General features: G+C 58.9%; 53 protein-coding genes. 31 read left to right on the forward strand and 22 right to left on the reverse strand.

The window, feature by feature from the left end:
* Positions 1–114: 114 nt before the first annotated feature.
* Complete coding sequence (locus tag NHU87_RS25385; RefSeq protein ID WP_253553436.1) at positions 115–996, reverse strand: MBL fold metallo-hydrolase; 882 nt, start codon at positions 994–996, stop codon at positions 115–117.
* 114 nt (positions 997–1,110) lie between these two features.
* On the opposite strand from NHU87_RS25385, the gene NHU87_RS25390 reads away from it, so the two are divergent.
* Complete coding sequence (locus tag NHU87_RS25390; protein ID WP_253553438.1) at positions 1,111–2,016, forward strand: LysR family transcriptional regulator; 906 nt, start codon at positions 1,111–1,113, stop codon at positions 2,014–2,016.
* Positions 2,017–2,233: 217 nt separating this feature from the next.
* On the forward strand, positions 2,234–2,410 hold the full coding sequence (locus NHU87_RS25395) for a hypothetical protein (protein ID WP_253553441.1): 177 nt from the start codon (positions 2,234–2,236) through the stop codon (positions 2,408–2,410).
* Positions 2,411–2,419: 9 nt separating this feature from the next.
* Here NHU87_RS25395 and NHU87_RS25400 read toward each other — a convergent pair whose 3' ends face one another.
* Entirely contained in the window at positions 2,420–3,331 is a 912-nt protein-coding gene (locus NHU87_RS25400) for a helix-turn-helix domain-containing protein (protein ID WP_253553443.1), read from the reverse strand.
* A gap of 179 nt (positions 3,332–3,510) precedes the next feature.
* On the opposite strand from NHU87_RS25400, the gene pobA reads away from it, so the two are divergent.
* Entirely contained in the window at positions 3,511–4,704 is a 1,194-nt protein-coding gene (gene pobA, locus NHU87_RS25405) for a 4-hydroxybenzoate 3-monooxygenase (RefSeq protein ID WP_253553445.1), read from the forward strand.
* Positions 4,705–4,782: 78 nt separating this feature from the next.
* Positions 4,783–6,300, forward strand: a complete 1,518-nt coding sequence (locus tag NHU87_RS25410; RefSeq protein WP_253553447.1) for an MDR family MFS transporter — start codon at positions 4,783–4,785, stop codon at positions 6,298–6,300.
* A gap of 144 nt (positions 6,301–6,444) precedes the next feature.
* On the opposite strand, the gene NHU87_RS25415 is transcribed toward NHU87_RS25410, so the two are convergent.
* From NHU87_RS25415 to NHU87_RS25425, 3 genes are all read right to left on the reverse strand, one after another.
* A complete protein-coding gene (locus NHU87_RS25415) occupies positions 6,445–7,311 on the reverse strand; it encodes an ATPase (protein ID WP_253553450.1) in 867 nt (288 codons plus the stop codon).
* A gap of 116 nt (positions 7,312–7,427) precedes the next feature.
* Positions 7,428–8,420 carry an NAD-dependent epimerase/dehydratase family protein gene (locus tag NHU87_RS25420; RefSeq protein ID WP_253553453.1) on the reverse strand — a complete coding sequence of 331 codons (993 nt, stop codon included), beginning with the start codon at positions 8,418–8,420 and terminating at the stop codon, positions 7,428–7,430.
* Between the two features lie 75 nt (positions 8,421–8,495).
* Complete coding sequence (locus NHU87_RS25425) at positions 8,496–9,389, reverse strand: LysR family transcriptional regulator ArgP (protein WP_253553456.1); 894 nt, start codon at positions 9,387–9,389, stop codon at positions 8,496–8,498.
* 96 nt (positions 9,390–9,485) lie between these two features.
* On the opposite strand from NHU87_RS25425, the gene NHU87_RS25430 reads away from it, so the two are divergent.
* From NHU87_RS25430 to NHU87_RS25475, 10 genes are all read left to right on the forward strand, one after another.
* Positions 9,486–9,887 (forward strand): ACT domain-containing protein, encoded by a 402-nt coding sequence (locus tag NHU87_RS25430; protein WP_253553459.1) that lies wholly within the window; start codon positions 9,486–9,488, stop codon positions 9,885–9,887.
* A gap of 4 nt (positions 9,888–9,891) precedes the next feature.
* Complete coding sequence (locus NHU87_RS25435; protein ID WP_253553462.1) at positions 9,892–10,494, forward strand: LysE/ArgO family amino acid transporter; 603 nt, start codon at positions 9,892–9,894, stop codon at positions 10,492–10,494.
* A 176-nt stretch (positions 10,495–10,670) separates the two neighbouring features.
* Complete coding sequence (locus tag NHU87_RS25440) at positions 10,671–11,267, forward strand: superoxide dismutase (protein ID WP_253553465.1); 597 nt, start codon at positions 10,671–10,673, stop codon at positions 11,265–11,267.
* A gap of 538 nt (positions 11,268–11,805) precedes the next feature.
* Positions 11,806–13,854, forward strand: a complete 2,049-nt coding sequence (locus NHU87_RS25445; protein ID WP_253553468.1) for a putative bifunctional diguanylate cyclase/phosphodiesterase — start codon at positions 11,806–11,808, stop codon at positions 13,852–13,854.
* Between the two features lie 218 nt (positions 13,855–14,072).
* Positions 14,073–15,416 (forward strand): imelysin family protein, encoded by a 1,344-nt coding sequence (locus tag NHU87_RS25450; RefSeq protein ID WP_253553471.1) that lies wholly within the window; start codon positions 14,073–14,075, stop codon positions 15,414–15,416.
* A 268-nt stretch (positions 15,417–15,684) separates the two neighbouring features.
* On the forward strand, positions 15,685–17,112 hold the full coding sequence (locus NHU87_RS25455) for a di-heme oxidoreductase family protein (RefSeq protein WP_253553474.1): 1,428 nt from the start codon (positions 15,685–15,687) through the stop codon (positions 17,110–17,112).
* Between the two features lie 27 nt (positions 17,113–17,139).
* Positions 17,140–18,204: an imelysin family protein gene (locus tag NHU87_RS25460; RefSeq protein WP_253553477.1), complete on the forward strand. Its 1,065-nt coding sequence runs from the start codon at positions 17,140–17,142 to the stop codon at positions 18,202–18,204.
* Positions 18,205–18,218: 14 nt separating this feature from the next.
* A complete protein-coding gene (locus NHU87_RS25465) occupies positions 18,219–19,316 on the forward strand; it encodes a DUF1513 domain-containing protein (protein WP_253553481.1) in 1,098 nt (365 codons plus the stop codon).
* Between the two features lie 216 nt (positions 19,317–19,532).
* Positions 19,533–20,681, forward strand: coding sequence for an efflux RND transporter periplasmic adaptor subunit (locus tag NHU87_RS25470; RefSeq protein ID WP_253553484.1), 1,149 nt, complete (start codon positions 19,533–19,535; stop codon positions 20,679–20,681).
* Between the two features lie 13 nt (positions 20,682–20,694).
* Positions 20,695–23,721 carry a multidrug efflux RND transporter permease subunit gene (locus NHU87_RS25475; protein ID WP_253553486.1) on the forward strand — a complete coding sequence of 1,009 codons (3,027 nt, stop codon included), beginning with the start codon at positions 20,695–20,697 and terminating at the stop codon, positions 23,719–23,721.
* A gap of 161 nt (positions 23,722–23,882) precedes the next feature.
* Here NHU87_RS25475 and NHU87_RS25480 read toward each other — a convergent pair whose 3' ends face one another.
* From NHU87_RS25480 to colR, 5 genes are all read right to left on the reverse strand, one after another.
* The gene (locus NHU87_RS25480; RefSeq protein ID WP_253553488.1) at positions 23,883–24,110 is read right to left on the reverse strand and encodes a hypothetical protein; all 228 of its coding nucleotides are present in this window, start codon (positions 24,108–24,110) and stop codon (positions 23,883–23,885) included.
* A gap of 2 nt (positions 24,111–24,112) precedes the next feature.
* On the reverse strand, positions 24,113–24,829 hold the full coding sequence (locus tag NHU87_RS25485; protein WP_253553490.1) for a lipopolysaccharide kinase InaA family protein: 717 nt from the start codon (positions 24,827–24,829) through the stop codon (positions 24,113–24,115).
* Between the two features lie 4 nt (positions 24,830–24,833).
* Positions 24,834–25,502: a class I SAM-dependent methyltransferase gene (locus NHU87_RS25490; protein WP_253553493.1), complete on the reverse strand. Its 669-nt coding sequence runs from the start codon at positions 25,500–25,502 to the stop codon at positions 24,834–24,836.
* A 156-nt stretch (positions 25,503–25,658) separates the two neighbouring features.
* A complete protein-coding gene (locus tag NHU87_RS25495) occupies positions 25,659–26,933 on the reverse strand; it encodes a sensor histidine kinase (protein ID WP_253553496.1) in 1,275 nt (424 codons plus the stop codon).
* Positions 26,923–27,606, reverse strand: coding sequence for a two-component system response regulator ColR (gene colR / locus NHU87_RS25500; RefSeq protein ID WP_008069526.1), 684 nt, complete (start codon positions 27,604–27,606; stop codon positions 26,923–26,925). Before colR ends, NHU87_RS25495 begins: the two co-directional genes overlap by 11 nt.
* A gap of 219 nt (positions 27,607–27,825) precedes the next feature.
* Here colR and NHU87_RS25505 point away from each other — a divergent pair, with 219 nt between their 5' ends.
* Entirely contained in the window at positions 27,826–28,569 is a 744-nt protein-coding gene (locus NHU87_RS25505) for a phosphatase PAP2 family protein (protein ID WP_253553499.1), read from the forward strand.
* A 170-nt stretch (positions 28,570–28,739) separates the two neighbouring features.
* On the opposite strand, the gene groL is transcribed toward NHU87_RS25505, so the two are convergent.
* The 4 genes from groL to NHU87_RS25525 all read right to left on the reverse strand — a co-directional run bounded on the left by groL (position 28,740) and on the right by NHU87_RS25525 (position 32,248).
* Positions 28,740–30,383, reverse strand: a complete 1,644-nt coding sequence (gene groL, locus NHU87_RS25510) for a chaperonin GroEL (protein WP_008155543.1) — start codon at positions 30,381–30,383, stop codon at positions 28,740–28,742.
* A gap of 49 nt (positions 30,384–30,432) precedes the next feature.
* Positions 30,433–30,726, reverse strand: a complete 294-nt coding sequence (locus NHU87_RS25515; RefSeq protein WP_030128183.1) for a co-chaperone GroES — start codon at positions 30,724–30,726, stop codon at positions 30,433–30,435.
* Positions 30,727–30,973: 247 nt separating this feature from the next.
* Positions 30,974–31,450, reverse strand: coding sequence for an FxsA family protein (locus NHU87_RS25520; protein ID WP_038981886.1), 477 nt, complete (start codon positions 31,448–31,450; stop codon positions 30,974–30,976).
* Between the two features lie 66 nt (positions 31,451–31,516).
* The gene (locus NHU87_RS25525; protein ID WP_253553502.1) at positions 31,517–32,248 is read right to left on the reverse strand and encodes a HugZ family protein; all 732 of its coding nucleotides are present in this window, start codon (positions 32,246–32,248) and stop codon (positions 31,517–31,519) included.
* Between the two features lie 166 nt (positions 32,249–32,414).
* Here NHU87_RS25525 and NHU87_RS25530 point away from each other — a divergent pair, with 166 nt between their 5' ends.
* The gene (locus NHU87_RS25530) at positions 32,415–33,173 is read left to right on the forward strand and encodes an SDR family oxidoreductase (protein ID WP_253553505.1); all 759 of its coding nucleotides are present in this window, start codon (positions 32,415–32,417) and stop codon (positions 33,171–33,173) included.
* Between the two features lie 127 nt (positions 33,174–33,300).
* Here NHU87_RS25530 and apbC read toward each other — a convergent pair whose 3' ends face one another.
* Entirely contained in the window at positions 33,301–34,395 is a 1,095-nt protein-coding gene (apbC, locus tag NHU87_RS25535; protein ID WP_253553507.1) for an iron-sulfur cluster carrier protein ApbC, read from the reverse strand.
* Between the two features lie 330 nt (positions 34,396–34,725).
* On the opposite strand from apbC, the gene metG reads away from it, so the two are divergent.
* The 8 genes from metG (at position 34,726) to NHU87_RS25575 (ending at position 41,618) form a co-directional block, all read left to right on the forward strand.
* Positions 34,726–36,777 carry a methionine--tRNA ligase gene (gene metG / locus NHU87_RS25540; RefSeq protein ID WP_253553509.1) on the forward strand — a complete coding sequence of 684 codons (2,052 nt, stop codon included), beginning with the start codon at positions 34,726–34,728 and terminating at the stop codon, positions 36,775–36,777.
* A 143-nt stretch (positions 36,778–36,920) separates the two neighbouring features.
* Positions 36,921–37,490: an Rnf-Nqr domain containing protein gene (locus tag NHU87_RS25545; protein ID WP_253553511.1), complete on the forward strand. Its 570-nt coding sequence runs from the start codon at positions 36,921–36,923 to the stop codon at positions 37,488–37,490.
* Positions 37,487–38,497 carry an electron transport complex subunit RsxB gene (rsxB, locus tag NHU87_RS25550; RefSeq protein WP_253553513.1) on the forward strand — a complete coding sequence of 337 codons (1,011 nt, stop codon included), beginning with the start codon at positions 37,487–37,489 and terminating at the stop codon, positions 38,495–38,497. The genes NHU87_RS25545 and rsxB overlap by 4 nt, the downstream gene beginning before the upstream one ends.
* Positions 38,484–39,476, forward strand: coding sequence for an RnfABCDGE type electron transport complex subunit D (locus NHU87_RS25555; RefSeq protein ID WP_253553515.1), 993 nt, complete (start codon positions 38,484–38,486; stop codon positions 39,474–39,476). Before rsxB ends, NHU87_RS25555 begins: the two co-directional genes overlap by 14 nt.
* A complete protein-coding gene (locus tag NHU87_RS25560) occupies positions 39,473–40,084 on the forward strand; it encodes an RnfABCDGE type electron transport complex subunit G (protein ID WP_253553518.1) in 612 nt (203 codons plus the stop codon). Before NHU87_RS25555 ends, NHU87_RS25560 begins: the two co-directional genes overlap by 4 nt.
* A complete protein-coding gene (locus NHU87_RS25565) occupies positions 40,077–40,667 on the forward strand; it encodes an Rnf-Nqr domain containing protein (RefSeq protein WP_253553521.1) in 591 nt (196 codons plus the stop codon). The genes NHU87_RS25560 and NHU87_RS25565 overlap by 8 nt, the downstream gene beginning before the upstream one ends.
* A 25-nt stretch (positions 40,668–40,692) precedes the next feature.
* Entirely contained in the window at positions 40,693–41,331 is a 639-nt protein-coding gene (gene nth, locus NHU87_RS25570) for an endonuclease III (RefSeq protein ID WP_253553524.1), read from the forward strand.
* 107 nt (positions 41,332–41,438) lie between these two features.
* Complete coding sequence (locus NHU87_RS25575) at positions 41,439–41,618, forward strand: PA3496 family putative envelope integrity protein (protein ID WP_253553527.1); 180 nt, start codon at positions 41,439–41,441, stop codon at positions 41,616–41,618.
* Positions 41,619–41,709: 91 nt separating this feature from the next.
* Here the strand turns inward: NHU87_RS25575 and NHU87_RS25580 are convergent, their stop codons facing one another.
* Entirely contained in the window at positions 41,710–42,336 is a 627-nt protein-coding gene (locus NHU87_RS25580; protein WP_253553530.1) for a response regulator transcription factor, read from the reverse strand.
* A gap of 551 nt (positions 42,337–42,887) precedes the next feature.
* Between NHU87_RS25580 and NHU87_RS25585 the strand changes: the two genes are divergently transcribed.
* Entirely contained in the window at positions 42,888–43,469 is a 582-nt protein-coding gene (locus NHU87_RS25585) for a hypothetical protein (RefSeq protein WP_253553533.1), read from the forward strand.
* A gap of 171 nt (positions 43,470–43,640) precedes the next feature.
* On the opposite strand, the gene NHU87_RS25590 is transcribed toward NHU87_RS25585, so the two are convergent.
* Together NHU87_RS25590 and NHU87_RS25595 are read right to left on the reverse strand one after the other, a co-directional pair.
* Positions 43,641–44,858 carry an argininosuccinate synthase gene (locus tag NHU87_RS25590; RefSeq protein ID WP_027922848.1) on the reverse strand — a complete coding sequence of 406 codons (1,218 nt, stop codon included), beginning with the start codon at positions 44,856–44,858 and terminating at the stop codon, positions 43,641–43,643.
* A 129-nt stretch (positions 44,859–44,987) separates the two neighbouring features.
* Positions 44,988–45,896 (reverse strand): flagellar protein MotY, encoded by a 909-nt coding sequence (locus NHU87_RS25595; RefSeq protein ID WP_253553535.1) that lies wholly within the window; start codon positions 45,894–45,896, stop codon positions 44,988–44,990.
* 157 nt (positions 45,897–46,053) lie between these two features.
* On the opposite strand from NHU87_RS25595, the gene pyrC reads away from it, so the two are divergent.
* Both pyrC and rnt read left to right on the forward strand, forming a co-directional pair.
* Positions 46,054–47,100, forward strand: coding sequence for a dihydroorotase (gene pyrC / locus NHU87_RS25600; RefSeq protein ID WP_253553537.1), 1,047 nt, complete (start codon positions 46,054–46,056; stop codon positions 47,098–47,100).
* Positions 47,097–47,774, forward strand: a complete 678-nt coding sequence (gene rnt, locus NHU87_RS25605) for a ribonuclease T (protein WP_007898509.1) — start codon at positions 47,097–47,099, stop codon at positions 47,772–47,774. The genes pyrC and rnt overlap by 4 nt, the downstream gene beginning before the upstream one ends.
* Positions 47,775–47,892: 118 nt before the next feature.
* Here the strand turns inward: rnt and NHU87_RS25610 are convergent, their stop codons facing one another.
* The gene (locus tag NHU87_RS25610; protein ID WP_253553539.1) at positions 47,893–48,495 is read right to left on the reverse strand and encodes a peroxiredoxin; all 603 of its coding nucleotides are present in this window, start codon (positions 48,493–48,495) and stop codon (positions 47,893–47,895) included.
* Positions 48,496–48,812: 317 nt separating this feature from the next.
* Between NHU87_RS25610 and NHU87_RS25615 the strand changes: the two genes are divergently transcribed.
* Positions 48,813–49,031 carry a bacterioferritin-associated ferredoxin gene (locus NHU87_RS25615; RefSeq protein WP_007898511.1) on the forward strand — a complete coding sequence of 73 codons (219 nt, stop codon included), beginning with the start codon at positions 48,813–48,815 and terminating at the stop codon, positions 49,029–49,031.
* 199 nt (positions 49,032–49,230) lie between these two features.
* Positions 49,231–49,704, forward strand: coding sequence for a bacterioferritin (gene bfr, locus NHU87_RS25620; RefSeq protein WP_019651359.1), 474 nt, complete (start codon positions 49,231–49,233; stop codon positions 49,702–49,704).
* A gap of 222 nt (positions 49,705–49,926) precedes the next feature.
* On the opposite strand, the gene grxD is transcribed toward bfr, so the two are convergent.
* The 3 genes from grxD to NHU87_RS25635 form a co-directional block, all read right to left on the reverse strand.
* Positions 49,927–50,268 (reverse strand): Grx4 family monothiol glutaredoxin, encoded by a 342-nt coding sequence (grxD, locus tag NHU87_RS25625; RefSeq protein ID WP_253553541.1) that lies wholly within the window; start codon positions 50,266–50,268, stop codon positions 49,927–49,929.
* Positions 50,269–50,365: 97 nt separating this feature from the next.
* The gene (locus tag NHU87_RS25630; protein WP_253553543.1) at positions 50,366–52,474 is read right to left on the reverse strand and encodes a molybdopterin oxidoreductase family protein; all 2,109 of its coding nucleotides are present in this window, start codon (positions 52,472–52,474) and stop codon (positions 50,366–50,368) included.
* Between the two features lie 134 nt (positions 52,475–52,608).
* On the reverse strand, positions 52,609–52,887 hold the full coding sequence (locus tag NHU87_RS25635; RefSeq protein WP_253553545.1) for a hypothetical protein: 279 nt from the start codon (positions 52,885–52,887) through the stop codon (positions 52,609–52,611).
* Positions 52,888–53,275: 388 nt separating this feature from the next.
* Here NHU87_RS25635 and argF point away from each other — a divergent pair, with 388 nt between their 5' ends.
* Both argF and NHU87_RS25645 read left to right on the forward strand, forming a co-directional pair.
* Positions 53,276–54,196, forward strand: coding sequence for an ornithine carbamoyltransferase (gene argF / locus NHU87_RS25640; protein ID WP_253553548.1), 921 nt, complete (start codon positions 53,276–53,278; stop codon positions 54,194–54,196).
* The gene (locus tag NHU87_RS25645; protein ID WP_253553550.1) at positions 54,193–55,302 is read left to right on the forward strand and encodes an ABC transporter ATP-binding protein; all 1,110 of its coding nucleotides are present in this window, start codon (positions 54,193–54,195) and stop codon (positions 55,300–55,302) included. The genes argF and NHU87_RS25645 overlap by 4 nt, the downstream gene beginning before the upstream one ends.
* The last annotated feature ends 90 nt before the right edge of the window (positions 55,303–55,392 follow it).

The raw sequence follows: 55,392 nt of genomic DNA on the forward strand, positions 1-55,392 counted from the left end.
TGCCCGCGAAGAACGATGACGCGTAATACCTGAAAAACCGCGGTGCATTCTTCGCGGGCAAGCCTCGCTCCTACAGGTTCTGCGTCGTCCCCCTCGCCAAAAAATCTCAGCGGATCACCACTTCATCTCGCCCTTGGCGACTTTGGCGCTCAGCTCAAGCGAGCTTTCTTCGCCCAGGGTCGGGTAGCGTTTTTTCATTGCGCCGATCAGTTCGGCAGCGTCTTTCGCCTTGGCGGTTTCTTCGTCGAAAGCCTTGATGTAATCGGTGGTGAACTGCACCGCCGCCAGCGAACGCGCGCTCTCACCGAGGTAGTGACCCGGCATGATGGTGTTCGGCTTCAGCGCTCCAATCGCCTGCAGCGTCGTCAGCCAATCGGCATGGGACTGCGGGGTCTGGGTGTCGGCCATCCACACGTGAATGTTTTCCGCGACCACCACGCCACCGACCACCGCCTTGATCGACGGGATCCACACAAAGCTGCGATCCGGCTGCTTGCCGTCCAGGCCGATCACCTGCAATTTCTGCCCTTCCAGCATCAGGCTGTCGCCCTTGAGCACCTTCGGCACGATGGTTTTGTTCGGCACGTCGGCACCCATTTTCGGGCCCCAGAATGCCAGTTTGCCGTCGACGGTTTTTTTGATGTGATCAACCGTCGGTTGCGAGGCCAGCACTTTGGCTTTCGGGAACGCCTGGGTGACGGTGTCGAGGCCAAAGTAGTAATCCGGGTCACCGTGGCTGATGTAGATGGTGGTCAGTTGCTTGCCGCTGGCGCGGATTTTTTCCACCACCTGTTCGGCCTGGGCTTTGCCGAATTGCGCGTCCACCAGAATCGCTTCCTTCTCGCCGCTGACCAGCACCGAGGTCACAGGGAAGAGTGCGTTGGTGCCAGGGTTGTAGACGTCCAGCGTCAGGGTGGGCGCTGCAGCGGCATGGGCTGCGAAGCCGAGCGTGGCGGTTGCCAGAAGAATGCGTTTGAGTGAAGTGAAGCCGATCATCTGTTGCTCCGTTGTCCGAATGCCGTGTTTGGCGATGGGACAGAGCTTAGTTGCCTGGTTCGATACAAAAAATGCGATGCTTGAACATAGTTTGTTTCTGAAAGCGGGCAAATCATGGATCGTCTACAAGCAATGCGGGTGTTCGTCACGGTGGTGGACCTAGGCAGCCAATCGGCCGCCGCCGATCACCTGGACCTGTCACGGCCGGTGGTTTCACGCTATCTGGCGGAGTTGGAAGATTGGGTCGGCGCGCGCCTGATGCACCGCACCACGCGCAAATTGAGCCTGACCGCCGCCGGGACGGAAATTCTGCCTCGTTGTCGGCAGATGCTCGATTTGTCCACCGACATGCAGGCCGCCGTCAGCGAACCGGACGACGCACCGCGTGGCCTGCTGCGGATCAGCGTCAGCACCTCGTTCGGCCAGGCGCAACTGGCGGACGCCATGGCCGCTTACGTCAAACGTTACCCCGGCGTCAGCATCGACCTGCAAATGCTCGACCGCACGGTGAACCTGGTGGATGAACGCATCGACCTGGCCATCCGCACCAGCAACGACCTGGACCCGAACCTGATCGCCCGACGGCTGACGGTCTGCCGCTCAGTGATCTGCGCCTCCCCCGCTTACCTGCGCGAACACCCGACACCGCAACGGGTCGAGGACCTGAGCCTGCACAACTGCCTGACCCACTCTTACTTCGGCAAAAGCCTCTGGCATTTCGAGCAGGATGGCGAGCCTGTTTCGGTGCCGGTGCAGGGCACCATCAGCGCCAACGAAGCCAGCACGCTGTTGCGCGCGACGATGGCCGGCGCCGGCGTGGCGATGCTGCCCAGCTATCAGGCGGGTGTGCATATCCACAGCGGCGAACTGATCCGCCTGCTGCCCCAGGCCGAACCTCGGCAGATGAACATCTATGCGGTGTATGCCTCGCGCAAGCACATGCCGGCGGCGTTGCGCAGCATGCTGGATTTTTTGGTATTGAGGTTTCCGGAAGAGCCGGAGTGGGATGTCGGTCTGTAAACACTTCCCCTGTGGGAGCTGGCTTGCCTGCGATGGCGTCGTCACATTCAACAATGATGCCGACTGACAATCCGCTATCGCTGGCAAGCCAGCTCCCACAGGGGACATCATCGTTCTGAATACCGGGTTACATACAAAACCGGACTTGCTGGCAACTCGCCCGCGCTGACCTATGCTCAAAGCAGTACCGAAAGGTATTCGTTCAGAGGTCAGCGCCATGAACATCAAAACAAAAAGATACCTCGCCATTTTCATCACTTGCACGGCGACGCTGGCGCTGTATGGCACAGCCGCCTGGCGTGTCGAGCAGTTGCGACAAGTGCCCCGTGAATACGCGAGCTGCAACTTCGAACGCTGCATTCCCCACAACGCGACCCTCAACGCCCTCCGATGACGAAGGGGTTCAGGCTTCGTTGTCCTGATCGGCAGGATCCTGATCGGCTTTCAAACGGTCGCGAAAAGCCTTGGGCGAAATACCCACTCGACGCCTGAACAGGCGTGTGAAGTTGGTCGGATCGGAAAACCCCAACACGTCGGACATTTCATAAATGGTCATGCTGGTGTAGGTCAGCAAGCGCTTGGCCTCCAGCAATTGACGCTCGTGCATGATCTGCAACGCCGGTTGCCCCGCCAGCTCGCGGCACGTGCCGTTGAGGTGAGACACGGAAATCCCCAGCCGATGAGCCAGGTCCTCGACCTTGACGTGCTGGCGATAGGTTTCTTCCACCAGCTGAATAAAGCCGTTGAGGTATTCCCGAGCCCGTTGCGGACGCTGAGTGGCGGTTTGGCGCTGAATCACCTGACGGCTGATCCACACCATAATCACGCTGACCAGCGAATGCATGAGCATTTCGCGCGCCGGTTGATGGCCGGTGTATTCGCTTTGCAGCGCTGAAAACAGGCTGTTGAGGTACTCGCTGTCCTTGCCCGCAGGGTAGCTTTCGGCCTGTGTCAGAGCGTTCACCGAATTTCCTAGTTGTGCTTGCAGATGGGCGATCAGCGGCGCGGCCAGCGTGACGACGAACCCTTCGACGTCCTCGGAAAACCGATAACCATGCACCGATAACGGCGGCAGAATCAGGATTGCGGGCTCAGTCAATTGTGAGCGTTTGCCTTCGATTTCAAGCTCTGCCTGACCTTTGAAAACGAAGAGTAACTGACACAAATCGGCGTGGCGGTGGGGTTTGATTTCCCATTGATGTTCGCGGCTGCGTTTGGAAATGGTTTCACAGTGCAATAAGTCAGGGGTCGGCCAGTCCAGGTTTTCACCGTAGAGTTTGAACACCGGAATCGATGGCAGGTCAGGCTTGTTCATCACTTCAATCCAGGCCTCAAGGGTAACGGGGCGATAATCGCACCGATTGGCAGAATGTACAGGTATCGGCTCAGTTTTCCCCTTCAATTGACAGACTCGCAAGTGAAAAATGCAAGTACTCGATCCATAAAAATCATTCACCGGCCTTGGTTGCGTGAAGCTTGCGAGTCATAAAAACAATGAAAACACTGAAAACCCAAGTTGCGATCATCGGTGCCGGCCCCTCTGGTTTGCTACTCGGCCAATTGCTGCATAACGCCGGCATCGACACCCTGATCCTCGAACGCCAGACCCCGCATTATGTGCTCGGACGCATCCGCGCCGGTGTCCTCGAACAAGGCATGGTAGAGCTGTTGCGTCAGGCCGGGGTGGGTCAGCGCCTGGACGCCGAAGGGCTGGTCCATGCAGGCTTCGAACTGGCCCTCGACGGGCGCCGGGTACACATCGATTTGCAGGCGCTGACGGGCGGCAAAACCGTGATGATTTACGGCCAGACCGAGGTCACCCGCGACCTGATGGCCGCCCGTCGGGACGCTGGAGCACAGACGATTTATGAAGCCCGCAATGTCGTCCCCCATGGCAGGAAAACCGCCGAACCCTTCGTCACCTTCGACAAGGACGGCGAAACGTATCGACTCGATTGTGACTACATCGCCGGCTGCGACGGTTTCCATGGCGTAGCGCGGCAGTCGATTCCTGTGGACTGCCTGAAAGTGTTCGAGCGGGTTTACCCGTTCGGCTGGCTGGGGATTCTCGCCGACACGCCGCCGGTGCATGAGGAGTTGGTCTACGCGCGGCATGAACGGGGGTTTGCGCTGTGCAGCATGCGTTCGCCGACACGTACCCGTTACTACCTCCAGGTTCCGGCACAGGACAACGTCGAAGACTGGTCCGATCAGCGCTTCTGGGATGAGCTCAAATCCCGTCTGCCGACCGCCCTCGCCGCCTCTCTGGTGACTGGCCCGTCGATCGAAAAAAGCATCGCGCCGCTGCGCAGTTTCGTCGTCGAGCCGATGCAGTACGGGCGGATGTTCCTTGTCGGCGACGCCGCGCACATCGTTCCGCCCACCGGCGCCAAAGGCCTGAACCTGGCCGCCAGTGACGTCAGTACGTTGTTCAACATTCTGCTGAAGGTTTACCGCGAAGGGCGTATGGATTTGCTGGAGAGGTATTCCGAGGTCTGCTTGCGGCGGGTGTGGAAAGCCGAGCGGTTTTCCTGGTGGATGACCTCGATGTTGCATCGCTTCGACGAGCACGACGCGTTCAGCCAGCGCATCAGCGAATCGGAACTGGCCTATTTCGTGGACTCCGAGGCCGGCCGAAAAACCATCGCAGAAAATTACGTCGGTCTTCCTTATGAGGCTATCGAATAGCCTGCTACCGACTTAAACTGGCGAGCACTCCGCTCGCCTTGCCCGCTGCGGGTCCATTACTGCCCGCAGGTTATACCCGTGACCAATCTCAACCAGCCTGAAACGCCCAAGCCGGCCATTCGCAGCGTGCTGATCGCCCTGATGCTGGCGATTTTTCTGGGCGCGCTGGATCAGACCATCGTCGCCGTGTCGATGCCGGCCATTTCCGCGCAGTTCAAGGATGTCAGCCTGCTGGCCTGGGTGATTTCCGGGTACATGGTGGCGATGACCGTGGCGGTGCCGATCTACGGCAAACTCGGCGATCTGTATGGCCGCCGCAAGTTGATGCTGTTCGGCATGGGAGTGTTCACCCTCGCGTCATTGTTCTGCGGCATGGCGCAGAGCATGGAGCAACTGGTGCTGGCGCGGATTCTTCAGGGCATCGGCGCCGGCGGAATGATTTCGGTGAGCCAGGCGATCATCGGCGACATTGTTCCGCCCCGCGAACGCGGTCGCTATCAGGGTTACTTCAGCAGCATGTACGCGGTGGCCAGCGTGGCCGGCCCGGTTCTCGGTGGCTACATGACCGAATACCTGTCTTGGCGCTGGGTGTTTCTGATCAACCTTCCATTGGGCCTGGGTGCCTGGCTGGTGGCTCACCGCACGCTGGTGGGGCTGCCAGTGCCGCAGCGCAAACCGATCATTGACTACTTCGGCACGTTGCTGATGATCATCGGCCTGACGGCGTTGTTGCTGGGTATTACTCAGGTCGGCCAGGGCTATTCGTGGCGCAGCGCCGAAGTGTCGGGTTTGCTCGGTTGTGCGGTGGTGGTGCTGGCTCTGTTCGTCTGGCATGAACGACGGGCGCGGGAACCGTTGCTGCCGATGCACTTGTTCGCCAACCGCAGTGCGATTCTGTGCTGGTGCACGATTTTCTTCACCAGTTTCCAGGCGATCTCCTTGATCGTGCTGATGCCATTGCGTTTCCAGAGCGTCACCGGCTCCGGGGCCGATAGCGCCGCGCTGCATCTGTTGCCGCTGGCCATGGGTTTGCCTATAGGCGCGTACTTCGCCGGGCGCCAGACCTCGGTGACCGGTCGTTACAAACCGATGATCCTGACCGGCGCCCTGCTCATGCCGTTCTCGATTCTCGGCATGGCGTTCAGTGCGCCTCAGGCATTTGTGCTGAGTAGCCTGTTCATGTTGCTCAGCGGCATCGCCAGCGGCATGCAGTTCCCGACATCGTTGGTGGGCACGCAAAACTCGGTGGAACAACGGGACATTGGCGTCGCCACCAGCACCACCAATCTGTTCCGCTCTCTGGGCGGTGCAGTGGGCGTGGCATTGATGTCGGCGCTGTTGCTGGCGTTGCTGCAGGATTCGAGTTTCGCTCACCTGGCCGGCTCGTCGCTGATTGCCGACGGCCATTCGGGGAATGTCTTGCTCGATGGTTTGAACGCCGCGCCGGGTGATGCGCAAAACGCCTTGCGCGCTGAGCTGCTGCTGACCTTCCGGCATTTATTGATAGTCAGCGCGGCGGTGTCGCTGCTGGGCCTGGCGGCGGCGATAGCCATGCCGAACAGGGTGTTGCGAGGGCGGGAGGATTCGGTTCGCTAACCCCTAGGACCGATCGTTCCCACGCTCTGCGTGGGAATGCAGCCCCGGACGCTCTGCGTCCCATTGGAACGCGGAGCGTCCCTTGAGGCATTCCCACGCAGAGCGTGGGAACGATCAATAGGCCCCCATCACTGCATCGGGCTATTAAGGCCGGGTGCGCAGTTGCTGTTGCAGATTCTGAATCTGCGCCTGCAGGGTGTTGATGTTGCGGGTGACCTGGCTGCGGAAGGCGTCGAACTCGGCGGTGTTGGTGCCACCTGGTGTGGCGGCCGGGCGGTTGTCCTGTTGGCTTTTGAGCACAATCATGTCTTGCTCCAGGCGCTCGACGGCGGCGCTTGGGTTGCCTTGTTTCTTCAGCGCCACAATGTCAGCGCCCAGGCTTTTGAGTTGGGCGTCGAATTGGCTGGTATCGTCCTGCGCGTTCTTCAACGCGGCCAGTTCGCCGCTCAAGGCTTTGACCTGAGCCTGCAACTGAGCATTGGCGGTCTGTTGTTCGGTGGCTTGCGCGGTGATTTGCGCCAGGCGCTTGTCCAGTTCGGAGGTCTGGCCGAGTACGCCTTGCTGCTGTTTGCTCTGGTCCTGAAGCTTGCTTTCCAGCTGTTTGCTCTGCTCCTGGAGTTTGCCTTCCAACTGTTTGATTTGCAGCTTCAACGCTTCACTGCCAGTGCTGACGTTGGACTGGCTGGCCACGACCTTGCCGGAAATGTCCTGCAAGCGCCCCGCCGCTTCCTCACTGATGCGCGCGAAACTTTCCTGGGTCGCCACCAGTTGCTGTTCCATCAGCGAGATCTGCTGAAAACTCCACCAGGCAAGGCCGGCGAAGGCAAAGAACAACGCGCCTACCAATGCCCACAGAGGGCCGGTGCTCGGGCCTTTGACCTTGACTACCGGCGTGGTGCGCGAATGCACGGAAGTGCGAGCGGTGGCCGGAAAATCATCGTCATCGAGACTATTGGCGCGCAGGCTCGGGACATCGTCGAAGTCGTCGTTGGCATCGTTACGCATGGGCATTAGGGTCAACCTTTGTAAAACGCGGTGATGGCTTGATGCGGCGAAGTATAACCCCCGCAGCCGCACCGGTTGACCCTGAACCCCGAACTCGGTTCAGTCAGGGCCGCCCTTGTGTATCAGCGAATGTCCTGAGCCTTCCACCAGCCGCAGAATTCATCGAGAGCGGTCCAGAGGCTGACTTTCGGATCGTAGTCCAGATAATGCCGCGCGCGACTGATGTCCAGGGTGAAGTTTTTGTTCATGACCTGCATGCCCAGCCGCGATAGCGTCGGCTCGGGACGACCGGGCCACAGCTTGCACACGCCCTCGTTGAGTGCAGCAAGGCTGTAGGCCAAACCGTAGGAACGGTAGCGGGTAACCTGTGGGACATCCATTTGGCGCATCACGTAATTGACCACATCCCACAACGGAACCGGCGCGCCGTTGCTGATGTTGTAGGCCTTGCCCAAGGCCGAACCGCTGGCCAGCAAGCTGCTGAGCAACGCTTCATTGAGGTTTTGCACGCTGGTGAAATCGACCTTGTTCAGGCCATTGCCGATAATCGCCAACCGCCCTTTGCGCTGCATCTTCAGTAGTCTGGGGAAAATGCTCATATCGCCGGCACCCGTCACGAAACGCGGGCGCAGGGCCAGGGTTTCAAGGCCGAATTCCTGCGCTCCGAAGACTTTTTGCTCGGCCTGGTATTTGGTCGCGGCGTAGGGATGTTGGAAGCGCTTGGGCACCTGTTCTTCGGTCAATCCCAGATGATCACGACCATCGAAGTAGATCGACGGCGACGACAAGTGCACCAGGCGCCGAACCCGCTGTTTCAGACAGGCCTCGACCACATTCTCGGTGACCTCGACGTTGCCTTGATGAAAGTCCTGATACCGCCCCCACAAACCCACTGCACCGGCGCAATGGACCACGGCTTCGACGTCTGAACACAGGTCGCGCGCCAGTTGCGGGTCGCTCAAGTCGCCCTGAATGAACTCGGCGCCACGGCGCACCAGATGCTCGACGCTCTCGGCCCGGCGACCGTTGACCCGCACATCCAGCCCCTGCTCCAGGGCAAAACGCGCAAAGCGTCCGCCAATGAAGCCGCTTGCGCCGGTGACCAGAATCTTCATGAATTGCTCCGAATATTTCGTTTTGCGTTTTGCGCTTTGCATATTGTGTAGGACGTGAGGTCTTGACGTTGCCCGTCAGGCCAACGGCACCAGCCATTGCTTCGACGAGTGCACCAATTGATCGGTGAGTAACCCCAATAGCTGACCGCCATTGCGCCAATGATGCCAGTAGAGCGGCACATCGATGGGCTTATCTGGCAAAAGCTCCTGCAGGATGCCGCGCTCAAGTTGCTCGCGCACCTGCAATTCAGGCACCAGGCCCCAGCCAAGCCCTGCTTCCGTGAGGCGAAGAAACCCTTCGGATGATGGGCATAAATGGTATTCGAAACCGCCGTCAACACCGAGGGAAGCGAGATAGCGATGCTGTAGGAAATCATCCGGGCCAAACACCAGGGCCGGAGTTTTCGCTAACTGATCGGCGCGCACACCTTCGGGAAAATGCCGGGCAATGAACGCCGGGCTCGCCATCGCACGGTAGCGCATCGCCCCCAACAGAACGCTGCGCGCACCAGCCACTGGCCGTTCACTGGCGCAGACACACCCCGCCACTTCGCCTGCGCGCATGCGTTTGAGGCCGACGGTCTGGTCTTCCACCACCAAGTCGAGCAACAGATGTTGTTCCGCGCAAAAATCCCCCACCGCCTCGGCCCACCACGTGGCAAGGCTGTCGGCATTCAGAGCGATACGCAGGCGTTCCGGCAGGCCTTCTTCGTCCAGCGCCGGGACCAACGTTTGTAGATCCCGCTCAAGCAATCGCACCTGCTGCACATGGTTGAGCAATCGCCGGCCAATCTCCGTCGGCGCCGGGGGTGTGACCCGCACCAGCACCGGTTGGCCGACCCGGGCCTCCAGCAGTTTGATCCGTTGGGAGATGGCCGATTGTGACAAACCCAACACCTGCGCGGCGCGCTCGAATCCGGCCTGCTCGATTACGGCGGCGAGCGCGGAAAGTAATTTGTAGTCGAACATCAGTTTTCCTAATGAGCGATCAGTACTATTGGTTTTTCTTATACAGCCTTCAACCGGAGAATGGCCAGCAAGAACTCTTGAACAAGGATCACCGACATGGCTGGCGAAACGTCATTGGCAACCCTGCTGCGCAGCATGAGCCCGCAACTCAACGACGGCGAATACGTGTTCTGCACGTTGGGCGACGGCAAGCTGCCCGCGGGTCTTGAGATTGTCGGCAGTTTTCGCGAACGGGAAGGCCTGACGGTGATTCTGCAACGTTCCCACGCTGAGAAGGCCGGTTTCAGCTTCGACTACGTCGCCGCCTGGATCACCTTGAACGTGCACTCGGCCCTCGAAGCCGTCGGCCTGACCGCCGCGTTCGCCACGGCGTTGGGCCAGGCCGGCATCAGTTGCAACGTGATTGCCGGCTATTACCACGACCATTTGTTCGTCGGCCAGGCCGATGCCGAACGCGCCCTGCAGGTACTGCGGGATCTGGCATCCAACGCGGAGTAAACGTATGTGGCAAAGCTATGTGAACGGTCTGTTGGTGGCCGCGGGGCTGATCATGGCGATCGGCACCCAGAATGCGTTTGTGTTGGCGCAGAGCCTTCGGCGTGAGCATCACCTGCCGGTGGCGGCGCTCTGCGTCACCTGCGATGCGTTGCTGGTGGCCGCCGGGGTGTTCGGCCTGGCGACGGTGCTGGCGCAAAACCCGACCCTGCTGGCCATCGCCCGTTGGGGTGGCGCAGCGTTTCTGCTGTGGTACGGCAGCCTGGCGTTGCGTCGGGCCTGTTCGAAGCAAAGCCTGCAACAGGGCGAAAATCAGACGGTACGCTCGTTGCGGGCGGTATTGCTCAGTGCGTTGGCGGTGACGCTGCTCAATCCGCATGTGTATCTGGACACCGTGCTGCTGATCGGCTCCCTCGGCGCACAACAAACCGAGCCCGGTGCGTATGTGGTGGGCGCGGCCAGTGCATCATTGCTGTGGTTTTTCACTTTAGCCCTTGGCGCGGCATGGCTGGCGCCGTGGCTGGCACGGCCAAGTACCTGGCGAATTCTCGACCTGTTGGTCGCCGCCATGATGTTCACTGTAGCGTTCCAGTTAATCAGCGCCGGATGATTTATTCCAAAAGGCTCTGGAACCTCTATTCCACACAGTTGTTGCGTGGTTATGCCGCACCCCCGGTGCTATGATCCGATCCCTGCGCCGCAAAGAGTACAAACTCCCCGGCGCATGTCTGGCCGCCCGTGATCGGCCTTGCGCTCACCGCAACTGACCTGATTAGGAGAATCATCATGGCTTTCGAATTGCCGCCGCTGCCTTACGCACACGATGCCCTGCAGCCGCACATTTCAGAGGAAACTCTGCAGTACCACCACGACAAGCACCACAACACCTATGTCGTGAACCTGAACAACCTGGTGCCAGGCACCGAGTTCGAAGGCAAGACCCTGGAAGAAATCGTCAAGACTTCCTCGGGCGGTATATTCAACAACGCCGCTCAGGTCTGGAACCACACTTTCTACTGGAACTGCCTGGCGCCAAACGCCGGCGGTCAACCAACCGGCGCGCTGGCTGATGCCATCAACACAGCTTTCGGTTCGTTCGACAAGTTCAAGGAAGAGTTCAGCAAAACCTCCATCGGCACCTTCGGTTCCGGTTGGGGCTGGCTGGTGAAAAAGGCTGACGGTTCCCTGGCCCTGGCCAGCACCATCGGCGCCGGCAACCCGCTGACCAGCGGCGACACCCCGCTGCTGACCTGCGACGTGTGGGAACACGCTTACTACATCGACTACCGCAACCTTCGTCCGAAGTACGTCGAAGCGTTCTGGAACCTGGTCAACTGGAAGTTCGTGGCTGAGCAGTTCGAAGGCAAAACCTTCACCGCTTAAGCTTCGCGCCAGCCCATAAAAAAACCCGGCTTTTGCCGGGTTTTTTTATGGGCTGGGGAAATGGGTACATCCCTACAGCCGCCTTCGCGGGCAAGCCTCGCTCCTACAGGGGGGAGAGGTCATATACAAAAATCTGTGTACGACACAAATCCTGTGGGAGCGGGCTTGCCCGCGATAGCGGTGTGTCAGGCTCAGGGATGTTGGATGTGCCGCCGACATCGCGGGCAAGCCCGCTCCCACAGTATTGCGGTGTATCTGAGCTACGGAGGGAATATTCCCACAACGCGAGTGGCATTCGTCCTCTTGCCCCCACATCACAGCCGTCTAACATCAATCACAGGAAAATTGTCCCGTTCCCCTCAAGTTGAGGGCCCCAACAACCGACACAGTACTAATAGGGCAAATACTCAAAACAACAGCATATCGGCCAAGCTACCGGCAAAATCCCCTGGGTTGGATTGTCCCTTTGACTGACATCATGGGATTGCCAATACTCATGGCAACTTGACGCTACCCGCACGGAACAAGGAATAACCCTTTGAAGCTGGAACTCAAGAACAGCTTGTCGGTGAAGTTGCTCCGGGTCGTGCTCCTGTCGGCATTGATCGTCGGCGTGGTCTTGAGCTGCGCGCAGATCGTTTTCGATGCCTATAAAACACGTCAGGCCGTGGCCAGCGATGCCCAGCGCATCCTCGATATGTTCCGCGACCCTTCTACCCAGGCTGTCTATAGCCTGGACCGGGAAATGGGCATGCAGGTGATCGAAGGCCTGTTTCAGGACGATGCTGTGCGCATGGCCTCCATTGGCCACCCCCACGAAGCCATGCTCGCGCAAAAAACCCGCGAGCTGCAGCATTCCAACAGCCGCTGGCTGACCGACCTGATCCTCGGCAAGGAACGCACCTTCGTCACCCAACTGGTGGGCCGTGGCCCCTATAGCGAGTACTACGGCGACCTGAGCATTACCCTCGACACCGCCACCTACGGCAAGGGCTTCATTGTCAGCTCGGTGATCATCTTCATCTCTGGCGTATTGCGCGCCCTGGCCATGGCTTTGGTGCTGTATCTGGTCTATCACTGGCTGCTGACCAAACCGCTGTCGCGAATTATCAAACACTTGACCGAAATCAACCCGGACCGGCCCAGCGCCCACAAGATTCCGCAGCTCAAGGGGCATGAAAAAAACGAGTTGGGCGTGTGGATCAATACCGCCAACCAGTTGCTCGAATCCATCGAGCGCAACACTCATCTGCGTCACGAAGCGGAAAACAGCCTGCTGCGCATGGCCCAGTACGACTTCCTCACCGGCTTGCCGAACCGCCAGCAATTGCAGCAACAACTGGACAAAATCCTCGTCGACGCCGGTAAGTTGCAGCGTCGGGTCGCGGTGCTGTGTGTCGGGCTCGATGATTTCAAAGGCATCAATGAACAGTTCAGCTATCAGACCGGCGACCAGTTGCTGCTGGCCCTGGCCGATCGCCTGCGGGCTCATAGCGGGCGCCTCGGCGCCCTCGCCCGTTTGGGTGGCGACCAGTTCGCATTGGTCCAGGCCGACATCGAACAACCTTATGAAGCGGCCGAACTGGCCCAAAGCATTCTCGATGACCTGGAAGCGGCGTTCGCCCTCGATCATCAGGAAATTCGCCTGCGCGCCACCATCGGCATCACCCTATTCCCCGAGGACGGTGACAGCACCGAAAAGTTGCTGCAAAAAGCCGAGCAGACCATGACCCTGGCCAAGACTCGCTCACGCAACCGCTATCAGTTCTATATCGCCAGCGTCGATACGGAAATGCGCCGACGCCGCGAGTTGGAAAAAGACCTGCGCGATGCCTTGATCCGCGACCAGTTCTACCTCGTCTACCAGCCGCAGATCAGCTATCGCGATCATCGCGTGGTGGGTGTCGAGGCGTTGATTCGTTGGCAACATCCCGAACATGGGCTGGTGCCGCCGGACCTGTTTATCCCGCTGGCCGAGCAGAACGGCACCATCATCGCCATCGGCGAATGGGTGCTGGATCAGGCCTGCAAACAATTGCGCGAATGGCACGATCAGGGTTTCGACCTGCGCATGGCGGTGAACCTCTCCACCGTGCAGTTGCACCACGCCGAGTTGCCGCGGGTGGTCAATAACCTGCTGCAGATGTATCGCCTGCCTCCGCGCAGCCTGGAGCTGGAAGTCACCGAAACCGGCCTGATGGAAGACATCAGCACCGCCGCCCAGCATCTGCTGAGCCTGCGTCGCTCCGGCGCGCTGATCGCCATCGACGACTTCGGCACCGGTTATTCATCACTGAGTTATCTGAAAAGCCTGCCGCTGGACAAGATCAAGATCGACAAGAGCTTCGTTCAGGACCTGCTCGATGACGACGATGATGCGACCATCGTTCGGGCCATCATTCAGTTGGGCAAGAGCCTGGGCATGCAGGTGATTGCCGAAGGCGTGGAAACCGCCGAGCAAGAGGCCTACATCATCTCCGAAGGCTGCCACGAAGGTCAGGGCTATCACTACAGCAAACCGCTGCCGGCCCGGGAATTGAGCGCTTATCTCAAGCAAGCCCAGCGCAGTAATGCAGTTATTTTGTAGAAGATCAAAGATCGCAGCCTCGTTTCACTCGACAGCTCCTACAGTAGGAGCTGTCGAGTGAAACGAGGCTGCGATCTCTTGATCTTCAACACAACTCCCGCCTGAATAAGAAATATTTACAAGCACAAGCCTTTACACATAATGCGAAAGATTTGCATTATGTCGCAGTTTTGCGCGCCCCTCGCGCGTCCATCAATCACCGAAGCAGGATGTTCGCCATGATTCGTATGCCTCTGGCTACCGCCAGTCTGCTGGCCATCGCTATTTCCCTCGCCGGTTGCGGCGAAGGCAAAGACAAGGCTGCCGCTCCACAAGCGCCGACCCCGGCCGCCAGCACCGCTGCCCCGGCTGCGCCTGCTGCTACTGGTAAAGTCGATGAAGCCGCCGCCAAGGCTGTGGTCGCGCATTACGCCGACATCGTCTTCGCCGTTTACAGCGATGCCGAATCCACCGCGAAAACCCTGCAAACTTCCATCGACGCGTTCCTGGCCAAGCCAAACGCCGACACCCTGAAAGCCGCCAAGGCTGCCTGGGTCGCGGCCCGCGTGCCTTACCTGCAGAGCGAAGTGTTCCGCTTCGGCAACACCATCATCGACGACTGGGAAGGTCAGGTGAACGCCTGGCCACTGGACGAAGGCCTGATCGACTACGTCGACAAATCCTACGAGCACGCACTGGGTAACCCGGGCGCCACCGCCAACATCATCGCCAACACCCAGGTTCAGGTCGGCGAAGACAAGATCGACGTGAAAGACATCACCCCGGAAAAACTCGCCAGCCTGAACGAGCTGGGCGGTTCCGAGGCTAACGTCGCGACCGGCTACCACGCCATCGAATTCCTGCTCTGGGGCCAAGACCTGAACGGCACCGGCCCTGGCGCCGGCAACCGTCCAGCTACCGATTACCTGGAAGGCAAAGGCGCTACCGGCGGTCACAATGATCGTCGTCGCGCTTACCTGAAATCCGTGACTCAATTGCTGGTCAACGACCTGCAAGAAATGGTCGGTAACTGGAAGCCGAACGTGGCTGACAACTACCGCGCCACTCTGGAAGCGGAACCGGCTGAAACCGGCCTGCGCAAAATGCTGTTCGGCATGGGCAGCCTGTCCTTGGGCGAACTGGCGGGCGAGCGCATGAAGGTCTCCCTGGAAGCCAATTCCCCGGAAGACGAACACGACTGCTTCAGCGACAACACCCACAACTCGCAGTTCTACGATGCCAAAGGCGTGCGTAACGTGTACCTGGGCGAATACACCCGCGTAGACGGCAGCAAAATGACCGGTGCGAGCCTGTCGTCGCTGGTGGCCAAAGCCGACCCGGCAGCCGACACCGCGCTGAAAGCCGACCTGGCTGCGACCGAAGCCAAGATGCAGGTCATTGTCGATCACGCCAACAAGGGTGAGCACTACGACCAACTGATCGCCGCGGGCAACACTGCTGGCAACCAGATCGTGCGCGACGCCATCGCCTCGCTGGTCAAGCAGACCGGTTCGATCGAAGCGGCCGCCGGCAAACTGGGCATCAGCGACCTGAACCCGGACAACGCTGATCACGAGTTCTGATCAACGCTGGCTGAGTGAAAAAGGCGACCTTCGGGTCGTCTTTTTCATGCCCCCGCGCCGATCGTTCCCACGCTCTGCGTGGGAATGCAGCCCGGGACGCTCCGCGTCCTATCCAGAGCCGAACGCGGAGCGTCCGTTGAGGCATTCCCACGCAGAGCGTGGGAACGATCAGTTGCCCCACATCAACCAAACGATAATTCCTCTTATTCAAACTCCCCTGCCCTGTTAGACTTTGCGCCCTTGTTTTGCTCGTCTTGCAGGATGTCCGATGCCTTCGCTGCCTCTTCGCTTGTCTGCACTGTTGCTGGCCTTGGGCCTGAGTGCCTGCGATGACGCCCCGCGTTTCACCCAGGCCGAACCCGGTGAAGCCCGCTCCGGCGGCAATGCGACTGTGCGCAAGACCGATCAGAACTCATTTTCCCTGCCGTCCGCCAACTTGCCGCCGTCACGGCGCGTCGATTTCAGCGTCGGCAACAGTTTCTTTCGCAACCCTTGGGTGATTGCGCCGTCGACCACCACCGCCCGCGATGGCCTTGGCCCGTTGTTCAATACCAACGCCTGCCAGAATTGCCACATCAAGGACGGGCGCGGTCACCCGCCCATGCCCGATGCGCAGAACGCAGTGTCGATGCTGGTGCGTCTGTCGATTCCCGATGCGCCGGCCTACGCCAAGGTCATCGAACAACTGGGCGTGGTGCCAGAGCCAGTCTACGGCGGCCAGTTCCAGGACATGTCGGTGCCCGGCGTCGTTCCGGAAGGCAAGGTGCGCGTCGATTACACGCCAGTCCCGGTGCGTTTCAAGGACGGCAGCGAAATCGAGTTGCGTAAGCCGACCTTGCAAATCACCCAACTCGGCTACGGCCCGATGCACCCCGACACGCGTTTCTCGGCGCGCATCGCACCGCCGATGATTGGCCTGGGCTTGCTTGAAGCGATCCCCGACGAGGCCATCCTGGCCAACGCCGAGGCCCAGGCACGGGAGAAAAACGGCATCGCCGGACGGCCGAACCGGGTCTGGGACGACGAACAGCAGAAAACCGTCCTCGGGCGATTTGGCTGGAAGGCCGGGCAACCGAACCTCAATCAACAAAACGTTCACGCGTTTTCTGGTGATATGGGCCTCACGACCAGCCTGAAACCCACCGATGACTGCACCGACGCGCAAACCGCTTGCAAGCAGGCGCCCAATGGCAATGGCCCGGATGGCGAACCGGAAGTCAGCGACAACATTCTGCGCCTGGTGCTGTTCTATAGCCGTAACCTCGCGGTACCGGCCCGTCGTGATGTCGGCGCGCCGCAAGTGCTGGCCGGCAAGAATCTGTTTTTCCAGGCGGGATGCCAGGCCTGTCATACCCCTCAATACACCACCGCCGCCAACGCCGCGGAACCTGAATTGGCCAATCAAGTGATTCGCCCTTACAGCGATCTGCTGCTGCATGACATGGGCGACGGCCTGGCCGACAACCGCACCGAGTTTCAGGCCAGCGGCCGCGACTGGCGCACCCCACCGTTGTGGGGCATCGGCCTGACGCAAACGGTTAATGGCCACACCCAGTTTTTGCATGACGGCCGCGCCCGTAACCTGCTCGAAGCCGTGCTCTGGCATGGCGGTGAGGCAAAGGCGGCGCAGCAACAGGTTTTGTCTTTCAATGCCGAGCAGCGCGCGGCGTTGCTGGCGTTTTTGAATTCCCTTTAATACGTTTTCCTTCAGCGGGAGCCCGACATGTTCCGTCCCAAATTGTTGTTCACCAGCCTTGCCGCCCTCGCCCTGGGCGCCTGTTCGCCTCAGGATCCGCAAGCGGTCACGTCGGCGGCCATCGCCAAGCAAGTGATCCTGCCGACCTACAGCCGCTGGGTCGAAGCCGACCGTCAACTGGCGGTCAGCGCCCTGGCGTTCTGCCAGGGAAAGGAAACCCTGGACACCGCCCGCGCCGACTTCCTGCACGCGCAGAAAGCCTGGGCCGAGTTGCAACCACTGCTGATCGGGCCATTAGCCGAGGGCAACCGTTCGTGGCAGGTGCAGTTCTGGCCGGACAAGAAGAACCTCGTCGGCCGTCAGGTCGAGCAACTGGTGATCGCGCAACCGCAGATCGATGCCGCCGCCCTGACCAAGTCCAGCGTTGTGGTGCAAGGCCTCTCGGCCTATGAATACATCCTGTTCGACAGCAAAATCGACATGGCCGACAGCGCGCAGAAAGCCAAATACTGCCCACTGCTGACCGCCATTGGCGAACGCCAGAAGCAACTGGCCGAAGAGATCCTGTCGGGCTGGAACACCAACGACGGCATGCTCGCGCAGATGAGCAAATTCCCCAACCAGCGCTACGCCGATTCCCACGAAGCGATCGCCGATCTGTTGCGCGTGCAAGTGACGGCGCTGGACTCTTTGAAGAAAAAACTCGGCACGCCGATGGGCCGTCAGAGCAAGGGCACGCCACAGCCATTCCAGGCTGATGCCTGGCGCAGCCAATCGTCGCTGCAAGGCCTGCAAGCGAGCCTGAGCGCGGCGCAAACCGTTTGGGTCGGTGTCGACAACAAAGGCCTGCGTGGTCTGTTGCCGAGCGAGCAGAAACCCTTGGCCGACAAGATCGACGCAGCCTACGCAGCGTCCCTGAAACTGTTCGCCAGCAACCAGCGCTCGCTGACCGACATGCTCACCGACGATGCCGGGCGCCAGCAGCTCAACGCGATCTACGACAGCCTCAACGTTGTCCATCGCCTGCACGAAGGCGAACTGGCCAAGGCGCTGGGCATCCAACTGGGCTTCAACGCCAACGACGGTGACTGATGAGGGCAAGTGCCATGCTGCGACGCCAGGCTCTGACGTTAGGGAGTTTGCTGCTGGGTGCGGTGACACTGGGCGGCTGGACGCTGTTCAAGCAAAAAGACAAAAGCCCGCTGCTGCTCTCGGCGCGCGACGACGGTGACGGCAAGCACTACGCCGTCGGTTATCGGCTGGATGGCACCCGGGTGTTTGCCACCCAGGTCGGCCAGCGTTGCCACGACATCATCAACCACCCGACGCTGCCGATAGCGCTGTTCGTCGCCCGCCGTCCGGGCACCGAGAGTTACCTGATCGATCTGCGTGACGGCACGCTGCTGCAAACCGTGGTCTCGCAGCCGAACCGGCACTTCTACGGCCACGCGGTGATTCACCAGAGCGGCGACTGGTTGTACGCCACCGAGAACGACACCTCCGATCCAGGCCGTGGCCTGCTTGGTGTGTACAAGTTCGAAGGTGAGCGGCTGGTGCACAGCGACGAGCTTTCCACCCACGGTGTCGGCCCGCATCAGGTGTCGTGGATGCCCGATGGCGAGACGCTGATTGTGGCCAATGGCGGCATTCGCACCGAGGCCGAAAGCCGGGTCGAGATGAACCTCAATGCGATGGAGCCGAGCCTGGTGTTGATGCAGCGCGATGGCACTTTGTTGAGCAAGGAAACCCTGGCCCAGCAGATGAACAGCGTGCGGCACTTGGGCGTCGCCAGCGATGGCACCATCGTTGCCGGTCAGCAGTTCATGGGCGCTGCCCACGAGTCATCGGAGCTGCTGGCGATCAAGCGTCCCGGTCAACCGTTCGTGGCGTTCCCGGTGCCCGAGCATCAGTTGCAGGCCATGGGGCATTACACCGCCAGCGTCGCCGTGCACAGCGAACTGCGTCTGGTCGCCCTCACCGCGCCGCGGGGCAACCGCTTTTTTATCTGGGACCTGGACAGCGGTGAAGTACGCCTGGATGCGCCACTTCCCGATTGCGCCGGCGTCGGCGCCGTGGCCGATGGTTTTGTCGTGACCTCCGGCCAAGGACGATGCCGGTACTACGATTGCCGCCAGACAACCCTTGTCGCAAAACCTCTGGAGTTGCCTGCGGGGCTCTGGGACAACCATCTTCACTTGATCTAAACACAGTCCTTTGTAGCAGCTGGCGCAGCCTGCGTTCGGCGGCGAAGCCGTCGTAAATCCATGCAACGCGGTTTGTCTGATACACCGCGTCGTCGGATCTCACGACGGCTTCGCCGCCGAACGCAGCCTTCGGCAGCTGCTACAGTTGGAATCCCCCTCACAGTGGGAGTAATGTTCCCGCCTGTCTCACCTGATTTTCTCCAAGGAAATGGAAATATGCTGCGCCGCCGCATGCTGATCATGTTGGGTGTTGTTCTGCTAATCGTGCTGGTCCTGGCCGGTTACAAAGCCTTCTCCATCTACACGATGGTGCAAGGCTTCTCCGCGCCGAAACCGCCGATAAGCGTCGCCGTGGCCACCGCCACCGAACGTCCGTGGCAAAGCCGTTTGCCAACGGTCGGCACCCTCACGGCGCTGCAAGGGGTCGACCTGAGTCTGGAGACCGACGGCACCGTCAAGGAAGTCCAGTTCGAGTCCGGGCAGAAGGTCAAGGCCGGTCAGCCGATCGTGCAGCTCGACACCGCCGTTGAAACGGCCCTGCTGGCCACCGCTCAAGCCGACCTGGGACTGGCGCAACTGGACTACGGTCGCGGCAGTCAATTGGTGGGCAGCCAGGCTATTTCCAAAGGCGAGTTCGACCGACTCTCGGCGGTGTTGCAAAAGAGCCGGGCCACGGTCAATCAGCTCAAGGCGGCACTGGAAAGAAAGCGCATCCTCGCCCCGTTCAGCGGGACCATCGGCATTCGTCAGGTAGACGTCGGCGACTACGTGGCCAGCGGCACGATGATCGCCACCCTGCAAGACCTCAGCAGCCTCTACGTCGACTTCTTTGTGCCCGAACAATCGGTGCCGAAAATCGCCCTCGGCCAGCCGGTGCAGATCATCGTCTCGGCCTACCCGACACAGAGCTTCCCCGGGACCATCAGTGCGATCAACCCGAAGGTCGAGAGCAGCACCCGCAACGTGCTGGTGCGCGCAACCCTGGCCAACCCCGATGGCAAACTGCTGCCGGGGATGTTCGCCAGCCTGCAGGTGATGTTGCCTGATCCGCAGCCACACATCGTGGTGCCGGAAAGCGCGATCACCTACACCCTTTATGGCAACTCGCTGTACGTCGTGGCGCAGAAAAAGGCCGAAGACGGCAGCCTGGAAAAAGACGACAAGGGCGAGCCGATTCTGATTGCCGAACGACGCTTCGTCGAAACCGGCGAGCGCCGCGACGGGATGGTCATGATCACCAAAGGCGTGCAGAACGGCGAAAAAGTGGTCACGGGTGGCCAGATCAAACTGGACCACGGCGCACACATTGCCATCAGTGACGACAAGACCCTAGCCGAGAAGAGCAGTCAGCCGCGCGCTGACTGATCAAGGAATCCCCATGGCTTTTACCGACCCGTTCATCCGCCGCCCGGTGCTCGCCACCGTGGTCAGCCTGTTGATTGTGCTGCTGGGCTTCCAGGCCTGGAGCAAGTTGCCGCTGCGCCAATACCCACAAATGGAAAACGCCCTGATCACGGTGACCACCGCTTACCCCGGGGCCAACGCCGAAACCATCCAGGGTTACATCACCCAACCGATGCAACAGAGCCTGGCCAGCGCCGAAGGCATCGACTACATGACGTCGGTCAGTCGCCAGAACTTCTCGGTGATCTCGATCTACGCGCGCATCGGCGCGAACAGCGACCGCTTGTTCACCGAGCTGCTGGCCAAGGCCAACGAGGTCAAGAACCAGCTGCCCCAAGACGCCGAAGACCCGGTGCTGAGCAAGGAAGCCGCCGATGCCTCGGCGTTGATGTACATCAGCTTCTTCAGCGACGAACTGAGCAATCCACAGATCACCGATTACCTGTCACGGGTCATCCAGCCGAAACTGGCGACCCTGCCGGGCATGGCCGAAGCCGAGATTCTTGGCAACCAGGTGTTCGCCATGCGCCTGTGGCTGGACCCGGTGAAACTCGCCGGTTTCGGCCTGAGCGCCAGCGACGTGACCAATGCCGTGCGCCAGTACAACTTCCTCTCCGCCGCCGGCGAAGTGAAAGGCGAGTATGTAGTCACCAGCATTAACGCCAACACTGAACTCAAATCCGCCGAGGCCTTTGGCGCGATCCCGCTCAAGGTCGAGGGCGACAGTCGCGTGCTGCTACGGGATGTGGCGCGGGTCGAAATGGGTGCGGAGAACTACAACACCATCAGCTCTTTCGGCGGCACCCCCTCGGTGTACATCGGCATCAAGGCCACGCCCGGCGCCAACCCGCTGGACGTGATCAGGGAAGTGCGCAAGATCATGCCGGAGCTGGAAGCCCAGCTGCCGCCGAACCTGAAAGGTGAAATCGCCTACGACGCCACGCTATTTATTCAGGCCTCCATCGACGAAGTGGTGAAAACCCTGTTCGAAGCGGTGCTGATCGTGATCGTGGTGGTGTTCCTGTTCCTCGGCGCCCTGCGCTCGGTGGTGATCCCGGTGGTCACCATTCCGCTGTCGATGATCGGTGTGATGTTCTTCATGCAGATGATGGGCTACTCGATCAACCTGCTGACCTTGCTGGCGATGGTATTGGCCATCGGGCTGGTGGTGGACGACGCCATCGTGGTGGTGGAAAACATTCATCGGCACATCGAAGAAGGCAAGACGCCGCTGGACGCGGCCATCGAGGGAGCCAGGGAAATCGCCATGCCGGTGGTGTCGATGACGATCACCCTGGCGGCGGTCTATGCGCCGATCGGCTTCCTGACCGGCCTGACAGGGGCGCTGTTCAAGGAGTTCGCCCTGACCCTGGCCGGGGCGGTGGTGATCTCCGGCGTCGTCGCCCTGACGCTGTCGCCGATGATGTGCGCCCTGCTGTTGCGCCACGATGAAAACCCCAGCGGCCTGGCCCATCGCCTGGACGTGATCTTCGAAGGCCTCAAGCGCCGTTACCAGAGTGTGCTTCACGGCACCCTCAACACTCGGCCGGTGGTGCTGGTGTTCGCGTTGATCGTGCTGTGCCTGATTCCGGTGCTGCTCAAGTTCACCAAGTCGGAACTGGCGCCGGACGAAGACCAGGGCATTATCTTCATGATGGCCAATGCCCCGCAACCGGCCAACCTCGACTACCTGAACACCTACACCGACGAGTTCATCACGATTTTCAAGGAGTTCCCCGAGTACTACTCCTCGTTCCAGATCAATGGATTCAATGGCGTGCAATCAGGGATCGGCGGCTTCCTGCTCAAACCCTGGAACGAACGCGACCGGACGCAGATGGAGATCCTGCCCGTGGTCCAGGCAAAACTGGAGCGCATCCCCGGGTTGCAGATCTTCGGTTTCAACCTGCCTTCCTTGCCGGGCACCGGTGAAGGCTTGCCGTTTCAATTCGTGATCAACTCGGCCAACACCTACGAATCGTTGTTGGAAGTGATGGACCGGGTGAAAAAAAGAGCGATGGAATCCGGCAAGTTCGCCTTCGTCGACGTCGACCTGGCCTTCGACAAACCCGAAGTCGTGGTGGATATTGATCGCGCCAAGGCTGCACAGATGGGTGTGTCGATGCAGGACCTGGGCGGCACCCTCGCAACGTTGCTGGGTGAAGCGGAGATCAACCGGTTCACCGTCGAAGGCCGCAGCTACAAAGTCATTGCGCAGGTGGAACGGTCCTTCCGGGATAACCCCGAGTGGCTGAACCACTATTACGTCAAGAACACCAAGGGCGAATTGCTGCCGCTGTCGACCCTGATCACCGTGACCGACCGGGCTCGACCGCGCCAGTTGAACCAGTTCCAGCAACTCAATTCGGCGATCCTTTCCGGGGTCCCGCTGGTCAGCATGGGTGAAGCCATCGACACGGTGCGGCAGATTTCTCGGGAAGAAGCGCCGGCGGGTTATGCCGTCGATTACGCCGGCGCGTCGCGGCAATACGTTCAGGAAGGCAGCGCGCTGTGGGTCACCTTCGCCCTGGCATTGGCGATCATCTTCCTGGTGCTGGCAGCCCAGTTCGAAAGCTTCCGCGATCCCTTGGTGATTCTGGTAACCGTGCCGCTGTCGATCTGTGGCGCGTTGATCCCGTTGTTCCTTGGCTGGTCGAGCATGAACATCTATACCCAAGTGGGATTGGTGACGTTGATCGGGCTGATCAGCAAGCACGGGATCCTGATCGTCGAGTTCGCCAACCAGCTACGCAAGCAGAAGGGGCTGTCGCCTCGCGAAGCGGTGGAGGAAGCGGCGGCCATTCGCCTGCGTCCGGTATTGATGACCACGGCGGCGATGGTGTTCGGCATGGTGCCGTTGATCATCGCCACAGGCGCGGGTGCGGTCAGCCGGTTCGATATCGGCACGGTGATCGCGACGGGAATGTCGATCGGGACGCTGTTCACCTTGTTCGTATTGCCGTGTATCTACACGTTGCTGGCCAAGCCTGATAAGACATAAAAAGAGCTCTGTAGGAGCGAGGCTTGCCCGCGAAGGCGGAGTGTCAGTGGACATCATTGGTGACTGGCACACCGCCTTCGCGGGCAAGCCTCGCTCCTACAAGTAGGCGCACACAAAAAGGCCTCGCATCTGCGAGGCCTTTTATTTGGGCTTCAATCTGTTCAACTTTGTGGCCTCAGTCCTTGAGAAAGTCCGAACATGAACAGCAACAAGTCATGATCGGGTTCAGTGGCCACGGGTGCTTTGGCAACCCGGGGCAACGGACAATGTGCATCACCGTGCACGGAGCTGAGGACTTGCGTACGGGGCTGCTCCCACGCTGCCACCGCCAATGAAGCAACTGCCAAGGCTCCGGCTAAAAACAAACCTCGTGCAATTTCGAGTTTCATTGTTATAAGCCTTTGATAGCGCTGCCAAACGCCGTCTCATAAAAATAGACGAGTTTTTTCCAGTCTGTATCGCTGAACGACGAGTGGCGGCGCAATTGCTTCAGGTCATGGACCGCTGCGCGACGGGCGGTCAAACGCTGCCGACATTTCTCCAGATCGATCAATGCCAGCTCGACCCTGGCGGACTCGCCTTCACCGGTGACCCGCACGAATACGTGCTTGATGTAGAGGCAGCTGTGCTGCCAACGGCCCTTGTGCATGCGGGCCAGGTTGTCGGCCAGCTCCTTCAATACGCGATCATGTACCGCCTCACCGTAACGCTCCCGGCCGCCACCCGCGTACCAGTGTTTGATTTCCTCAAAGCCATCCAGGGATTTGGTAACCAGCAATGCCCGCCATTCATTATTCTCGGGATCGCGCTGTGCCCCGCAGAAAACGATTTCCGGAACACCAACGTCGAGCAGGCGCAAACCGATAAGCGCATCACGCTCGCGCAACACCGTCGGCCGACCGAACGGGTGTAATACGCTGCGATAGGTATGCCCGATTTGACGCTTGGTGTAGAGCAGCTGTCCATCACTGCCCATAACGCGCTGCACGCCACTTTCCCCACCGCGACGGACGTTGGGTTCTTCTACCCATTCACCGCGCAGGTTCCAGAAGTCGTCGAAGCGGTCCCGAGAAGTCACTTCCGTTGGTGCTGCACATTGCACTGCCATCTTGTTACCTCTTGCGTAATACGTATACCCGCCACATGGCATACAACGGTAAAAAATCCAAGTCTGCCTGGATCCGAAAACCCGCCTGCTCGAATTCCTTTTCAACCGTGGCAGCCGGTAACACAAATCGATTCTGGTAACCCTCCTGCCCACGCGTCTGCTCAAGGCGTTTGCGTTTCCAGGCCTTGAAATTGCCGTCTACCCACAACGAAACAATCACGCTGTCACGAGTGACGCGTGCGAATTCGCGCAGAATGGCCAGGCGATGCTCGGCTTCACCGATGTGATGGAGCAAGCGCATGCAGAAAATGCTGTCGACAGCGTTATCGGGCAAGGCAATGTCGAATGCAGAAGTGTGCAAGGGTTGTACCCGTTTTACCACGTCGGCGGGTTGCGCCTGCATGGCGATCTTCAACATGGACTCCGAGTTGTCGGCGCCGATGATGACACGGTTGTTTTTTTCCGCCAGCAATGGCCAGAAACGCCCCGCGCCACATGGCAGATCGAGAACCAGCCCCGGCTCACCGACCAGAGTCAGAGCCTTGCGTGCCAGTTGCTCGTCACGCCAATGGGACAGTTTGCGACTGAGGCCACTCTGGTGCTTGAGCAGATACTCTCGTGCGTGTTGATCGTCGTATTTTTCGGAAAAATCGAGTTTGATCGGGCCAGCCATCACGGCAATCTCCTGAACTTCTGATAGCTACCACCTTAGGGCGCGCCGTGTCAGCGTCAGGTCATGCGTAAGTGAAAAATTTGTCATGTAAACCCGGAATTATTTCAGGGTTTTACCAGGGCCGAATTCAGGATCAAAAGATCGGCCAGTTCACCGCTATTCCTGATTCAACTCCACCTGAAAACGGCAACCATTGGGCTCCATGTTGGTCAGGCTGACACTCCAGCCCTGGTTCTCGCAGATCCGCTGCACCAGCGACAGCCCCAGCCCCAGGCCCTCGCCGCGTTTCTCGTTGCCGCGCACGAAAGGCTCGAACATCGCCTCGCGTTTTTCCTCGGGAATGCCCACGCCGCTGTCCTCGACCACGAACCCTGTATCCGTCAGGGCGAGGCGGATGTAGCCATGTTCGGTGTAATGCAGCGCATTGCGCAACAGGTTGCCCATCACCGCATGCAACAGGGTCGCGTTATAGCGGGTTTCCGGCGGATTGCCCGGCTCAAAACTCAGCGTCAAGCCCTTGGCTTCGATCGGCTCGCGCCATTGGCAAAGCAACCCGTCGGCTACCTGGCTCAGGGTCTGCTGGGGTGCCATGCTGGCGTCTTCATGTTGAGCGCGAGCCAGCATGAGGAAGGTTTGCACCAGCTCGCGCATCTCGGCACACGCACGGGCAATTCGCTCGACCTGAGCACGGCCGCGCTGATCGATGCCGGGGTTTTCCAGCAACAGCTCACAGGAACTGGCCAATACCATCAACGGCGTGCGCAACTCGTGGCTGACGTCACTGGTGAACAATCGCTCACGGGTCAACGCCTGACGCAAGCGCCCCAGGGTAGCGTCGAAGGCCACGGCCAGTTCACCCACTTCATCGGCGGCATAGTCCGGCGCCAATGGCGGCGCCAGGCCCAGCAACTGATCGCGATGACGCACCTGACGGGCCAGGCGCACCACCGGTGCCATAACCTTGCGCGCCAGCACCCAGCCCAGAAATACTGCCAATGCCAGGCTCAGGACAAAACCCACCAGCACCACGGCAAACAGCACCCGCTCACGCTCTTCGAAATCGCTCTGGTCCTGCATCAGCACGTAACGCCGACCGTCGACGATTTCGACCATCGCGTGATACGACAGCTGCTCGCGAAAGACTTCATGAAAGCCTGAGTCCAGGTGCCGCAAATCCTTGGGCAATTCGAAGTCGCCCGGCCCACCGCTGAAATAGAACAGCTGGTCCGGCTCGGGGCGGTGGCTCCAGTCCGACACGCTGTCCATCAGCAACAGGCGTTGCAAATCGCCGCCCAGACCTGCAGAAATCAGTTTTTCTTCCACCAGGTGCACGGTCGCCACAATGCCCATGGCGAAGGCTCCCGCCACCAATGCGCTCATCAACGCAAAGGCGATGATGATCCGTTGGGCAAGGCTCTGCTTAAACTCCATCACGGCCCTCGGCCAAGCGATAACCGACGCCATGCACTGTGTGCAGCAAGGGCTTGTCGAACGGTTTGTCGATCACCTGACGCAGTTGATGGACGTGGCTGCGCAGGCTGTCACTGTCCGGACAGTCATCGCCCCACAGGGCCTCTTCGAGAACTTCGCGGCGTAACACATGGGGGCTTTTCTGCATCAACACGGCCAGCAACTTCAGGCCCACCGGGTTGAGTTTCAGCAGGCGACCTTCGCGCGTTACTTCCAGCGTATCGAGGTCGTAGCTCAGATCACCGACTTGCAAGGCACGGCGACCGCCCCCTTGGGCACGGCGCATGACCGCCTCGATCCGCGCGGCCAGTTCGGACAGAGCAAAGGGTTTGATCAGATAGTCGTCAGCACCGGATTTGAAGCCTTGCAAACGGTCATCCAGTTGATCGCGCGCGGTGAGCATGATCACTGGCGTGTCGCGGCGGGCGTCTTCGCGCAGGCGTTTGCACAGGGTGTAGCCGTCGATGCCAGGCAGCATGATGTCGAGCACGATCAAGTCGTAATGCTCGGTGGCCGCTAGGTGCAGGCCCGACAAACCGTCCTGCGCGCAATCCACGGTGTAACCCTTAAGCCCCAGATAATCGGCCAGATTGGCCAGGATATCGCGGTTGTCTTCAACCAATAGAATTCGCATCGGCACCTCCTCCGTACACAGTAACGGCTGTCTTGGCGCGCAGCTTAAGGCCAAGTGTGGCTCAGGGATAGAGTGGCGTGCAGGGGTTCAATCCGACAAAAAAGCCTGGGACAGCGTTAACAACTTTTTCACCATCGATTCACAGGCTGACGACAGCGGCGTGTCCAGACTCCCCGCGGTTGCGCTTTCCAGAACATTTGCACTCACCAAGGAATTGCCATGGCTTCGACCGCTGTCCGCCCCGCTTCCAGGCCACTGAATGCCTGGCTATGCCTGGGAGTGCCCGCCATTGCGGCGATCACCCTGCTGTTGCTCGAACTGACCTCCCTGGACCTGGACCTTGCCAAGCGGTTCTATGACCCGATGGCAGGCGAGTTCATCGGACGGCACAGTTACTTCCTGGAAAACATCCTGCATGACCGGGCCAAGCAAGTGGTCATCGCCTTTTCGGTGTTCGCCATCCTGGGCTTCATCGGTTCCTTTTTCCTGGAAAGGCTCAAACCATTCAAACGTGAACTGGGTTGCCTGGTGTTGTCCCTGGCGTTGGCGACATCGTTCGTTACCCCGGTCAAAGCCATGACGGCGGTGCAGTGTCCATGGAGCCTGGAGCAATTCGGCGGGCACGAAACCTACAGCGAACTGCTCAGCCCTCGCCCGCACACCGACAAGCCGGGCCGTTGCTGGCCGGGTGGTCATGCGGCGACTGGCTTCACGTTGTTTGCGCTGTTCTTCGTATTGCGCGATCGTCGCCCGCGCCTGGCACGCAAGGCGTTTGTCTTCGCCTTCGCGTTGGGCTCGGTGTTTTCCATCAGCCGGATGATGCAGGGCGCGCACTTCTTCTCACACAACGTGTGGACGGCGATTTTCTGCTGGCTGATTTGTCTGGGGGCGTATTACTACATTCTTTATCGACCGGCCTCCAAGGCTGAGCGAGTAGCCAACATGGAGCCTGTCAGCGTCTGAGCTGACGCCTTCGCGGGCAAGCCTCGCTCCTACAGATTCAGCTGATCTCTTGTAGGAGCGAGGCTTGCCCGCGAAGGCGCCCTCACGAACAACACACTTTTGTAACGGGCAAATAAAAAACCCCGCCTGCTTAACGCAGGCGGGGTTTTTATGTACGGGGTAACGCTGGCTTACATCATGCCGCCCATGCCACCCATACCGCCCATGTCTGGCATGCCGCCGCCAGCTGGGCCGTCTTCCTTGATCTCGGCGATCATGGCTTCGGTGGTGATCATCAGGCTGGCAATCGACGAAGCCGCTTGCAGAGCCGAACGAGTCACTTTAGCCGGGTCCAGGATACCCATTTCGATCATGTCGCCGTATTCGCCGGTCGCAGCGTTGTAACCGTAGTTACCCGAACCCTGCTTGACCTTGTCGACTACTACGCTTGGCTCGTCGCCGGAGTTGGCGACGATCTGGCGCAGTGGCGCTTCAACAGCGCGACGCAGCAACTGGATGCCAACGTTCTGGTCATCGTTGTCGCCTTTCAGCTCGGAGATAGCCTGCAGAGCGCGAACCAGTGCCACGCCGCCGCCAGGTACCACGCCTTCTTCAACGGCTGCACGGGTAGCGTGCAGGGCGTCTTCAACGCGGGCTTTCTTCTCTTTCATTTCAACTTCGGAACCAGCGCCAACCTTGATCACTGCTACGCCGCCGGACAGTTTGGCCAGACGCTCTTGCAGTTTTTCACGGTCGTAGTCGGACGAAGTATCAGCCACTTGCTGACGGATCTGCAGAACGCGAGCCTGGATGTCAGCCTCAACGCCGGCACCGTCGATCACGGTGGTGTTTTCTTTGGACAGGATCACGCGCTTGGCATTACCCAGGTGTTCCAGGGTGGTGCTTTCCAGGCTCAGACCGATCTCTTCGGAGATAACGGTACCGCCAGTCAGAACAGCGATGTCCTGCAGCATGGCCTTGCGACGGTCGCCGAAGCCTGGAGCCTTGACGGCTGCGACTTTAACGATGCCACGCATATTGTTCACAACCAGAGTCGCCAGGGCTTCGCCTTCAACGTCTTCGGCCACGATCAGCAGTGGACGGCCGGCTTTGGCAACGGCTTCCAGTACTGGCAGCATTTCGCGGATGTTGGAGATCTTTTTGTCGACCAGCAGGATCAGCGGACCGTCGAGTTCGGCGGTCATGGTCTCTGGCTTGTTGACGAAGTACGGGGACAGGTAGCCACGGTCGAACTGCATGCCTTCAACAACCGACAGTTCGTTTTCCAGGCCCGAGCCTTCTTCAACGGTGATCACGCCTTCTTTACCGACTTTTTCCATGGCTTCGGCAATGATGTCGCCGATGGAGCTGTCGGAGTTGGCCGAGATGGTGCCGACCTGAGCGATGGCCTTGGTGTCAGCGCAAGGCTTGGACAGGGCTTTCAACTCTTTGACGATCGCGATGGTGGCTTTGTCGATACCGCGCTTGAGGTCCATCGGGTTCATGCCGGCAGCGACGGCTTTCAGGCCTTCGTTGACGATCGATTGAGCCAGAACGGTAGCGGTGGTGGTGCCGTCGCCTGCGTCATCGTTGGCACGGGAGGCAACGTCTTTGACCAGCTGCGCGCCCATGTTTTCGAAGCGATCTTTCAGCTCGATTTCTTTGGCAACGGAAACGCCATCCTTGGTGATGGTCGGAGCGCCAAAGCTCTTCTCGATGATCACGTTACGGCCTTTAGGGCCCAGGGTCGCTTTTACTGCGTCAGCCAGGACGTTGACACCGGCGAGCATTTTCTTGCGGGCGGAATCGCCGAATTTAACTTCTTTAGCAGCCATGATCGATATTCCTTAAATACTTTGTAGTAGCGGGAAAATGAGCGGGGAATCAGCCTTCGATAACGGCGAGAATTTCGCTCTCGCCAATTACCAGCAGGTCTTCGCCGTCGACTTTCACAGTGTTGCTGCCGGAGTAAGGGCCGAACACAACCTTGTCACCCACTTTCACGGCCAGCGCACGCACTTCACCGCTGTCCAGTGCTTTGCCTGGGCCTACAGCGAGGACTTCACCCTGGTTTGGCTTTTCAGCAGCCGAACCTGGCAGGACGATACCGCCAGCGGTTTTCTTTTCTTCTTCGCTGCGACGGACGACGACGCGGTCATGCAGAGGACGAAGCTTCATTGTCGATCTCTCCTAATTGTGGTTTTCATCGGCCGGTGTAATCCCGGCGGGTTTAACAAATCCGGCGGAGCCGGGTGCGGTTCGTCGAGCGAACCGCGGAAGTCTGTCTGGCGCAATTGCCAGAAACCTTGCGGTGACCGTTACATAAGGGCGTACAAGCTTATTTCAAGGGCGGGGAGCGAAAAATTTTTACCTCAATGCCCTGAAAACGAACACGGCACCCGAAGGTGCCGTGTTGATGGAAGTGTTACTTGGAGTCGCGGTGTTCGAACTCGCCTTCGATCACATTGGGCTCACGGCCCAGTGGCTGCTGCGGAGCGGGACCGCCCCGTGGCTGAAGGTCATCGGCGAACGCACGCTGACGCATCGCTTGTTCCTCGGCGCGCAGACGCATTTTGTTCGCCAGCAGTCGACGAGAGATCGGCAGCAACATGATCAGGCCCAGCACGTCGGTGACGAAGCCTGGCAGGATCAACAGACCACCCGCCAGGGCCAGCATCAGGCCTTCGAGCATGGTCTGAGCCGGCAGCTCGCCGCGGTTCAGGCTTTCACGGGCGCGCAGCGCAGTAGCCAGACCGGCGATACGCAGCACGAACACGCCGAGCATCGAGCCGAGAATAATCAGCAGCAGGGCCGGGAAAAACCCGATCGCCCCGCTGACCTTGACGAATACGAACAGCTCCAACACCGGAAACAGTACAAAGAGCAACAAAAAAGGGCGCATCAAATGGTTCCTCAACGCAAGAATGCCTTGCCAGTCTTCCCTAGATGACGTCGCCGTTTCGTGAATTCAAGCGTCGGCCACTGCATTTTTCGGCCAATGCTCGGCGTGAGCCAGGAAAACCAAGGCTTCCCGGACTTGTGTCGGCGTATTACAGGGCGTTTGAAACGGTAACCAGTAGAGCCCCTGACCAATGCGCAAGTGCATGCCTTCGGTGTCGACGCCGGCCAATTGCGCCGGAGCCGTTTTCGGCAGCCCCGCCAGTTCGACGTAGTGGGCAATGGCTTTGGCGTGATCGGCATTCATGTGCTCGACCATGCTCACTTCGGCCTTGCCGGCGAACGGGTTGGCGAGGGTCAACTGATCGATCCAGTGGATCGCACCGAAACCGCCGATGTAGCGGTGACGTACCTCGTTGAGCACCCAGAAATCGAAATCATGGGCCTTGTGATAGTTCTGCGAATCGGGGAAATAGCGGTAGTAACGCTCGGCGGCCGCCTCGATGGCAGCAGGGTCTTGAAGCTTTTGGGCCTCAGCGAGGTAAGTCAGACGACCAACGGCTTGTACGTCTTCGGCTTCACGCTCACCTACCAATAGCGAACATTTTGGATCTTTCTGCAGATTGTGGGTGTGCTGAGCGATGCGGCTGATAAGGATCAGCGGCCGGCCCTGTTCGTCCAGACAGTACGGAACCACGGAGCCAAACGGGAAACCGGGCATCGCCTTGGAGTGCGTCGAGAGCACTCCACGGTATTCCTTGAGAAGTAATTCTCGGGCATGCTTAGCCACTACAATGCTCAATTTATGACTCCTTATATAGGATCCGTCAAAAAAACGGACAGGCGCCTGGGTAAAAGTTCCAGTACGCCATAGGGGCAGTTCTCATGTGCAGCCAAGCCATATCAGGCTCAGATCGAGAGGCCCTCGAGGAAGGAAACCACTCCGATCTGCCAAGGGGCTTATGCGAATGCAACTCACTGACAAAGTAATCATTATCACCGGCAGTTGCCAGGGTTTAGGCCGTTCCATGGCCGAGTATCTTGCAGGCAAAGGCGCGAAGCTGGCGCTGGTGGACCTGAATCAGGAAAAACTCGACGCCGCCGTCGCTGCTTGCAAGGCCAAGGGTGTCGAAGCTCGCGCCTACCTGTGCAACGTCGCAGATGAAGAGCAAGTAACCCACATGGTCACCCAGGTGGCCGACGATTTCGGCGCGATCCATGGCCTGATCAACAATGCCGGTATTCTGCGAGACGGCCTGCTGCTGAAGGTCAAGGACGGCGAAATGACCAAGATGACCCTGGCCCAATGGCAGGCGGTAATCGACGTCAATCTGACCGGTGTGTTCCTGTGTACCCGTGAAGTCGCGGCAAAAATGGTCGAGCTGAAAAACAGCGGCGCGATCATCAATATCTCGTCGATTTCCCGCGCCGGCAACATTGGCCAGACCAACTACTCCGCCGCCAAGGCCGGTGTCGCTGCGGCGACCGTGACCTGGGCCAAGGAACTGGCACGTTACGGTATTCGCGTGGCGGGCATTGCGCCGGGTTTCATCGAGACCGAGATGACCCTGAGCATGAAGCCGGAAGCGCTGGAGAAAATGACCTCCGGGATTCCGCTCAAGCGCATGGGTAAACCTGAAGAGATCGCCCAGTCGGCAGCCTACATTTTTGAGAACGACTACTACACCGGTCGGATTCTGGAATTGGATGGCGGGTTGCGGATTTAAGGCCTAAAAAACCTGTGGGAGCGAGCTTGCTCGCGATAGCGGTAGTTCAGTCAACTCATCTGTTGAATGTTAATCCGTCATCGCGAGCAAGCTCGCTCCCACAGGTATCAGCGTTGTCTGATCGATATCAATCGTCGCTGACGGTGATGTTCGGCATCGCCGGCGTTACCGCTTCCTGCAACACAATCCGCGCGCCGACATGGCGGGCCAGTTCCTGGTAAACCATCGCAATCTGGCTGTCCGGCTCGGCGATCACCGTTGGCTTGCCGCCATCGGCCTGTTCGCGAATCAGCATCGACAGTGGCAATGAAGCCAACAGTTCGACACCGTACTGGTTGGCCAGCTTCACGCCACCGCCCTCACCGAACAGATGCTCGGCATGCCCGCAGTTGGAGCAGATGTGAACGGCCATGTTTTCCACCACGCCCAGCACCGGGATGTTGACCTTGCGGAACATCTCCACGCCCTTGCGTGCGTCCAGCAATGCCAGATCTTGCGGAGTGGTCACGATCACCGCGCCGGCTACCGGGACTTTCTGTGCGAGGGTCAACTGGATATCGCCGGTGCCTGGCGGCATGTCGATGACCAGATAATCCAGGTCGCCCCAGGCCGTTTGCGTGACCAGTTGCAACAGGGCGCCGGACACCATCGGCCCGCGCCAGACCATCGGCGTGTTGTCGTCGGTCAGGAAGGCCATGGACATCACTTCGACGCCATGGGATTCAATCGGAATGAACCACTTCTGATCCTTGACCTTTGGTCGGGTGCCTTCAGGGATGCCGAACATGATGCCTTGGCTCGGACCGTAGATATCCGCGTCGAGAATCCCGACTTTGGCGCCTTCACGGGCCAGCGCGAGGGCCAGGTTGGCAGCGGTGGTGGATTTGCCCACGCCACCCTTGCCGGACGCTACGGCCACGACGTTCTTGACGTTGGCCAGCCCCGGAATCTGTGCCTGGGCCTTGTGCGCGGCGATCACGCTGGTGATCTCGACGCGCGCGGTGACGACGCCGTCCAGGCCTTCGACGGCCAGTTGCAGCAACTGCGCCCAGCCGCTCTTGAACAGACCGGCGGCGTAACCCAGTTCCAGCTGGACGCTGACGCGATCACCCTGAATATCGATGCTGCGCACGCACCCGGCGCTGACAGGGTCCTGGTTCAGGTAAGGGTCGGTGTATTGGCGAAGGACGGCTTCCACCGCTGCGCGATTGACGGCGCTCATGGGCAACTCCGATAGCAAGACTGGAAAATCAGGCGGGTATCGTACCTGTTCTCCGGCCTGGACGGCATGCTTTCAAGATGTGACAAATATCCTATGAGCCTACGCACCTGTAGCAGCTGGCGAAGCCTGCGTTCGGCTGCGCAGCAGTCGCCAATCCGGATAACTCGTACTATCTGAAACACCGCGGTGTCTGGTTTTACGACTGCTGCGCAGCCGAACGCAGGCTTCGCCAGCTGCTACAAAGGTCCGTGGAGGCTGGCCTTGGGGGTGAAAAATATGCGCCGGCGCTTTATAGTGGCCGACCTCCGTTTCATCAAGTAGCCGAGCCCCATGTCCGAGCCACGCAAGATCCTCGTCACCAGTGCCCTGCCCTATGCCAATGGTTCGATCCACCTCGGCCATATGCTGGAATACATCCAGACCGATATGTGGGTGCGCTTCCAGAAGCATCGCGGTAACCAATGCATTTATGTCTGCGCCGACGACGCCCACGGTTCGGCCATCATGCTGCGCGCGGAAAAGGAAGGCATCACCCCGGAACAACTGATCGCCAATGTCCAGGCTGAACACAGCGCCGACTTTGCCGAGTTCCTGGTGGACTTCGACAACTTCCACTCCACTCACTCAGAAGAAAACCGTGAGCTGTCGAGCCAGATCTACCTGAAGCTGCGCGACGCCGGGCACATCGCCACGCGCTCGATCACTCAGTACTTCGACCCGGAAAAGAAAATGTTCCTGGCCGACCGCTTCATCAAGGGCAGCTGCCCGAAGTGCGGCACCGAAGACCAGTACGGCGACAACTGCGAAAAATGCGGCGCGACCTACGCGCCGACCGACCTGAAAGATCCGAAGTCGGCCATCTCCGGCGCCACCCCGGTGCTCAAGGATTCCCAGCACTTCTTCTTCAAGCTGCCGGACTTCCAGGAAATGCTGCAAGCCTGGACCCGCAGCGGCACCTTGCAAGAGGCCGTGGCCAACAAGATCGCCGAATGGCTGGATGCTGGCCTGCAACAATGGGATATCTCCCGCGACGCGCCGTACTTCGGCTTCGAGATTCCCGACGAGCCGGGCAAGTATTTCTACGTGTGGCTGGATGCGCCAATCGGCTACATGGCCAGCTTCAAGAATCTCTGCGCCCGCCGTCCGGACCTGGATTTCGATGCGTTCTGGGGCAAGGATTCCACCGCCGAGCTGTACCATTTCATCGGCAAGGACATCGTCAATTTCCACGCCCTGTTCTGGCCCGCCATGCTTGAAGGCTCCGGTTTCCGCAAACCGACCGGCATCAACGTGCACGGCTACCTGACCGTCAATGGCCAGAAGATGTCCAAGTCCCGCGGCACGTTCGTCAAGGCGCGGACTTACCTGGATCACCTGTCGCCGGAATACCTGCGCTACTACTACGCCGCCAAGCTGAGCCGTGGCGTCGATGACCTGGACCTGAACCTCGAAGACTTCGTACAGAAGGTCAACTCCGACCTGGTCGGCAAAGTCGTCAACATCGCCAGCCGTTGCGCCGGTTTCATCCATAAAGGCAACGCCGGTGTGCTGGTAGCCGGCAACGCCGCGCCGGAACTGACCGATGCCTTCCTGGCCGCGGCACCGAGCATTGCCGAAGCCTATGAAGCTCGCGACTTTGCCCGCGCCATGCGCGAAATCATGGGCCTGGCCGACCGCGCCAACGCCTGGATCGCCGACAAGGCGCCGTGGTCGCTGAACAAACAGGAAGGCAAGCAGGATGAAGTCCAGGCGATTTGCGCCTTGGGCATCAACCTGTTCCGTCAACTGGTGATCTTCCTCAAACCGGTGCTGCCGTTGCTGGCCGCCGATGCCGAGGCATTCCTGAACGTCGCACCGTTGACCTGGAACGACCACGCCACCTTGCTCAGCAACCATCAGCTCAACGAGTTCAAACCGTTGATGACCCGCATCGACCCGGTGAAAGTGCAAGCCATGACCGACGCCTCGAAAGAAGACCTGACCGCCAGCGCAACCGACACCGGCGAAACTGCACCCGCCGGCAACGGTGAACTGGCCAAGGATCCGCTGTCGCCAGAAATCGAGTTCGACGCCTTTGCCGCTGTAGACCTGCGCGTGGCGCTGATCGTCAAGGCCGAAGCCGTGGAAGGTGCCGACAAGCTGTTGCGCCTGACCCTGGACATTGGTGACGAGCAACGCAACGTGTTCTCCGGGATCAAGAGCGCCTACCCGGACCCGTCCAAGCTCAATGGTCGCCTGACCATGATGATCGCCAACCTCAAGCCCCGCAAAATGAAATTCGGGATCTCCGAAGGCATGGTGATGGCGGCAGGCCCTGGCGGTGAAGAAATCTACCTGCTGAGCCCCGACAGCGGCGCCAAGCCGGGTCAACGCATCAAGTAAAGGCCTGCGGTAAGCCAATCCCACAGTCGTGCCCGGCACGACTGTGGGATTTTCATGTCTGGCCCACCCTCCTTCCTTGCCGGATAATGCCTAATCTCTTTCTAGAGAGCCCTTGAGAAAGCCCTGTCCTTGCCGGCACGATCATGACCGAACTGCTTCTTACGCTTATCAGCGCTGCCCTGATCAACAACCTCGTGTTGCACTGGCCGCTGGGCGTCGATCCGGTGCTGGGCAGCGAGCGGCCGCAGATCCACGCGCTGGGCATCGCGACAACGTGTCTGATGCTGATTGTCGGCACACTCGGCTATGCGCTCTACCACTGGCTACTAGTGCCGTTGGGGCTGACGTCGCTGCGTCTGTTCGTGTTCCTGCCGTTGAGCGTTCTGCTGATCGGCCCGCTGCTTAAGTTGCTTTCACGGTTATTGGCGAAACTTTCATTCGATGGCCTCTGGCCCCTGCTGCTGGGGAATGCCGGCGTGCTTGGGCTGACATTGCTTAACGCTCAAGACGACAAGGGAATTTTCCGCGCCATAGCCCTGAGCCTTGGCGCCGGGCTGGGTTTCTGGCTGGTGCTGAGTCTGTTCAGCGACTTGCGCCAGCGCACACTCGATAACGATATCCCCCTGCCCTTTCGCGGCCTGCCGATCGAGTTGATCGGCGCCGGATTGATCGCGGTGGTTTTTCTCGGATTCAGCGGGCTGATCAAAACATGAGTCTGATTCAACGCATCGACGCCCTCTTGCCGCAGACCCAATGCGGCAAGTGTGGCCACCCCGGATGCAAACCCTACGCCGAAGGCATTGCCAGCGGCGAGCCGATCAACAAGTGCCCGCCGGGCGGCAGCGAAACCATCGCAGCCCTGGCCGACCTGCTGAAGGTGCCGGTGCTGGAACTGGACGTCAGTCGCGGTTCGGCACCGGCGCAGATTGCTTACATCCGCGAAGCCGAATGCATCGGCTGCACCAAGTGCATTCAGGCCTGCCCGGTCGACGCCATTGTCGGCGCGGCGAAATTCATGCACACAGTCATCGTCGACGAATGCACCGGTTGCGACCTCTGTGTGGCGCCCTGCCCGGTGGATTGCATCGAGATGCATCCGCTACCGTTGGCCACGGTGCTGCCGATTGTCGGCGGACTGGCGTTCAGCCTGGAGGAACAACAGGCCCGGGCCGCCAAGCGCAATCACGCGCGACGCCGTTTCGAACAGCGCAATGCCCGCTTGCATCGCGAAGAAGAACAGAGGCTCGCCGAACGCCAGGCCCGCGCCCAACGCGCCGTACAGCACAGCGAAGTGACGCTCGACCCGGTTCAGGCTGCCCTCGAGCGCGTTCGCGCACAGAAAGCCGACAATGCCGATGCGGCACTGAAAAAGGCCAAGGTCGATCTGGCGATGAGTCGGGCGCAACTGAACAAGTCGCTCAAGGCCTTCGGGCATCCGCCAACCTTCGAACAACAATCGCAACTGATCGTGCTGCAACAGCAGTTCGAAGCCGCCGAACAGGCGCTGGCGCAACTGGAAAATGATGCACCGCAGGTGTCTGCAGCAGCACCTTCCCCAGCAAAAGATGCCGAGCTGAAACGGGCGAAGATCCAGTTGGCCATGCGCCGCGCCGAACTCAAGAAAGCTCAAACAAGCGAGGCGCCGGCCGCACAGATCGAAGCGTTGCAACATGCGCTCAATGAAGCCGAGCGTCAGGTGGATGCCTATGTCACCCCTTGAATCGGTGGACGAACGCCTTCAGCAAGCCATGAAGCTGGTATTGCTGGCCACCGTGCCGGGAATGCTGATGTTGTTCTGGCTGTATGGCTGGGGCGTATTGATCAATCTGATTCTGGCGGCGGCTACTGCGCTAGCCGTTGAGGCGGCGGTGTTGCAGCTGCGCAAGCAACCGGTAAAACCGACGCTGAGCGATGGCAGTGCGCTGGTCAGTGCGACGCTGTTGGCACTGGCCTTGCCACCTTATTGTCCATGGTGGCTGACGGTCAGCGCTGCGGCGTTCGGACTGTTTTTCGGCAAGCACTTGTATGGCGGCGTCGGCAAGAATCCGTTCAATCCGGCGATGCTCGGTTTCGCGCTGGTTCTGGTGATGTTTCCCCAGCAAATGACCCATTGGCCGGCGTCCCATGGCATGGATTTGTTCGGTGGATTGCAACAGGTGTTCGGCTTCAGCTTCGGTCAGACACCCGATGCGTGGGCCCAGGCCACGGCGCTGGACAGTCTGCGAATCAACAAAAGCCTGACCATGGAAGAACTGTTCGCCGGCAACCCGGCATTCGGCCGTTTTGGCGGCCGAGGCATGGAATGGGTCAACCTGGCGTTTCTGGCGGGCGGTGCGTTTCTGCTGCAGCGGCGGGTATTCAGCTGGCATGCGCCGGTTGGCATGCTCGCCAGCCTGTTCATCATCAGCCTGTTGTGCTGGAACGGCACGGGCTCCGACTCTCATGGCTCGCCATTGTTTCATCTGCTCACCGGCGCGAGCATGCTCGGTGCCTTCTTCATCGTGACAGAACCGGTATCCGGCGCGAAAAGCCCCACTGCCCGATTACTGTTCGGCGCCGGCGTGGGGTTACTGACTTACCTGATCCGGACGTGGGGCGGGTATCCGGACGGCGTGGCTTTTGCGGTTTTGCTGATGAACCTCTGTGTACCGGCGCTGGAACGATTTGCCGCGTCCAGGCAGGAGCAAGTTGCCCCATGAACCGAGCGACAAGCGTTGTGACTCTGGTAGTACTGGCAGGCCTGGGGTTGGGCGCGACTTATCTCGTGCAGCACACCAGCGCGGCGCGCATTGCCGCCGAACAACGCCTGATCGACAGCCGCCAGTTACTGGATCTGCTACCGCCTGACAGCTACGACAACCAGCCACTGGAACACTCTCTCAACCTTGAAAGCACTCGTCTGGCCAACAGCACATTGTTGGGTGGCTACCTGGCGTCCAAGGCTGATCAGCCAAGCGCAGTGTTGCTGCGCAGCCAGACACTGGGCTACACCGGCTCCATTGAGTTGCTGATCGCCATCGACCCCCAAGGCAAGTTAGTGGGGGTCAAAACCCTCAAGCAATCGGAAACCCCGGGGCTGGGTGGCAAGCTTGCCGAATGGCCCAACACCTGGCTGCAGCTGTTTACCGGCAAGTCGCTAACCGACCCCGGTGACAATGGCTGGGCCTTGAAAAAGGACCAAGGGCAATTCGATCAGATCGCGGGCGCGACCATCACTTCAAGAGCGGTGATCAATGCCACCCATGACGCGCTGCGCTACTTCGATGAACACCGGCGACCGCTGATCGGGAGCAGTGCCCATGAATAAGTCATCAACCCTGCAAAACTCACTGATGCTTACGCCGCTGATTGGCGTCACTGATTCATTGGTAACGGCCCTGGGTCTGTGGCTGATGTTCGCCCTGGTGGTTAGCGCTTACGGTGCGAGCATGGGCGTCTTGCGCTCGCGACTGATTCCGGCAACACATTTACTTGCCTGCCTGTTGCTGGCCGCCACGCTGACCAGTTGCGCGGAACTCGCCATGCAAGCCTGGTCGCTCCAATGGCACCAACATCTGGGCTTCTACGCAGGATTGATCGCCCTGCAATGCGTCGTGCTGGAACACAACGGTTACTTCCACAGCACATGGCGTGATCGACTGCGCCTGTGTGGCCTGTTCGGCGCCTTGATGATGGGCCTGGGCCTGCTGCGCGAGCTTATCGGCAACGGGACACTGGGTAGCCATCTGCCCTGGATGGCCGGTGCCACGCAACCGGACTGGCAAGGCTGGACGCTGATCGCCGACGGTGGCCTGCATCTGGCCACTCTGGCCCCTGGCGGGTTTATTCTGTTGGGATTGCTGATCGCCGCACATCAGGCCTGGACCCGCCGCCCGGCGGCCTCACATTGACCGCTTTCGAGGAAACGCATTGCCCATGAATGCCGCAAAACGTCTTGAGATTTTCCGCAGGTTTCACGAAGACAACCCTGAACCGAAGACCGAACTGGCCTATTCCTCCGCGTTCGAGTTGCTGATCGCCGTGATTCTCTCGGCGCAGTCGACCGATGTCGGCGTCAACAAGGCCACCGCCAAACTGTTCCCGGTGGCCAATACACCGGCGGCGATCCATGCCTTGGGCGTCGAAGGGCTGTCGGAGTACATCAAGACCATTGGCTTGTTCAACAGCAAAGCGAAAAACGTGATCGAAACCTGTCGCTTGCTGGTGGAGCGTCATGGGGGTGAGGTACCGCAGACCCGTGAGGCACTGGAGGCATTGCCAGGCGTCGGTCGCAAGACTGCCAACGTGGTGCTCAATACCGCCTTTCGTCAGCTGACCATGGCCGTGGACACTCACATTTTCCGGGTCAGCAACCGTACCGGCATTGCTCCAGGCAAGAACGTGGTCGAAGTGGAGCAGAAACTGATGAAGTTCGTGCCGAAGGAATATTTGCTCGACGCCCATCACTGGCTGATTCTCCATGGGCGGTACGTTTGCCTGGCCCGCAAGCCGCGATGTGGCAGCTGCCGAATCGAGGATTTGTGCGAATACAAGCAAAAGACTTCGGACGATTGAGGCTCTATTAGTTTTTTTGATGAATCGATTGAAAAAATCTTTTTTACCCGCCGGGAAATTGTCGATATAAGGAGCGCCAAAGGCAGCCTTAGCCTGGAGTTAACCTTATGAGTACTGGCAAAGAGCAATTGGACGTAGAAGACGACTTCACTCCCGTTGAGGCCGATGACGCTGAGCCGGTAGTGGAAGCGGCAAAGACCAACCTGAGCAAACGCCGCACCATCGACAATCTGCTGGAGGAGCGCCGACTGCAGAAGCAATTGGCCGATTACGATTTTGACGTGTGACACTTAAAAGCCTCCCGAAACGGAGGCTTTTTACTAAGTGCCGCCCCCTGATAAACGCCCGTTCATCGCGCCTCGTCAAACGCTGGTAGCGTCATACCAGGCCATTGCGTTGAGCCAATTCGATCAGGTCGACCAGTGAGCGAGCATTGAGCTTTAATAGAAGACGGGTCTTGTAAGTGCTGACGGTTTTATTGCTGAGGAACATTCCATCGGCGATCTCCTTGTTTGTCTTTCCTCGGGCCAACTGTTGCAGGACCATCATCTCGCGCCCGGACAAACGATCCACCATATCGGCTTCACTGGCGTTCCCAAGACTGGAACGCACAGTATGCAAAGCCTGATTGGGAAAGTAGCTGTAACCTGACAGCACGGCTTTTATTGCACTGAGCAACTCAGTGAGATCCTGTTGCTTGCACACATATCCGGCGGCACCCGATTGCATGCAGCGCATGGAAAAGTGCCCTGGTGCCTGGGAGGTCAATATCAGTACTTTTATAGGCATCGCCGTTGATGTCAGACGCGCGATGACTTCCAACCCATCCAGTTTCGGTATTCCAATATCCAGAATGACAATATCCGGCATAAGATCACGGGCAAGTTGTAATGCGTCCACACCATTATCTGTTTCTGCAATGACTTCGTAGCCATGACGTTCCATTAGCATACGTACCGCAAGACGAATGACGGGGTGGTCATCCACGATCAGCACTTTATTCATGGGCAAGTCCAATTTTCGCTGTTCGAATTTTTAGAGCCCGCACCATAGCCTAGTCGTTTCATCCATGGCATGCCGCGCCCCCCGGCCACTTGCAGCGAGAGACATAGCCTACAAACAAAACGGATTATTCCTACAAAAAATCATTGCCACACGAAGAAGCAGAGATTTTACTGACCTACTATTGTTCAGAGCTTCGAGAGCTTTTTTGTATAGACTTATAACCCAAAAAAACGACAAAAACAGGATTCGACGCCATCAATCCAATATGCGCCGACTATTGAGCTACCCTTAAAAGTAATGGGCATTTTCCAGCACTCTCTTGCGCAACCTGGCTCAAACAAACAAAAAAGCTCATACACCGTAACACTTGACCAATAACATAACGCCATCAAAACAAATAAACAGCCATACCCGAACCCGTAGCGATACAGCTACTATAACAACCTCACCCTCCAATAAAAACAGTTCAACACAACAGCAGAACAACCTGATATTAGTTATTAGAACCCATAAACCAATCGAGTAAAAACAATATTTAATGAGCAGACAATATGATAAAACTCAAAAAAAGAATCACCAATCCCATGACAATTATTGCCATATTTGCAGCACTGTCTGAAACATCGGCCGCCGTATCCCTCCCTTTTCTCGACAATGAGGAGAGAGAACTCTATGTCTGGTTTCTGATCAGTTTTCCCTTTTATTTGCTTTTTCTTTTCTTCGCCACACTCAACTTCAACTATCGATCGCTATACGCGCCCTCCGATTTTGTGAAGGGAAAGCATTTCATAAAAGCCATGGACAACGTTAATCATTCGGGAAGTAGCGCTTCCAGCATGGCGCCTGAAAGCTCGACCCAGCACCATGTAAACCTACCCGCCCCCCTAAAGGATCTGCACATTGTTGATGCACGGTGGATACACAAAAAAATGGCGTTCAGCGCCCTGATGGAGAGTATTCAGCACCCTCCGGATAATCCTGCACAAGTGATCATATTTCTCACGTGTGCCGATTCGGATAAATTACTGAAGGAAAACACGCTCAAACATTGCAAACAAATAAAGAAACGCCACAGCGCAACGTTCTGTATTTCTTACAACTTGAGTTCACAGGGAGTGACGATTATGGGCTAGGTATTGACCTGTCGCACATCAGAAGGGAGCTTGAAGCAAGGTCAAGGACAGGAGGCAGAAGGACGGTTAGCAGAAACAAGAAGAAAGCGAAACGCAATATGCATCACCCCACTTTCAAATTTGTGGCCTTGTCATGGACAAGGCCACAAATCCATTACCGACTCAAAGGTCTCAGAAAAGCTTCCGGCCTTTGTTCGCCGCGATGCGCATGCGCAAGGCGTTGAGCTTGATGAAGCCCGCCGCATCGGCCTGGTTGTAGGCGCCGCCATCTTCCTCGAAGGTCGCGATGTTGGCGTCGAATAACGACTCGTCGGACTTGCGCCCGGTGACGATCACATTGCCCTTGTACAGCTTCAGGCGCACTACGCCGTTCACGTGGGCCTGGGAAGCGTCGATCATCTGTTGCAGCATCAGACGCTCAGGGCTCCACCAGTAACCGGTGTAGATCAAGCTGGCGTATTTAGGCATCAGCTCGTCTTTGAGGTGAGCCACTTCGCGGTCCAGGGTGATCGATTCGATCGCACGGTGAGCGCGCAGCATGATGGTGCCGCCCGGAGTCTCGTAGCAGCCGCGGGACTTCATGCCGACGTAGCGGTTTTCGACGATGTCCAGACGGCCGATACCGTGTTCGCCACCGATACGGTTCAAGGTCGCCAGCACGGTGGCCGGGGTCATTTCGACGCCGTCCAGTGCGACGATGTCGCCGTTGCGGTAGGTCAGTTCCAGGTACTGCGGTTTGTCAGGAGCGTTCTCCGGGGAGACGGTCCATTTCCACATGTCTTCTTCGTGCTCGGTCCAGGTGTCTTCCAGCACGCCGCCTTCATAGGAGATGTGCAGCAGGTTGGCATCCATCGAGTACGGGGATTTTTTCTTGCCGTGACGCTCGATCGGGATGTTGTGCTTTTCAGCATAATCCATCAGCTTTTCACGGGAGAGCAGGTCCCATTCGCGCCACGGAGCGATCACTTTCACGCCTGGCTTCAAGGCGTAGGCGCCCAGTTCGAAACGAACCTGGTCGTTGCCCTTGCCGGTCGCGCCGTGAGAAATGGCGTCAGCGCCGGTTTCGTTGGCGATTTCGATCAAGCGCTTGGCAATCAACGGACGAGCGATGGAAGTACCCAGCAGGTACTCGCCTTCGTAAACGGTGTTGGCGCGGAACATCGGGAACACGAAATCGCGCACGAATTCTTCGCGCAGATCGTCGATGTAGATTTCTTTTACGCCCATGGCCTGTGCCTTGGCGCGGGCCGGTTCGACCTCTTCGCCCTGACCCAGGTCAGCGGTGAAGGTCACTACTTCACAGTTATAAGTATCCTGCAGCCACTTGAGGATCACCGAAGTGTCCAGGCCGCCGGAATACGCCAGAACGACCTTGTTTACGTCCGCCATGCCATCACTCCACGGGGTTCTACGGAAAGCCGTCAAGTCTACCGCTCATGCAGGATAATTTACAGAGGCGCGACAGCTTATGACGACGAAGCGACAGATTATGTCGAGCGAGCGACGATCGCAGCCGGCTCAGGAGGCCTTCGCGGTGCCTGCGGAAGCGGTGGCTTGGGGCGCCGGTTGCTCGGTCGGCGCTACTCGTTCAAGGCGTACCGCAACCCGGCGGTTCTTCGCCCGATTGGCGGCGTTTTTGTTCGGCGCCAGCGGATAGCGCTCACCATGAAAACGCAAGGTGATCTGCGATTCCTGGATACCGTTCGCCTTGAAGAAGTCCATCACGGCCAGCGCCCTGCGTCGTGACAGTTCACGGTTGGTCAGGCGGTTGCCGCTATTGTCGGAGTGGCCGTCGAGCTCGATGTGGTTGACCGTCGGATCGGCTTTCATGAATTCCAGCATGACCTGCAAATGGGCCTTGGCTTGGGCGTCGAGATCGATACCCTCCCCCGGAAAGCCGATTTCGGACTGCTTCACCTGTTCGAAATTCTGCGGCAGCAACTTGGCCACGCAACCCTGATAGTCGCTGTAGGCCTTGCTGAATTTGACCGGCAGCAGACGGACTTCAGATACCCGACCGTCGCCCGATGAGTGTCGAACCAACGGACTGCGACCATCCATCAACCCGCTGATCAGGCGCCCGGCCTGAACTTGCGAGCTGTTGAACAGCACGTTGCCACTGCCGATTCTCACGGAGCCCAAGTTGATATCGCCACGCCCCGGCTGCCATGGCGCAGCGGCCGCCAGCAAGGTCGCGGAACCACCACCGATCATCGAGTTGTAGGCCTTCAAGCGAAAGGTCGCTTGCTCGCCGGCACGACGCACGAACTCCCCCGAACCGAAATCAGTGATGGGTTGAGTCAGGCGGCATTCGAATTTGTCACCTTCGACCGTCCACTCGATGCTCTCCAGACGGGTCTGGAAAGTGAGCGCCATCGCAGGAAGGCTGGCAAACACACTGAGCAAGGCTAAATAACGCTGGCGCACGGGAGGCTCCACTGGCTTCTGCAACAAAAAGACCGACACACATATTTACGGCATACCTGTTGGATATCGGAAGCTTGCCGCAAAACTTGATAGCGAGTGCCTGGAGGAGTCTTTTCCGGTAGCATTCCCCTGAGTTTGACCCGCCTGGAATCCCCTCATGTCCGACCGCCTGACCCTGCTGCGTCCCGACGACTGGCATATTCATCTTCGCGATGGTGCTGTGTTGACCAATACCGTCGCGGATGTCGCGCGCACCTTTGGTCGCGCCATCATCATGCCCAACCTGGTACCGCCGGTGCGCAACGCTGCTGAAGCCAATGGCTATCGCCAGCGGATTCTCGCCGCGCGTCCGGCCGGCAGCCGTTTCGAACCGCTGATGGTTCTGTACCTGACCGACCGCACCCAGCCCGAAGAAATTCGTGAGGCCAAGGCCAGCGGTTTCGTTCACGCCGCCAAGCTGTACCCGGCTGGCGCGACCACCAACTCGGACTCTGGCGTCACTAGCATCGACAAGATTTTCCCCGCACTCGAGGCCATGGCCGAAGTCGGGATGCCCTTGTTGGTTCACGGTGAAGTCACCCGTGGCGATGTCGACGTTTTCGATCGCGAAAAAATCTTCATCGACGAGCATATGCGTCGAGTGGTCGAGCGTTTCCCGACCCTCAAAGTGGTGTTCGAACACATCACCACCGCTGATGCCGTGCAGTTCGTCAATGAGGCTTCGGCCAATGTCGGCGCAACCATCACCGCGCACCACTTGCTGTACAACCGCAACCACATGCTGGTGGGCGGGATTCGGCCGCACTTCTACTGCTTGCCGATCCTCAAGCGCAATACCCACCAGGAAGCCCTGCTCGACGCCGCCACCAGCGGCAGCGACAAGTTCTTCCTCGGCACCGACTCGGCGCCCCATGCCCAGCACGCCAAGGAAGCGGCATGCGGCTGTGCCGGTTGCTACACCGCTTATGCCGCGATCGAGATGTATGCCGAAGCCTTCGAACAGCGCAACGCGCTGGACAAACTCGAAGCTTTCGCCAGCCTCAACGGCCCGCGTTTCTACGGCCTGCCGGTGAACACCGATCGCATCACCCTGGTCCGCGATGAGTGGACCGCCCCAACCAGCCTGCCGTTTGGCGAGCTGACCGTAATCCCGCTGCGCGCCGGTGAAAAACTGCGCTGGCGCCTGCTGGAGGAACACGCGTGAGTGAAGACCATTTCGACGACGAACAGGACGGTAATGGCGGCGGAGGCGGTTCTCGCCATCCAATGGCAGCCAGGTTCCGTGGTTACCTGCCGGTCGTTGTCGACGTAGAAACCGGTGGCTTCAACTCGGCCACCGATGCCCTGCTGGAAATCGCCGCTACCGTGATTGGCATGGATGAAAAAGGCTTTGTGTACCCTGAGCACACCTATTTCTTCCGGGTCGAGCCTTTCGAAGGCGCGAACATCGAAGCGGCAGCCCTGGAATTCACCGGGATCAAGCTTGATCACCCGCTTCGCATGGCGGTGAGTGAAGAAGCGGCCCTGACCGATATCTTCCGCGGTGTGCGCAAGGCTCTGAAGGCCAACGGCTGCAAACGGGCAATTCTGGTCGGGCACAACAGCAGCTTCGATTTGGGCTTCCTCAACGCCGCTGTCGCGCGGCTGGACATGAAACGCAACCCGTTTCACCCGTTCTCCAGTTTCGACACCGCAACCCTCGCTGGCCTGGCCTACGGTCAAACCGTATTGGCCAAGGCCTGCCAGGCAGCGGATATCGACTTCGACGGTCGCGAGGCCCACTCGGCCCGCTACGACACCGAGAAGACGGCTGACCTGTTCTGCGGCATCGTCAATCGCTGGAAACAAATGGGCGGCTGGGAAGACTACAACGACTGATCCGTAACTAATCTGTGGCGAGGGAGCTTGCTCCCTTGCCACAAGTGAACAACATGGGTTTATCCCGCCCATAAAAAAACCGGCCTCATCAGCCGGTTTTTTTTGCCTCGAACGTGCCTTACAGCGCAGCAGCGTGCTCGGTCAGGTAAGCCGCAACGCCTTCTGGCGAAGCGTTCATGCCTTTGTCGCCTTTTTTCCAGTTGGCAGGGCAGACTTCGCCGTGCGCTTCGTGGAATTGCAGGGCGTCGACCAGACGGATCAGCTCTTCCATGTTACGGCCCAGCGGCAGGTCGTTGATGATCTGCGAACGGACAACGCCTTTGTCGTCGATCAGGAACGCGCCACGGAAAGCCACGCCGTCAGCGGACTGAACGTCGTAGGCCTTCATGATTTCCTGCTTGATGTCGGCAGCCATGGTGTAACGAACCTGGCCGATACCGCCATTGTTCACCGGGGTATTGCGCCATGCGTTGTGGGTGAAGTGCGAGTCGATCGAAACAGCGACCACTTCTACGTTGCGTGCCTTGAAGTCAGCCATGCGGTTGTCCAGAGCGATCAGCTCGGACGGGCAAACGAAGGTGAAGTCCAGTGGATAGAAGAACACCAGGCCGTATTTGCCTTTGATGGCCGAAGACAGGGTGAAGCTGTCTACGATTTCGCCATTGCCGAGTACGGCCGGTACGGTGAAGTCAGGGGCTTGTTTGCCTACGAGTACGCTCATTGGATATCTCCTGGTGTAATAACGTTTGAAGAACAGGGTTCATGCCAGCCTGTCACCCTCAGGCGACAGCCCTGTGACACGACCCCGCTTCGCAAAAGGCCGACCATCATACACCGCGTTTTTGGCCTGTCCTCAACGGTTTTTTCTGGAAGGTAAAAAGGCTGCTGCTATATTTTCTTCATGGCAGGTGCGAAAAGAAGCCGTTCGTCAGTCACACGCCTTTATGACGAAAAGCTTTCAGAAACCACTTTGACAATCATTCTCGTTAACATTAAGATCCATCGCAATTGAGTCACAACCAGCGACGGTTTTCACTTATGTATGTCTGCCTCTGCACTGGCGTCACCGACGGTCAAATCCGCGATGCAATCTATGAAGGTTGCTGCAGCTATCGGGAAGTACGTCAGGCCACCGGCGTTGCCAGCCAATGCGGTAAATGCGCCTGCCTTGCCAAGGAAGTGGTCCGTGAAACCTTGGGCAAACTGCAATCGGCCCAGGCGGCGATCCCCTACCCCGCAGAATTTACCGCTGCATAATTACCGTATTTCAAAGAACCGGACTTGATGTCCGGTTTTTTTATGTCTGGAAATCAATCGCTTAGGCCCTAGACGCGGAACACAAACATTCTTATTCCGATTAATTTTCATTTAAGTTTCAATAACTTAGGTTTGACACTCTTAATTACCCGGCTCAAACTCTGCCTTATAGACAGCTAATACAGGGCAGGACCCCATCATGAAAGGCGACATTACAGTCATCCAGCATCTCAACAAAATCCTTGCCAATGAGCTGGTCGCGATCAATCAATACTTTTTGCATGCGCGCATGTATGAAGATTGGGGTCTGAACAAGCTCGGCAAGCACGAGTACCACGAATCCATCGACGAGATGAAGCACGCTGACAAGCTCATCAAGCGCATCCTCTTCCTTGAAGGTCTGCCGAACGTCCAGGACCTGGGCAAGCTGCACATCGGCGAACACACCAAGGAAATGCTTGAGTGCGACCTGAAGATCGAACGCGATGGCCATGCCGATCTGAAAGTCGCTATCGCTCACTGCGAAACTGTCGGCGACTTCGGTAGCCGTGAACTGCTCGAAGACATTCTTGAATCCGAAGAAGAACATATCGACTGGCTGGAAACCCAACTGGGCCTGATCGATAAAGTCGGTCTGGAGAACTATCTGCAATCGCAGATGGGCGAAGAATAAATGCTACGCCGCTAATCGCGATGCAATAAAAAAGCCCCGCTCTCTTGAAAGAGGCGGGGCTTTTTTATGCGCTATCTCATCCTGAATATGGTTTACACCTATTCGGGACTAGACACGCTCTTGTAGGAGCGAGGCTTGCCCGCGAAGGCGTATTATCAGTCGACATCAACGTTGACTGGCATGACGCCTTCGCGGCAAGCCTCGCTCCTACAAGTACCGAAATCAGGCTTCGGTCTTGCCAGCGGCAGCTTTTTCAACAGCGGCTTTGATCGTCGCTTGCAACGAACCGTCGGCAGCCATTTCAGTCATGATATCGCTACCGCCGACCAGTTCGCCGCCGACCCACAGTTGCGGGAAGGTTGGCCAGTTGGCGTACTTTGGCAGGTTGGCGCGGATTTCCGGGTTCTGCAGGATGTCCACATAGGCAAACTTTTCGCCACAGGCCATTACAGCCTGAGCGGCTTTCGCGGAGAACCCACATTGTGGGGCATTCGGCGAGCCTTTCATGTAAAGCAGAATGGTGTTGTTGGCAATCTGCTCTTTAATCGTTTCGATGATATCCATGGAGCACCTCGGCTGAACTTTCCGACTCAGTGGTCGGCACGGTGGCGCATTGTAACGGAAACCCGAGCGCCATGCTCGGCCTCCCCGACAGACATGTTCACGCCGCCGCCACGGTCACCGGTACGCCGTTCAACGCTGCATTACCCGACAACTCATCGAGCTGACATTCGTCAGTCAGGTCATTGGCGCTGGAGCCGGGTTGACCGCTGGCAATCGTCATCTGCACACCCGGTCGCGCATGACCCCAACCGTGAGGAAGGCTGACCACACCTTTCATCATATCCAGGCTGGCGACCACTTCAACTTCGATCACGCCCACCCGCGAACTGACGCGCACCCGCTGCCCATCGCTGAGCCCGCGGCTGGCCAAATCGTCCGGGTTCATCAGCAGTTGATGGCGCGGTTTGCCCTTCACCAGACGGTGGTAGTTGTGCATCCATGAGTTGTTGCTGCGCACATGGCGGCGGCCGATCAGCAGCAGCTCACCGGCGGCCGGTGCTTGCAGTGCCGCAAAGCGCGCCAGGTCGGCGAGGATCTCGGCAGGTGCCGCCTGGACTCGCTGATTGGCCGTTTTCAAGCGTGGCACCAGGTTGGGTTTGAGCGCCCCAAGATCGATACCGTGAGGGTGATCAAACAAGGTCGCCAGTGACAGTTTGTGTTCCGAAGCGTCGCCATACAGGCCCATCCGCAGCCCTCGGTCGATCATCTGCGCTGGCGCGATAGTCGGTTTCAGTTCCTTGCCGGTCTTGGTCGCAAAGGCTTTGGCCAGCCCCACGAAGATTTCCCAGTCATGCAGCGCGCCTTCTGGCTTGGCGAGGATCGCCCGGTTGAAACGGGTGACGTTGCGCACCGCGAACATGTTGAACGTGGTGTCGTAATGATCGTTTTCCAGCGCCGACGTCGACGGCAGGATCAGGTCGGCATAACGCGTGGTTTCATTAATGTACAGGTCGACGCTGACCATGAACTCCAATCCGTCCAGCGCCTGCTCCAGTTGTCGACCATTGGGCGTGGACAGCACCGGATTACCCGCCACGGTGATCAGCGCACGGACCTGCCCTTCCCCTTCGGTGAGCATCTCTTCGGCCAGCGTCGATACCGGCAGTTCTCCCGCGTATTCCGGACGCCCGGACACCCGGCTCTGCCAGCGGTTGAAATGCCCACCCGAGGTCGACGCCACCAGATCCACCGCAGGCTCGGTGCACAACGCACCGCCCACCCGGTCGAGGTTGCCGGTGACTAGGTTGATCAATTGCACCAACCAGTGGCACAGGGTGCCGAATGCCTGGGTCGAAACACCCATGCGGCCATAGCAGACCGCTGTCGGCGCTGCCGCGAAGTCGCGCGCCAGTTGACGGATCTGCTCGGCGGGCACCGCGCACAGCGGGCTCATGGCCTCGGCGGTGAAACGCGCGACAGCCTCGCGCACCTCATCCAGGCCGTCGACCGGTAAATGACTGTCGCGGGTCAGGCCTTCAGCGAACAAGGTATTGAGCAGCCCGAACAACAGCGCCGCGTCGCCACCGGGGCGCACGAACAGGTGCTGATCGGCAATCGCCGCCGTTTCGCTGCGACGCGGATCGACCACCACCACTTTGCCGCCTCGGGCCTGAATCGCCTTGAGGCGCTTTTCCACATCCGGCACGGTCATGATGCTGCCGTTGGAGGCCAGTGGATTACCGCCAAGGATCAACATGAAATCAGTGTGATCGATGTCCGGGATCGGCAACAGTAGGCCGTGGCCGTACATCAAGTGACTGGTCAGGTGATGGGGCAACTGATCGACCGACGTCGCGGAAAACCGGTTGCGGGTTTTCAGCAGGCCGAGGAAGTAATTGCTGTGGGTCATCAACCCGTAGTTGTGCACGCTGGGGTTGCCCTGATAGACCGCCACTGCGTTTTGCCCGTGACGCTCCTGAATCGCCGCCAGGCGTTCGGCCACAAGGTTGAAAGCGTCTTCCCACTCGATAGGCTGCCATTCGCCGCCAACTCGCCGCATCGGCTGACGCAGGCGATCCGGATCGTTCTGAATGTCTTGCAGGGCAACCGCTTTGGGGCAGATATGCCCGCGGCTGAAGGTGTCTTGGGGGTCACCCTTGATCGAGGTGATCTGTACGCCGCTGCCTTCGACCTCAGTGGTTTCGATGGTCAGGCCGCAGATGGCTTCACACAGGTGGCACGCACGGTGATGGAGAGTCTTGGTCATGGCCAGTCTCTGTTTTGTTCTGGGCGGGCAATGTCGGCCGCGGGAACAAAACTATGGCGCGCGATCCGCCCCTTTGCCAGCGACGTTCGTCTTGTGAATCGGCGACCATCAGGCCAGCCGATGGCAGCAAGGGATCAGTTCGGCGGCGCCTGCAACTGGAGCTCCTCGATGGTTTCGATCTGCTCATGGGCAATATGCACGCCGGTGAGCTCGCCGATCAGTCGCCAATGCTCGTCGAGCCCGGCGCTGATGGTGGCCATGCGGTCGATCATGCGCCGGCCGGCTGCTTTCGTGATTTCGTCTTCACTGCGCAATAACTCGAAAGACATCGAGGTCACGGAAGCAGTGAGGTGAGTCAGAGAGCGGGCCGTAAGGCCAAGCAGTTCCATCAACAGCTGTTCTTTCGATTCCATTCCAAGGGCTTCCCGCGTCGCTCGTGTCCTATTTATAGCAAATATTTCGAGCAAGACACATTGCCCGCCGAACGCTCGAATGACAGGTCGAAAACCGACCGTCAGCGTGTCGCCCGCGCCCTGTTTGATTGCCAAGCCCGGCAAGCGCGGTGTACAAATGGTTAGCTGCTGTCAGGAAACAGGCTTCAAAAGCGCTACTGCGGTCACCCCGTAGCCCCTCTGAAATCCCCTAAACACCGTAGCCTATTGGCGCAACGCGACATTTAATGTCAATATCGCGCCTCCCCCTATTTCGTCGCCCCGTGCGGCTTACGCCGCAGGTCTCGCCCGTTTTTCAGTTAAACAAGGCTTTGAGTATCTGCGGTCTGTTGCAAAAAGGTAGTCAATGATGAGCGCAAGGCACTTTCTCTCCCTGATGGATTGCACGCCCGAAGAGCTGGTCAGCGTGATCCGTCGAGGCGTTGAGCTCAAGGACCTGCGTAACCGCGGCGTACTGTTCGAGCCTTTGAAGAACCGCGTCCTGGGGATGATTTTCGAGAAGTCCTCGACCCGCACCCGCATTTCGTTCGAAGCCGGCATGATCCAGCTCGGTGGCCAGGCGATCTTCCTGTCGCCACGCGATACGCAACTGGGTCGCGGCGAGCCGATCGGCGACTGCGCCATCGTCATGTCGAGCATGCTCGATGCGGTGATGATCCGTACCTTTGCCCACAGCACCCTGACCGAATTCGCCGCCAACTCCCGCGTACCGGTGATCAATGGCCTGTCGGATGATCTGCATCCCTGCCAGTTGCTGGCCGACATGCAAACCTTCCTCGAACACCGCGGTTCGATTCAAGGCAAGACCGTGGCCTGGATCGGCGATGGCAACAACATGTGCAACAGCTATATAGAAGCGGCGATCCAGTTCGACTTCCAATTGCGCATCGCCTGCCCGGAAGGTTATGAGCCCAACCCTGAGTTCGTGGCTAAAGCCGGCGATCGGGTGACCATCGTCCGCGATCCGCAGGAAGCCGTGCGCGGCGCTCACCTGGTGAGCACCGACGTCTGGACCTCCATGGGCCAGGAAGAGGAAACCGCCAAGCGCCTGAAGTTGTTCGCACCGTTCCAGGTCAACCGTGCCCTGCTCGATCTGGCCGCGCCAGACGTGCTGTTCATGCATTGCCTGCCGGCCCACCGTGGCGAGGAAATCAGCCTCGACCTGCTCGACGACCCGCGCTCGGTGGCCTGGGATCAAGCCGAAAACCGTCTTCACGCACAAAAGGCCTTGCTCGAATTCCTCGTCCCGCCTTCGTATCACCACGCATGAGCCAGCCATTACTGCTGAACCTGCGCAACCTGGCCTGCGGTTATCAAAACCAGCGGGTCGTACAAAATCTCAACCTGCATTTGAATGCCGGCGATATCGGTTGCCTGCTGGGGTCTTCGGGCTGCGGCAAAACCACTACCTTGCGGGCAATTGCCGGTTTTGAACCCGTGCACGAAGGTGAAATCCAGTTGGCGGGCGAGACCATCTCCAGCGCCGGCTTCACCCTCGCCCCGGAGAAGCGCCGGATCGGCATGGTATTCCAGGATTACGCACTGTTTCCGCATTTGAGCGTGGCCGAGAACATTGCTTTCGGGATCCGCAAGCATCCGCAAAAGGATCGCATCACCGAAGAGCTGCTCGAACTGGTCAACCTGAAAAACCTCGGCAAGCGTTTCCCCCATGAGCTGTCCGGTGGTCAGCAGCAACGTGTCGCCCTCGCCCGCGCACTGGCGCCGGAACCACAACTGCTATTGCTCGACGAACCGTTCTCCAACCTCGATGGCGAATTGCGACGCAAGCTCAGTCATGAAGTACGCGGCATTCTCAAGGCTCGCGGCACCAGTGCGATCCTGGTGACCCACGATCAGGAAGAAGCCTTCGCGGTCAGCGACCACGTGGGTGTTTTCAAGGAAGGTCGCCTGGAACAGTGGGACACGCCCTACAACCTCTATCACGAACCCCTGACGCCATTCGTCGCCAGTTTCATTGGCCAGGGTTACTTCATTCGCGGTCAATTGAGCAGCCCGGAATCGGTGCAAACCGAGTTGGGGGAGTTGCGCGGCAACCGTGCCTACACTTGGCCAATCGGTTGTGCCGTGGACGTATTGTTGCGTCCGGACGATATCGTCTATGCGCCGGACAGCCCATTGAGGGCGCAGATTGTTGGCAAGAGCTTCCAGGGGGCATCGACTCTGTACCGCTTGCAGCTACCTACGGGCGCGCAGCTGGAGTCGATTTTCCCGAGTCATGCCGATCACCTGGTCGGTGCTGAAGTAGGCATTCGAGTGGCGGCTGAACACCTGGTGCTGTTCCAGGCCTCCGGCAGCACGGCGGCGCAGATTCCGGTGATCGAATCCGGTGTCCGACGGCACAGCACCGCTAGTTGAACACCTGAATCTGGCCGCGACGCACTCTTTGTAGCAGCTGGCGAAGCCTGCGTTCGGCTGCGAAGCAGTCGTAAAATCAGAGATCGCGGT

It is taken from the genome of Pseudomonas mandelii, from assembly GCF_024138395.1.
GTDB classification, from domain to species: domain Bacteria; phylum Pseudomonadota; class Gammaproteobacteria; order Pseudomonadales; family Pseudomonadaceae; genus Aquipseudomonas; species Aquipseudomonas mandelii_E.

What these genes read in the sequence shown, in the direction of transcription:
- NHU87_RS25465 (WP_253553481.1), top strand. Translation starts at nt 18,219, where the DNA reads ATGCTGCGACGCCAGGCTCTGACGTTAGGGAGTTTGCTGCTGGGTGCG.
- NHU87_RS25495 (WP_253553496.1), bottom strand. Translation starts at nt 26,933, where the DNA reads ATGGAGTTTAAGCAGAGCCTTGCCCAACGGATCATCATCGCCTTTGCG.
- NHU87_RS25400 (WP_253553443.1), bottom strand. Translation starts at nt 3,331, where the DNA reads ATGAACAAGCCTGACCTGCCATCGATTCCGGTGTTCAAACTCTACGGT.
- NHU87_RS25440 (WP_253553465.1), top strand. Translation starts at nt 10,671, where the DNA reads ATGGCTTTCGAATTGCCGCCGCTGCCTTACGCACACGATGCCCTGCAG.
- NHU87_RS25630 (WP_253553543.1), bottom strand. Translation starts at nt 52,474, where the DNA reads ATGACCAAGACTCTCCATCACCGTGCGTGCCACCTGTGTGAAGCCATC.
- NHU87_RS25415 (WP_253553450.1), bottom strand. Translation starts at nt 7,311, where the DNA reads ATGCCCATGCGTAACGATGCCAACGACGACTTCGACGATGTCCCGAGC.
- NHU87_RS25565 (WP_253553521.1), top strand. Translation starts at nt 40,077, where the DNA reads ATGAATAAGTCATCAACCCTGCAAAACTCACTGATGCTTACGCCGCTG.
- NHU87_RS25425 (WP_253553456.1), bottom strand. Translation starts at nt 9,389, where the DNA reads ATGTTCGACTACAAATTACTTTCCGCGCTCGCCGCCGTAATCGAGCAG.
- NHU87_RS25645 (WP_253553550.1), top strand. Translation starts at nt 54,193, where the DNA reads ATGAGCCAGCCATTACTGCTGAACCTGCGCAACCTGGCCTGCGGTTAT.
- NHU87_RS25450 (WP_253553471.1), top strand. Translation starts at nt 14,073, where the DNA reads ATGATTCGTATGCCTCTGGCTACCGCCAGTCTGCTGGCCATCGCTATT.
- NHU87_RS25395 (WP_253553441.1), top strand. Translation starts at nt 2,234, where the DNA reads ATGAACATCAAAACAAAAAGATACCTCGCCATTTTCATCACTTGCACG.
- NHU87_RS25585 (WP_253553533.1), top strand. Translation starts at nt 42,888, where the DNA reads ATGATAAAACTCAAAAAAAGAATCACCAATCCCATGACAATTATTGCC.
- rsxB (WP_253553513.1), top strand. Translation starts at nt 37,487, where the DNA reads ATGAGTCTGATTCAACGCATCGACGCCCTCTTGCCGCAGACCCAATGC.
- NHU87_RS25485 (WP_253553490.1), bottom strand. Translation starts at nt 24,829, where the DNA reads ATGGCAGTGCAATGTGCAGCACCAACGGAAGTGACTTCTCGGGACCGC.
- pyrC (WP_253553537.1), top strand. Translation starts at nt 46,054, where the DNA reads ATGTCCGACCGCCTGACCCTGCTGCGTCCCGACGACTGGCATATTCAT.
- groL (WP_008155543.1), bottom strand. Translation starts at nt 30,383, where the DNA reads ATGGCTGCTAAAGAAGTTAAATTCGGCGATTCCGCCCGCAAGAAAATG.
- NHU87_RS25610 (WP_253553539.1), bottom strand. Translation starts at nt 48,495, where the DNA reads ATGAGCGTACTCGTAGGCAAACAAGCCCCTGACTTCACCGTACCGGCC.
- NHU87_RS25580 (WP_253553530.1), bottom strand. Translation starts at nt 42,336, where the DNA reads ATGAATAAAGTGCTGATCGTGGATGACCACCCCGTCATTCGTCTTGCG.
- NHU87_RS25455 (WP_253553474.1), top strand. Translation starts at nt 15,685, where the DNA reads ATGCCTTCGCTGCCTCTTCGCTTGTCTGCACTGTTGCTGGCCTTGGGC.
- NHU87_RS25385 (WP_253553436.1), bottom strand. Translation starts at nt 996, where the DNA reads ATGATCGGCTTCACTTCACTCAAACGCATTCTTCTGGCAACCGCCACG.
- NHU87_RS25560 (WP_253553518.1), top strand. Translation starts at nt 39,473, where the DNA reads ATGAACCGAGCGACAAGCGTTGTGACTCTGGTAGTACTGGCAGGCCTG.
- NHU87_RS25430 (WP_253553459.1), top strand. Translation starts at nt 9,486, where the DNA reads ATGGCTGGCGAAACGTCATTGGCAACCCTGCTGCGCAGCATGAGCCCG.
- pobA (WP_253553445.1), top strand. Translation starts at nt 3,511, where the DNA reads ATGAAAACACTGAAAACCCAAGTTGCGATCATCGGTGCCGGCCCCTCT.
- NHU87_RS25590 (WP_027922848.1), bottom strand. Translation starts at nt 44,858, where the DNA reads ATGGCGGACGTAAACAAGGTCGTTCTGGCGTATTCCGGCGGCCTGGAC.
- argF (WP_253553548.1), top strand. Translation starts at nt 53,276, where the DNA reads ATGAGCGCAAGGCACTTTCTCTCCCTGATGGATTGCACGCCCGAAGAG.
- NHU87_RS25490 (WP_253553493.1), bottom strand. Translation starts at nt 25,502, where the DNA reads ATGGCTGGCCCGATCAAACTCGATTTTTCCGAAAAATACGACGATCAA.
- apbC (WP_253553507.1), bottom strand. Translation starts at nt 34,395, where the DNA reads ATGAGCGCCGTCAATCGCGCAGCGGTGGAAGCCGTCCTTCGCCAATAC.
- NHU87_RS25460 (WP_253553477.1), top strand. Translation starts at nt 17,140, where the DNA reads ATGTTCCGTCCCAAATTGTTGTTCACCAGCCTTGCCGCCCTCGCCCTG.
- NHU87_RS25435 (WP_253553462.1), top strand. Translation starts at nt 9,892, where the DNA reads ATGTGGCAAAGCTATGTGAACGGTCTGTTGGTGGCCGCGGGGCTGATC.
- NHU87_RS25575 (WP_253553527.1), top strand. Translation starts at nt 41,439, where the DNA reads ATGAGTACTGGCAAAGAGCAATTGGACGTAGAAGACGACTTCACTCCC.
- NHU87_RS25545 (WP_253553511.1), top strand. Translation starts at nt 36,921, where the DNA reads ATGACCGAACTGCTTCTTACGCTTATCAGCGCTGCCCTGATCAACAAC.
- NHU87_RS25390 (WP_253553438.1), top strand. Translation starts at nt 1,111, where the DNA reads ATGGATCGTCTACAAGCAATGCGGGTGTTCGTCACGGTGGTGGACCTA.
- NHU87_RS25530 (WP_253553505.1), top strand. Translation starts at nt 32,415, where the DNA reads ATGCAACTCACTGACAAAGTAATCATTATCACCGGCAGTTGCCAGGGT.
- grxD (WP_253553541.1), bottom strand. Translation starts at nt 50,268, where the DNA reads ATGGATATCATCGAAACGATTAAAGAGCAGATTGCCAACAACACCATT.
- NHU87_RS25505 (WP_253553499.1), top strand. Translation starts at nt 27,826, where the DNA reads ATGGCTTCGACCGCTGTCCGCCCCGCTTCCAGGCCACTGAATGCCTGG.
- NHU87_RS25475 (WP_253553486.1), top strand. Translation starts at nt 20,695, where the DNA reads ATGGCTTTTACCGACCCGTTCATCCGCCGCCCGGTGCTCGCCACCGTG.
- nth (WP_253553524.1), top strand. Translation starts at nt 40,693, where the DNA reads ATGAATGCCGCAAAACGTCTTGAGATTTTCCGCAGGTTTCACGAAGAC.
- NHU87_RS25480 (WP_253553488.1), bottom strand. Translation starts at nt 24,110, where the DNA reads ATGAAACTCGAAATTGCACGAGGTTTGTTTTTAGCCGGAGCCTTGGCA.
- colR (WP_008069526.1), bottom strand. Translation starts at nt 27,606, where the DNA reads ATGCGAATTCTATTGGTTGAAGACAACCGCGATATCCTGGCCAATCTG.
- NHU87_RS25615 (WP_007898511.1), top strand. Translation starts at nt 48,813, where the DNA reads ATGTATGTCTGCCTCTGCACTGGCGTCACCGACGGTCAAATCCGCGAT.
- NHU87_RS25515 (WP_030128183.1), bottom strand. Translation starts at nt 30,726, where the DNA reads ATGAAGCTTCGTCCTCTGCATGACCGCGTCGTCGTCCGTCGCAGCGAA.
- NHU87_RS25420 (WP_253553453.1), bottom strand. Translation starts at nt 8,420, where the DNA reads ATGAAGATTCTGGTCACCGGCGCAAGCGGCTTCATTGGCGGACGCTTT.
- NHU87_RS25555 (WP_253553515.1), top strand. Translation starts at nt 38,484, where the DNA reads ATGTCACCCCTTGAATCGGTGGACGAACGCCTTCAGCAAGCCATGAAG.
- NHU87_RS25520 (WP_038981886.1), bottom strand. Translation starts at nt 31,450, where the DNA reads ATGCGCCCTTTTTTGTTGCTCTTTGTACTGTTTCCGGTGTTGGAGCTG.
- metG (WP_253553509.1), top strand. Translation starts at nt 34,726, where the DNA reads ATGTCCGAGCCACGCAAGATCCTCGTCACCAGTGCCCTGCCCTATGCC.
- NHU87_RS25635 (WP_253553545.1), bottom strand. Translation starts at nt 52,887, where the DNA reads ATGGAATCGAAAGAACAGCTGTTGATGGAACTGCTTGGCCTTACGGCC.
- NHU87_RS25470 (WP_253553484.1), top strand. Translation starts at nt 19,533, where the DNA reads ATGCTGCGCCGCCGCATGCTGATCATGTTGGGTGTTGTTCTGCTAATC.
- bfr (WP_019651359.1), top strand. Translation starts at nt 49,231, where the DNA reads ATGAAAGGCGACATTACAGTCATCCAGCATCTCAACAAAATCCTTGCC.